The organism is Vibrio sp. Vb0598 (genome assembly GCF_033338935.1).
Lineage (GTDB): Bacteria > Pseudomonadota > Gammaproteobacteria > Enterobacterales > Vibrionaceae > Vibrio > Vibrio alginolyticus.
The window spans coordinates 1-55,563 of the sequence record NZ_JAWOTP010000011.1 but is presented as its reverse complement, the minus strand read 5'-3'; the positions used below and the strand labels follow the sequence as shown (position 1 = coordinate 55,563).

Sequence of the window (55,563 nt, the reverse complement as noted above, 5' to 3'; positions counted from 1 at the left end):
GAGTACCGTGGTTAAAATTCGTCATTCTGGACAGCGACGAAGGAGCGTGATTCAGAATCTACTAGTCGAGCATGCAATTGTTTACGTTGTTAGCTTCATCCTTGCTATGAGTAGATTCCTGATGCCGCTATGGCTCCTCGGAATGACAGGAAATGATGGTCAAAGATTATAGAGTACCGTGGTTAAAATTCGTCATTCTGGACAGCGACGAAGGAGCGTGATTCAGAATCTACTAGTCGAGCATGCAAGTGTTTAAGTTGTTAGCTTCATCCTTACTGTGAGTAGATTCCTGATGTCGCTATGGCTCCTCGGAATGACGGAAAATGATGGTCAAAGATTATATAGCACCGAGGTTCAAATTCGTCATTCTGGACAGCGACGAAGGAGCGTGATTCAGATTCCCCAAGAAGGAACCTAGGGTATTCCTTTACCCTAGGTCTCAATTTAATACTGGTCTTCAGACCAACCATCACTATCGGACATATCGGGTGCGCCTGGGATGGTGTTTTCTTCATCTGCCCATTCACCAAAATCAATCATTTGGCATTGTTTACTGCAGAAAGGGCGATGAGGACTTTGTTCTCCCCATTCTACGTCGGCGCCACATTGTGGACATTGAACGATGGTAACTTTAGACATAGTTGAGCGTCCCATTACTAATTGGTGTTAAAGGGTAGTATACCTAAACGAATTAAAGATGGCTTATTCAACGCGCTATTGCTGCTACGAAATTTTATCAAATATAAGCGCAATAAAGCGTTGAATTTTAGATTATGGAGGCGAGGCGTAGTGTCGTCTTAGCTGCACACAGCAAGTTCAAATTCAATATCTTGTGTGCACGCTTGACCGTTTTCAAACGACATAAACTTGATCGCAAAGCGGTTTTTATGGCCTGAAATCATAGGATACACGCCATATTCCATTGGGATGTGAAGTCTTAGAATGTTGGCTTCATCAGCGTCACTTTGGAAGAAACCTGCACGACCGATTTGAGCTTTGAAATGTCCGGTCTCTCTAGTGAGCTTTAACCATAACGAAAGCGCATCAGATAAGGGCTTTAAGCTTGCTTGCCACTGTTGTGCATCACGCTTTTTACGTTCAATAGGTAGATGAAGCCAGTAGTGTAATGCTGGCAGATCAAAACAGCATGAACCACCCGGTAGATTAAAGCGTTGACGGATAGAGCTTAGGAAGCGATCTTCTTTTAATGCTTGGCCAAAACGTTCAGCACCCATTAGTTGGCTATGAACGACATCTATCTCTTGTAGTAGGGTATTTAATGCGTCTTGATCGACACCATCAACATTGAGCCAATGGCGGTACGACAGCCGCTGCTTCTCAAGATCTTTAGCCAGTTCACTTTTCAGTTGGATTTGTTCGAAGATCTCAACCATATCGAATAACGCACGGAAAAACAGTTGATACTGATGATTTTCGCTAAACCCAGAGGCCAAGTGAGCCTGACGCAGCAGAGACTCTACTCTTAGATAAATACGAGTTTTCTCATTTAACGGATGTTCAAATTTGTGCGTGGTCATCGACATAAGCCTTTGTGAGTTTCGTTCCTATTTTCGCAGATTTTTCTTACACATGGCTAGGTACTTTTCGTGCAAATCTGTGATTTGAAGCAAAAGATCAGGGTCACTTGGATTATTCTTAACCACATCGTCTGCAAGCGCGAGCCTTTGCTCTCTTGATGCTTGAGAGGCAAGGATGGCGCGAACTTGATCTTCACTCACATTGTCTCGTTTCATCGTGCGAGATATCTGTGTATTCGGTTCTACATCGACGACAAGAACGCGATCACACAAACTATCTAGCTTGTTTTCTACGAGCAACGGCACCACAAGTAACGCATACTCTGAAGTGACTTGCTGCAAATCTTCGATCATCTTTTCACGAATTATCGGGTGCAACAGTGCGTTGAGCCATGCTTTTTCATCTGAATTCGAAAAGATTTTTTCTCTCAGCTTTGCGCGATCTAAAGTTTGGTTTTCACGAACTATATCGTGACCAAAATGTTCAATAATCGCGTTTAGGCCGGGAGTACCTGGCTCGACAACTTCTCTTGCTACAATGTCGGCATCGACGATATCGATTTTAAATTGTTGTTTGAACAGATTCGCGACGGTTGTTTTTCCACTAGCGATACCACCTGTTAAACCAATAACCAAAGCCATTTACACTCCTAGAACTGAAGTAAAGTACCAGTTTAAAATCTGGTCGCCCCAAATTAAGCTTATCCAACCAGCAATTGCTAAGTAAGGACCGAAAGGGAAAGCTTTTTCAATTCCCTGCTTTTGCAAGCGTAGTTGAATGATGCCAAATACGATGCCAACCACAGAAGAAAGTAGAATGATCATCGGCAGTGACTGCCAACCTAGCCAAGCTCCTAGTGCCGCTAGTAGTTTAAAATCACCATACCCCATTCCTTCTTTACCAGTAAGTAACTTAAAGCCCCAGTAAACGGACCAGAGACATAGGTAACCAGCAATAGCACCAATGACAGAATCTTGTAGAGTAACAGGACTTATTTCGACTAATGCTAAGGCAATGCCAGCCCAAGTTAATGGTAATGTTAATTGGTCAGGTAACAACATAGTATCGAGATCGATAAATGTTGCAGCGATTAAGATAAAAGTGAAAAAGAGTAGTGCAACGGTAAAGTAACTAAAACCAAAGTGGTAAGCGACAAAGCCTGAGCAGAATGCAGTGAGCAGTTCAATCAGTGGATAGCGTGTGCTAATGGTTGTCTGACAGTTGTGACATTTGCCTTTTAAAAGCAGCCAGCTAATCACAGGAATGTTGTCGCGAATACGTATCGGTGTTGCGCATTTCTGGCAGGAGGAGCGTGGGACGCTCAAGGTCAGCACTTCTTTAGGAGGTTCTATTTTGTATTCAGGAAATGACTCGGCACATTCGCGTCGCCATTCTAGTTCCATGATTTTAGGTAGTCGATAAATAACCACATTGAGGAAGCTACCCACGATAAGACCGAAGATGGTGGCAAACACAACGAATAGCCAAGGGTAGTACTGGAATACTTCCATATTTGTCTCTTGAGCGATGAGTGAAATCAGCAAGATGCTGTTTTAAAGGAGTTAACAGCTCATTCTAGCCCAATACACTCATTAAGTTAAAGATTGGCAAGTACATTGCTGTCACTAATCCGCCAACAACGATACCTAAAAATACGATAATTAGTGGCTCTAGAATTTTACTAAGGTTGTCGACGGTGTTGTCGACTTCAAACTCGTAGATCGTTGCAACTTTATTGAGCATATCGTCAAGTCGACCAGACTCTTCACCGATCATGACCATTTGTAACACTAATTCAGGGAACACATTACAGTTACGCATGGCAACATACATTGGCATACCTGCGGCGGTATCACGGTAAACTTCTTCTATGGCGAGTTGATAGTGTAAGTTTCCTGAGGTTTTTGATGTGGTTTTTAAACTGGTTAGAATTGGAATACCCGCTGTAAAGCTTGTGGCGAGTGTTCGACTAAATTTGGCGATAGCGGCTTTTGATAATACAGGCCCAAGGACCGGAAATTTAAGCACAGAGCGGTTGAGCATTAAGCGAAAAGAATCTGAACGCTTAGAGAGGATTCTCACCGAAATGAATAAACTAATGGAGCCTAGTGCGATAAACGGACTCCAGTTTTGTGTCCAGGCGGAAAGATCTAATACTTGCCTGGTAAACCACGGTAAGTCAGCACCAAAACCAACAAACATTTTTTCAAACTCGGGAATGACTTTGGTGAGCATGATAAACGACACGCCTAACGCTACTAGAACTACCATGGCTGGGTAGATCAGTGCTTTGATCACTTTCGCACGGAGTTGTTCATTTTTTTCTCGGTAGGTGGCTAAGCGCTCGAACACTTCTGCTAAGTTACCGGATTGCTCACCTGTGGCGATAAGATCGGTATAGAGTGGGTCAAAGTGTTCACTTGCAGTGCGCATGGCTTTTGACATGGGCGTCCCCGCTTCAACGGCGCGTGTCACGCTCATCAAAATGGATTTCATCTCTGCTTTTTTATGATTTTCTGAGACCAATTTTAAAGCCTGAACTAAGGGTACACCGGTTATCAACATCGTCGAAATCTGACGGGTAAACACCGTGATGTCTCTGCCTTTCACGCGATGGCTGAGTTTAGTGAGAAACGAGATACTGCTTTTCTTTAACTTCTTGATCTTGATGTGCTGTGCGTCTAGACGCTCGCGTACTTCAATTTCTGTCATCGCGAGGGTTTGTCCAGACGTCTTTTTGCCAGAACTGTTGATGCCTTTCCAGCGGAAGTTTTTAAGTTGTGGTGTAGTGCTTTTCATGGATGTGACTGCTGATTAAAGGATTAAAAATAAAGTACGCGCTGTAGTTCACTAAAACTTGTGATCCCTTGTTTGAGTTTTTCTATGCCCGACATTTGTAACGTGCTCATACCATTTGCGATGGCGAGTTTTTCTAGTTCATGTACCGACGCGCCTTTAATAAGCGCTTCGGAAAGAAATTCATCAAAGCGCATCACTTCATAAATCCCCGTTCGGCCGGAATAACCATGGGTACACTCATTGCATCCATCGGGATTGGCTTTAAAAATGTTGTCGCTTGCTTGAATTCCGAGATGTTGTAGCTGAACGGTAAGCTCTTGTGATTGTTTGCAGTGCGAGCACAGTTTACGGGCTAAGCGCTGGGCAATAATCAAACTAAGGGATGAGGCCAAGTTAAAGCTTTCTACGCCCATGTTTGATAAACGAATAACCGTTTCAGCCGCAGAATTGGTATGCAAGGTTGAAAGTACTAAGTGACCGGTTTGCGATGCTTTTATGGCGATTTCCGCAGTGTCTAAGTCACGAATCTCACCGACCATGACCACATCCGGGTCTTGACGTAAGAAAGAGCGCAGGGCTTCGGCAAAACCAAAACCAATCTTAGGCTGAACTTGAACTTGGTTAATGCCCGATAAGTTAATTTCTACTGGGTCTTCTGCCGTGGAAATGTTGATTTCTGGTTTATTGAGAATACTCAGCCCAGTGTACAGAGAAACGGTTTTCCCGCTCCCAGTTGGGCCTGTCATCAGAATCATGCCTTGTGGGCGACGCAGCGCATCCAAGTACAATTGTTTTTGTTGTTCGCTATAACCAAGCTTGTCGATATCCAATGACGCAGAGCTGCTGTCGAGCAGTCGTAGTACAATTTTCTCTCCAAATAGAGTAGGCAGCGTGGATACACGCATATCAATTGCGGTGTCTTGATTCAACTTGAGCTTAATACGCCCATCTTGTGGTAAACGTCGCTCTGCAATATCAAGTTTAGAGAGGATTTTGATACGAGCGGATAAGCGGCGACTTAAGTGGCTTGGTGGCTGCTGTGTTTCAATTAAGATGCCATCACAGCGTAGGCGCACGCGGTACATCTTTTCATAAGGTTCAAAGTGGATATCGGATGCGCCTTTGCGCACAGCGTCCAGCAGAATTTGGTTTATGTAACGGCTGACGGGCGACTCGTCTTGGCTCAAGTCTTCAATGTTGTCGATTTCATCTGCGCCCACATCAACCAGATTGGCTAACTCTTCTTGGTTGATCTCTTTTAACCCGGACTTCTCATGACTCAATGAACGACCATACAAGCGTCGAATTGCCGCGCTGAGTTGACTAAAATCCCCCAAGACCAATTCAACCTGTAAACCAGTGGCAAAGCGAAAATCATCTTCTGCTTGTTGGTTGGTGGGGTCGGCAACGGCGAGTAATAACGTTGAAGACGTACGCTGGAGTGGGAGTGCGTTATGCCGTGTGATTAATTCCCTAAGGCCAAGTTGCTGACAAAGCGAAGCATACTCGTACTGAGATAACTCGGGCTGATTTAAACCAAAGAGAGAACTTAAGTGCTCAGCGAGTTCGCTTGACGTGAAGAATCCAGAACTGAGTAAAGCTTCCGGCATCGAAATGCCAGAAGCTTTGACTTGCTCTATTAACGATTCTTCTTGGGAAAACGTCAGTAACCCTTTTTGGCGAAGAGCCGTGGATAGGTTGGTTAACATATTCTATAAATTAGCATCCTTAGAACATGATTTTGGAAGTAGTTTAGCATCTAGGGTGGCTTTACATGTCCATGTACCACCAGCCGCTCTGTTTAGTGCTATTTTTGCATTATTTACGTCAGGGCTATTTCCAGAACCGGCAAAAGTTAACAGGATGTTGCTATTGGCGTCATCAAAAGTTATTGCACCATTGTTTGGCTGAATCACTCCTAAGTCAGTTGTTAGCTGGCCAGCAGTTGTACCATCAGGAAAACTACCATTTGTAACAATGTAATCTTCAACATTAGTTCGTACTGAGGTTATTGTTGCTAGTCCAGCCCCCAACTCTGACTTGGCCACATAGTTTTGGTATTGAGGGATAGCAATCGCTGCTAAAACACCAATAACGGCCACCACAATCATTAATTCAATCAGAGTAAAACCCTGTTGTTCTTTATGTTTACTGTTTTTCATTTTTAACCCTTTCCTAAAAATTAATAATGCTCTTGCATTGGCGAAAGATTATGGAGAGTTAAGGTGGGTTGAAAATGGGGAAGGGATGGGCTCTCGAGTGAGATAAAACTCTTTGGTGAAAAGTTGCATATCGCATGCAGAGTTTTGCGAGTAGTACTATTTTTTAGTGGATAAAAAGAAAGGGCCAATTGGCCCTTTTAAATGATGAGTTACTCACAACTCACTGAGTTAGTTGAAGTAATTGAGATTGTGTTGCTTTTATTATTTGAAGCGCATCGAAAGATCCATCGCTTTTAAATGCTTAGTCAACGCGCCTACCGAAATGTAATCGACACCGGTTTCTGCGTATTCTGCGATGGTCTCTAGCGTAATGTTGCCGGAGTTTTCTAAAGCGGCACGACCTGCGTTAATCGCTACGGCTTCACGCATCATTTCTTTTGTGAAGTTATCGAGCATGATGATGTCGGCACCAGCCTCTATCGCTTGTTTCAACTCTTCTAAGCTTTCCGTTTCTACTTCTACTGGTTTGCCTGGGTTAAGCTCTTTCGCTTTTTGGATGGCTTGAGTGATGCCACCACAAGCAATAATGTGGTTTTCTTTAATGAGGTAAGCGTCGAACACGCCGATGCGATGGTTAAAGCCACCACCACACGTCACGGCGTATTTTAGTGCGCTACGCAGACCAGGAATGGTTTTGCGTGTGTCTAGTAGACGACACTCAGTATGCGCGATTTTTTCAGCGTACTCTGCGGTAACTGTTGCGCAGCCAGACAACGTTTGGATGAAATTCATTGCGTTACGCTCACCAGTTAACAAGTCACGAGCAGGGCCTGTCAGCGTGCAAAGGGTTTGGTTAGGTTCGACTTTATCTCCGTCCTTTACGTGCCATTCAATGCTGACCTTGCCACCGAGCTGTTTAAAAACTTCATCAGCCCATGCTTGACCACAGAACACACCATGCTCACGAGTAATAATCGTTGCGGCATTAACCGCATCGGCAGGGATCAAAGATGCAGTAATGTCGTTATCTGCGTCGACACTGCCACCTAGATCTTCTTTTAAGGTATCAGCGACAGAGCGAGTGATCTCTAAAGGGAGTTGTTGTTTAAGGTATTCTAGGCGTTCTTGAATGTTGTGTGTGTTCTTCATCGCAAATCTTGTCTTGAAAGGGAGATGGCAACGAATGATACTCTCCGGTGTCAATAATTTCAGCAGTTAATTTGCAAAGTAGAGAGGTTGATATGCGCCCAATTATCGAGAATGGCTGGCTGACACAGGCAAAGCATGTTCCGTCACCATTTTTTGATGCCCGCTCTGATATAAACGACATCTCTCTGCTGGTGGTACACAACATCAGTTTGCCTCCTGGGCAGTTTGGTGGACCATATATAGAGGACTTCTTCACTGGCAAGCTAGACCCAAATGAACATCCATTTTTTGAAGTTATTCACAAAATGGGCGTTTCTGCACATTGCTTGATTAAAAGAAACGGCGAGGTTGTTCAATTTGTTTCTTTTCTTGATAGAGCATGGCATGCCGGTCAATCCAGTTTCGCGGGCAGGGAGCGTTGTAATGACTATTCCATTGGTATCGAGCTTGAAGGGACAGAATTTACTGCCTACACAGAAGCGCAATATCAATCACTTGCAGAGATCACTGAGGTGATTATGCAGTCTTATCCTCAAATCACCCCGCCACGAATTACCGGTCATCAATATATTGCGCCCTTGAGAAAAAGCGATCCTGGTCTAAGCTTTGATTGGGTGAAATATAGACTGCTTATACAGCGTTGATTTGTAGCGAAAGTGTAAATTCAAAAAAGCGAAATAAATAAGGCATACGATCAGGTATGCCTTTTTTTGATACCAGAAATATTAATGATTGTTAAAAGTTAACTACATTTTTACGCTCGCATATGCCGTTTTGGTGAATAAATAGACTGATAATTTTGTCATTTTCTGTATTTCTTTTCCAAAACTGCTAGCACGTCGACTTCCCATTTGTATGCTTTATGTAATTGGTCATACCAATTCTATTGCTGTTTTAACAGTCGATTGTTATCAGAGTGTTGGAAGTAAGCTCGTTCTATGATTTAGGTCAATTTTCGGCTGGACAGTGGCGTTTTAATTATGTTAATTTCTGCACCAACTTAAAATTGGTATTACCAATTACCTGCAAGAGTAGAAGAACAATAAATTATGGCTTATCAAAGGATTCGTCAGCCAAAACTCTCTGATGTTATAGAACAAGAGTTAGAAAGGTTGATAGTGGAAGGAACATTGTCTCCGGGGCAACAACTGCCTCCAGAGCGTGAACTGGCAAAACAGTTCGATGTGTCTCGTCCTTCAGTCCGAGAAGCCATTCAACGCTTGGAAGCGAAGCGTTTGTTGACTCGTCGCCAAGGTGGCGGAACATTCGTAAGTGAGAATATCTGGAAGAGCTTTTCAGATCCCTTGTTGAATTTGTTGTCTAGTCATTCTGAAACCCAGCTTGATGTGCTTGAGTCTCGTCATGCAATGGAAGGAATTTCAGCTTACTTTGCAGCTTTACGTGGTACCGAAGAAGATTTTGCGCGTATTCAAGGTTGCCTTGAACGCATTAGCCAAGAGCAAGCAAACAACGATATCGAAGCTGAATCTGCGGAAGTGATGCAATTTTTGATCGCTTTGACAGAAGCCGCGCACAACGTGGTTTTGTTGCACATTGTTCGAAGCTTAGCACCTTTGCTTGAGCAAAATATTCTACAAAATTTTAAATTACTACGTCGCCGCCCAGAAGCGGTCGAGAAAGTCAGTAAACACCGAGCCAATATCGTGGATGCGATTGTTTCTGGTCAGCCTGAAAAGGCGCGAGAAATGTCCCACTCGCACTTGGCTTACATCGAAGAAACATTGTTGGATTTGACTCGAGAAGAGTCTCGACGAGAGCGTTCTCTACGTCGAATTCAGCAGGGTAACGACTCGTAAGAGCGTTACTTAAATAAGTAGATCCAACCAACAGAAGGATAGATCGCCATGTCTGATATGAAGCATGACGTAGATGCACTGGAAACTCAAGAATGGCTACAAGCGCTTGAGTCAGTTGTACGTGAAGAAGGTCTAGAGCGTGCTCAATTCCTATTAGAGCAAGTTCTAGATAAAGCACGTCTAGACGGTGTTGATATGCCAACAGGTATCACAACTAACTACATCAACACGATTCCTGCAGACCAAGAACCAGCATACCCAGGTGACACAACACTTGAGCGTCGTATTCGCTCAATTATTCGTTGGAACGCTATCATGATCGTTCTACGTGCATCTAAGAAAGACCTAGAGCTAGGCGGCCACATGGCGTCTTTCCAGTCTTCTGCTGCGTTCTACGAGACATGTTTCAACCACTTCTTCCGTGCGCCAAACGAGAAGGATGGTGGCGACCTAGTTTACTACCAAGGTCACATTTCACCAGGTATCTACTCACGTGCATTCGTTGAAGGTCGTCTAACTGAAGAGCAGCTAGACAACTTCCGTCAAGAAGTAGACGGAAAAGGTATTCCTTCATACCCGCACCCTAAACTGATGCCTGAATTCTGGCAGTTCCCGACAGTATCGATGGGCCTAGGTCCAATCGCTTCTATCTACCAAGCTCGTTTCCTTAAGTACCTAGAAGGCCGTGGTCTTAAAGATACTTCAGAGCAGCGCGTTTACGCGTTCCTAGGTGACGGTGAGATGGATGAGCCAGAATCACGTGGTGCTATCTCTTTCGCTGCGCGTGAGAAACTAGACAACCTATGTTTCCTAATCAACTGTAACCTACAGCGTCTAGATGGTCCTGTAATGGGTAACGGTAAGATCATTCAAGAACTTGAAGGTCTGTTCAAAGGTGCTGGTTGGAACGTAGTGAAGGTAATCTGGGGTAACAACTGGGATTCACTACTAGCTAAAGATACGACAGGTAAGCTTCTACAGCTTATGAATGAAACGATCGACGGCGACTACCAAACATTCAAATCAAAAGATGGCGCGTACGTACGTGAGCACTTCTTTGGTAAGTACCCAGAGACAGCTGCACTTGTTGCTGACATGACTGATGACGAAATCTTCGCACTTAAGCGTGGTGGTCACGAGTCTTCTAAGCTATACGCGGCATACAAAAACGCGGCAGAAACTAAAGGTCGTCCAACAGTAATCCTAGCTAAGACTGTTAAAGGTTACGGCATGGGTGAAGCGGCTGAAGGTAAGAACATCGCGCACCAAGTTAAGAAGATGGACATGACTCACGTACTACACCTACGTGACCGTCTAGGTCTTCAAGACATCCTAACTGACGAAGCAGTGAAAGAACTTCCGTACCTGAAACTTGAAGAAGGTTCAAAAGAGTACGAATACCTACACGCTCGTCGTAAAGCGCTACACGGCTACACGCCACAGCGTCTACCAAAATTCACTCAAGAATTCATCGTTCCTGAGCTAGAAGAATTCAAGCCACTACTAGAAGAACAGAAGCGTGATATCTCTTCTACTATGGCATTCGTACGTGCGCTAAACGTTCTTCTTAAGAACAAGAACATTGGTAAGAACATCGTTCCTATCATTGCTGACGAAGCACGTACATTCGGTATGGAAGGTCTGTTCCGTCAAATCGGTATCTACAACCCGCACGGCCAAACTTACACACCAGAAGACCGTGGCGTTGTTTCTTACTACAAAGAAGCGACTTCAGGTCAGGTTCTACAAGAAGGTATCAACGAGCTAGGTGCTATGTCTTCATGGGTTGCTGCTGCGACTTCATACTCGACAAACGACCTACCAATGATCCCGTTCTACATCTACTACTCAATGTTCGGCTTCCAACGTGTTGGCGACATGGCGTGGATGGCTGGTGACCAACAAGCACGTGGTTTCCTACTAGGTGCAACTGCGGGTCGTACAACGTTGAACGGTGAAGGTCTACAGCACGAAGACGGCCACTCGCACATTTTGGCGGGTACGGTTCCTAACTGTATTTCTTACGACCCAACATTCGCGTACGAAGTAGCAGTAATCATGCAAGACGGTATCCGTCGTATGTACGGTCCAGAACAAGAAAACGTGTTCTACTACCTAACGCTAATGAACGAAAACTACGCAATGCCAGCAATGCCAGAAGGCGCTGAAGAAGGCATCCGTAAAGGTATCTACAAGCTAGAAACTTACACGGGCGACAAAGCGAAAGTTCAGCTAATGAGCTCTGGTACTATCATGAATGAAGTACGTAAAGCAGCTCAAATCCTAAGCGAAGATTACGGTGTTGCTTCTGATGTTTACTCTGTAACGTCATTCAACGAACTAACTCGCGATGGCCAAGATGCAGAGCGTTTCAACATGCTTCACCCAGAAGCGGAAGCGAAAGTACCTTACATCCAAACAGTAATGGGTACTGAACCTGCTATCGCAGCAACTGACTACATGAAGAACTACGCAGAGCAGGTTCGTGCATACATTCCTGCTGAGTCTTTCAAAGTTCTTGGTACTGATGGCTTCGGTCGTTCAGACAGCCGTGAAAACCTACGTCGTCACTTCGAAGTGAACGCAGGTTACGTAGTAGTAGCAGCGCTAACTGAACTAGCGAAACGTGGCGAAGTTGAGAAATCTGTAGTTGCAGAAGCAATTAAGAAATTCGACATCGACACAGAGAAAACAAACCCGCTATACGCTTAATTAAGAAGGTAGATAAGAAATGGCAATCGAAATTAATGTACCAGACATCGGTGCGGATGAGGTTGAAGTTACTGAGATTCTTGTAAGCGTTGGCGACAAGGTTGAAGAAGAGCAATCTCTGATCACAGTTGAAGGCGATAAAGCTTCTATGGAAGTTCCTGCTTCTCAAGCGGGTATCGTTAAAGAAATCAAAGTTGCAGAAGGCGACAAGGTTTCTACTGGTTCTCTAATCATGATTTTCGAAGCCGAGGGTGCAGCTGACGCTGCACCTGCTCCTGCGGCAGAAGCAGCTCCAGCAGCAGCTCCAGCTCCAGCAGCAGCGGCAGAACTAAAAGAAGTTCACGTACCAGACATCGGTGGTGATGAAGTAGAAGTTACCGAAATCATGGTTGCCGTTGGCGACAGCATCGAAGAAGAGCAATCTCTTCTAACTGTTGAAGGCGACAAAGCTTCTATGGAAGTTCCAGCGCCATTCGCAGGTACTCTAAAAGAGATCAAAGTTGCAGCAGGCGATAAAGTATCGACTGGCTCACTTATCATGGTGTTCGAAACAGCAGGTTCAGGAGCTCCAGCAGCACCAGCGGCAGCTGAAGCTCCTGCGGCAGCAGCTCCAGCAGCGTCTGCGGCAAAAGAAGTTAACGTACCAGATATCGGCGGCGACGAAGTTGAAGTTACTGAGATCATGGTTGCGGTTGGCGACACAGTGGAAGAAGAGCAATCTCTAATCACTGTTGAAGGTGACAAAGCTTCTATGGAAGTTCCTGCACCATTCGCTGGCACAGTTAAAGAAATCAAGATTGCAGCTGGCGACAAAGTGTCTACTGGCTCACTAATCATGGTATTCGAAGTGGCGGGTGCAGCACCTGCTCCTGCAGCAGCTCCAGCTCAAGCGGCAGCACCTGCAGCTCCAGCTCCTAAAGCAGAAGCTCCAGCGGCAGCAGCTCCAGCAGCGACTGGCGATTTCAAAGAAAACGATGAGTACGCTCACGCGTCTCCAGTTGTTCGTCGTCTAGCGCGTGAATTTGGCGTTAATCTTTCTAAGGTTAAAGGTTCTGGTCGTAAGAGCCGTATCCTAAAAGAAGACGTTCAAGCTTACGTGAAAGATGCACTTAAGCGTCTTGAGTCTGGCGCAGGTGCAGCAGCATCTGGCAAAGGCGACGGCGCGGCTCTTGGTCTACTACCATGGCCAAAAGTGGACTTCAGCAAGTTTGGTGAGACAGAAGTTCAACCGCTATCTCGCATTAAGAAGATCTCTGGCGCAAACCTACACCGTAACTGGGTAATGATCCCGCACGTTACACAGTGGGATAACGCAGACATCACGGCTCTTGAAGCATTCCGTAAAGAGCAAAACGCGATTGAAGCGAAGAAAGACACTGGCATGAAGATCACACCACTTGTGTTCATCATGAAAGCGGTAGCTAAAGCGCTTGAAGCGTTCCCAGCGTTCAACTCTTCTCTATCAGAAGACGGTGAGAGCCTAATTCTGAAGAAATACGTGAATGTTGGTATCGCGGTAGATACACCAAACGGTCTAGTTGTTCCTGTATTTAAAGACGTGAACAAGAAAGGCATCTACGAGCTATCTGAAGAGCTAATGGCGGTTTCTAAGAAAGCACGTGCTGGTAAGCTAACTGCGGCTGACATGCAAGGTGGCTGTTTCACTATCTCTAGCCTAGGCGGTATCGGCGGTACAGCGTTTACTCCAATCGTAAACGCACCAGAAGTTGGTATCCTAGGTGTGTCTAAGTCAGAAATGAAACCGGTATGGAACGGTAAAGAGTTCGAACCGCGTCTACAACTTCCACTGTCTCTATCATACGACCACCGTGTGATCGATGGTGCTGAAGGTGCGCGCTTCATCACTTACCTAAACTCATGTCTATCTGACATTCGTCGTCTAGTTCTGTAATAGAAATTAGATGAATGAGAGGCGGCAACTTAGCCGCCTCTGCTAATCATAATTACCGACAATTTGGTTATCAGCCTTGCTTCGTTCAGGGTTTTCACAATCGAATTGTTGTCTAGCTCACAGGCTAAATTGATTTACTTTTCACACCATTAACATCTCTGTAAACTGTTAGCGGTCTGAAAATAACTGTTTAAAACAAATCTCTCTTAAACATAAAAAATCGATACCCACTCAGCCTGTTAGGGATAATGACTACAAGAGGTCAAAATGAGCAAAGAAATTAAAGCCCAAGTTGTTGTACTTGGTTCTGGTCCTGCTGGTTACTCCGCTGCATTCCGTTGTGCGGACTTAGGTCTTGAAACTGTACTAGTTGAACGTTACAGCACGCTTGGCGGTGTATGTCTGAACGTGGGTTGTATCCCATCTAAAGCACTGCTTCACGTTTCTAAAGTAATTGAAGAAGCGAAAGCGATGGCTGACCACGGCGTTGTGTTCGGTGAGCCTCAAACAGACATCAGCAAAATCCGCATCTGGAAAGAAAAAGTTGTTAACCAACTAACTGGCGGCCTAAGCGGTATGGCTAAGATGCGTAACGTAACAGTAGTTAACGGTTACGGTAAGTTCACTGGCCCTAACTCTATCCTTGTAGAAGGCGAAGGTGAGCCAACAGTTGTTAACTTTGACAACGCAATCGTTGCGGCTGGTTCTCGTCCAATCAAACTGCCATTTATCCCGCATGAAGACCCACGTATTTGGGACTCTACTGACGCTCTAGAACTAAAAGAAGTGCCAGAAAAACTGCTTATCATGGGCGGTGGTATCATCGGTCTAGAAATGGGTACGGTTTACCACTCTCTAGGTTCTAAAGTTGAAGTTGTTGAAATGTTTGACCAGGTAATTCCTGCAGCAGACAAAGATATCGTGAAAGTATTTACTAAGCGTATCAAAGACAAGTTCAAGCTAATGCTAGAAACGAAAGTAACAGCAGTTGAAGCAAAAGAAGACGGTATCTACGTTTCAATGGAAGGCAAGAAAGCGCCAGCTGAAGCTGAGCGTTACGATGCGGTTCTAGTTGCTATCGGTCGTGTACCAAATGGTAAGCTAATCGACGGTGAAAAAGCGGGTCTAGAAATTGACGAGCGCGGCTTCATCAACGTTGATAAGCAAATGCGTACTAACGTTCCTCACATCTTCGCGATCGGTGATATCGTTGGTCAACCAATGCTTGCTCACAAAGGTGTGCATGAAGGTCACGTAGCTGCTGAAGTTATCTCTGGTAAGAAGCACTACTTTGACCCTAAAGTTATCCCTTCAATTGCGTACACTGAGCCAGAAGTGGCTTGGGTTGGTAAGACTGAAAAAGAAGCGAAAGAAGAAGGCATCAAGTACGAAGTAGCAACATTCCCATGGGCAGCATCAGGTCGTGCAATCGCATCTGACTGTGCAGACGGTATGACTAAGCTAATCTTCGACAAAGAAACTCACCGCGTAATCGGTGGTGCTATCGTTGGTACTAACGGTGGTGAACTACTTGGTGAAATCGGCCTTGCAATTGAGATGGGCTGTGATGCAGAAGATATCGCTCTGACTATCCACGCTCACCCAACTCTACACGAGTCTGTAGGTCTAGCTGCTGAAGTATTTGAAGGTTCAATCACTGACCTGCCAAACAAAAAAGCAGTTAAGAAGAAGTAAGCTTTTTCTGACTGAATGATAGAAGCCGCTGCATTGCAGCGGTTTTTTTATGCTTGTTACATAGGAATATAAATGTGTGCTTAGCTGACAGCAGACAATAAAAAGCCCACCAAACGGTGGGCTGACATATATTACTAGTTAAGCTTTAGTGTTCACGGTTGTAAATGCAAAGCATATCTAAGTATGAATTCACTAGATGTTTCAGTTCCGCTTCACCTTTAGCGCGGTTCGCTTGGACAAACAGTGAGTAACAAATACCGTGGAACAGGTTTGCCAAGTGTTCTGAATCGTGCTGGTCACACACCTCACCGCGTTCAATTGCTTTAATGAACATGTTTTGTACCAGCAACTGGTTAGTACGGTTAGTTGAAACAAACAATGGCCATACTTCATCACGTGTTGAAGCACTCCACTCGAACCATACTTTTAGCCAGTGACAGTCTTGGCTGACAAGCTCGATCATCGCATTAGTAATATTGGCGATGTTTTCACGTGCATGTAAGTCTAGGTCTATGTTATCCGATAGGAAGTTTGAGAACTGACGTACGACGTGATTGAGAACTTCATCCACCAAGTCTTCGCGTGTAGGGAAGTAGTTAAAAACAGTCGCTACAGAAACTTGAGCAATTTCTGCGATATCTGCGTGACCACCACGACCGATGCCGCGGCGCGCAAATACTTCCAATGCGATTTCCATTAACTGTTGCTTACGCTTAATTGGAGAAAGCCTAGTTCTAGGTCTCTTTGCAATTGAGTCCATATCCATTTTCCTTGCCATTTGAGTTGATATTGGGGGTAACCCCCTAATTGATTATTTTAATAGTTGCTTAAAGCAGTGATGAGTGTAATGGTGCATATGCACAAGGTCAACATCTGTAGAACAATTTATATACAGTAATGTCATTATTATTGATAAATTTAGCTATGAACTTTATAAAACTAAGACCTTCTTCCAAGATTTTTTGGCAACAGGATGCGACTTTCAACCCAATGAACGTGGTGATACACTACACGCCGTAAGATTAGGTGATCGTTTGCGTGCGACTTACCTCAACCCACAAATTTAGATTGAGCACAGTATGAAACATACAATAGAAGTCATGATTTCTGAGCAAGAAGTTCAGGAGCGAGTTCGTGAATTAGGCAAACAAATTACAGAGCGTTATCAAGGTAGTGAAGATCTTGTGTTGGTAGGCTTATTGCGAGGCTCATTTGTATTTATGGCAGACTTGGCACGTGCTATCGAACTGACTCACCAAGTTGATTTTATGACTGCGTCAAGCTACGGCAATACGATGGAAAGCTCACGTGACGTTCGTATCTTGAAAGATTTGGATGATGACATCAAAGGTAAAGATATTCTGCTTGTTGAAGACATCATTGACACTGGTAACACACTAAATAAAATCCGTGAGATTCTTTCGCTACGTGAGCCGAAGTCTATCGCGATTTGTACGCTCCTAGATAAACCATCTCGTCGTGAAGTGAATGTTCCTGTGGATTGGATTGGTTTCGAAATCCCAGATGAGTTTGTCGTTGGGGTGGGTATTGATTACGCGCAGAAATACCGCCACTTACCATACATCGGTAAAGTTGTACCTCAAGAATAATCATTGAGAGCAGCATTAAAAATATAAAAAAAACGCCCATCTAAGATGGGCGTTTTTTGTTCAACTTTTAGATATGACTTAGCGACAAAGCAGCTTGTTATCTGTATTTAGAATCGTCGAAAGAGCTTTCTGGTAAGACGCTTCTACGGTTTCCTTAGAGTTAGAACGAATGCCTAAGTACTCTAAGCGACCATCTTCAATTCCGTATACCACACCATGAATTTCAACATCTTGCCCACGCTCCCAAGCGTTTTGCAGGATGGTTGAGTTACCCAAGTTGTACACTTGCTCTGCAACATTAAGCTCGCCTAGTTTATCCGCTCGATCTTGTTGCGGCATTTGATCTAGGTAAGTGCGGTGTTTGAAATAGATATCTCTGATATGTAACAGCCAATTATTAATAAGACCTAGCTTAGGGTTATCAATGGCTGCGTTTACGCCACCACATCCATAGTGTCCACAGACAATGATGTGTTTAACCTTAAGAACGTCTACAGCGTACTGGACGACCGATAGACAGTTGAGATCAGTATGGATAACTTGGTTTGCAACATTCCGATGAACAAAGAGTTCACCTGAGTATAGCCCGGTTAGTCGCTCGGCAGGAACGCGGCTATCAGAGCAGCCAATCCAAAGAAAATCAGGCTTTTGCCCCTCAGCGAGTTTTGCGAAGTATTCAGGTCGATCAGATTTGATCTCTTGAGACCATTTCGAATTGTTTTCAAATAACTGTTTTATTTCCGGCATTTTGCAAACTACTTCCCTTAAAAGACAAAATCGCTGCCGCTGTTTGTGTGCACATGCAAGCGATCAGTGTTGTAACTATACACAATGTTACAATTTCGATCTCGTTAAATATTCGTCAGATAGGACTCATCTGACTAGTTTTCATTAAGAAAAAAGTAAAATCTGGTGAAACTATTTGTGGTGTGAATTTAGCCTTAATCTATTTATGGTTTAAATTTTCGCCTAGCTCGTTAAAGTAGTGATATTTTACTTTTTAAAATTGAATGCAGGGAAAATCAGCAGTGTTCGGTAGTCGTTTTGAAGATATCAATTTCAAAGGGGATGTATTTGGCGGGGTAACCACAGCGATTATCTCTCTCCCTCTGGCGTTAGCGTTTGGTGTTGCATCCGGAGCCGGTGCTGAGGCCGGCCTTTGGGGGGCAATAATGGTCGGTTTGTTTGCCTCGTTATTTGGTGGTTCTAATACGTTAATATCAGAACCGACAGGGCCAATGACGGTAATCATGACCGCAGTATTAACCAGTATGATGGCGAAATACCCAGAAACGGGCATGGCTATGACTTTCACGGTTGTCATGATGGCTGGCGCGTTCCAAATCCTATTGGGGACGTTAAAACTGGGTAAATACGTTACCTTGATGCCTTACAGCGTTATTTCCGGGTTTATGTCTGGCATTGGTGTGATTCTTATCATTCTACAGTTATCGCCTTTGATGGGGCATGCTGCGCCTTCAGGGGGAGTACTCGGAACGTTATCTGCTTTGCCGGAGACCATTTCTAACCTTAAGTTCAGTGAGTTGTTTTTGGGACTACTGACTTTGGGGATTCTTTTTTTCTTCCCTAAGCAATATCGTAAATACGTTCCTGCACAGCTCGTGGCATTGGTCGCGGTGACGTTATTGTCTGTGATTCTCTTTGATACAGAAGATATTCGTCGTATCGGTGAAATTCCTGCTGGGTTACCTTCTCTCGTCGCCCCTTATATTGACACAGATATGTTTGTCGAGATGGTCATTGATGCATTAGTGCTAGGCACATTAGGTTGTATTGATACTTTGTTAACGGCGGTTATCGGTGACTCATTAACTCGTAAAGAACACGACTCAGATAAAGAGCTGCGAGGTCAAGGGTTAGCTAACATGATCTCAGGCTTGTTTGGTGCGCTGCCGGGGGCGGGGGCTACCATGGGGACGGTAACGAATATCCAAGTTGGGGCTCGTTCGCCATTATCTGGTGTGATTCGTGCACTAATGTTGGCGTTGGTTGTACTGGTTGCTGGCGGGTTAACAGAGCCAATCCCGATGGCTGTGTTAGCAGGCATTGCGGTGTATGTTGGCTTTAACATCCTAGACTGGAGCTTTATTCAGAGGGCACATAAGGTAAGCTTTTCCGGAATGGCGGTGATGTATGGCGTTATGTTGCTTACAGTATTCGTTGATCTTATCGTTGCGGTGGGTTTAGGCGTCTTTATCTCGAACATTATCATCATCGAGCGTTTGAGCCGAGAGCAGGCGCGACAAGTAAAAGCGATCAGCGACGCGGATGAAGATGATGTGCCGCTGACTGACAGCGAGCGTGGTTTGTTGGATCGTGCTAATGGTAAAGTGCTGTTCTTTTATCTTTCCGGTCCGATGATCTTTAGTGTTTCTAAAGCCATTTCACGTCAGCACTCTAGTATTTCGGACTATGACGTGATGATTCTCGATCTTACGGATGTACCAATGATTGATGTGACCGTCGGTTTGGCGTTAGAGAATGCGATTAAGGATGCTCTCGATGCCAATTGTGCCGTGTATTTATTATGCCCGAATGAGCGAACACGAGAACAGCTAGAGAAATTCCATGTGATTGACCTTGTGCCTGATGAAAATATGTACCAATTCCGTTACGAAGCATTGAATGCGGCGGTGGCACATGTTGAGGCAGACCAGTATCAGCGCATAACGGCGTAATCATTCTGACAGTTAAAAACGCAACAGTGTCCTGTTGCGTTTTTTTATGCTCTATTTTGTCTTACTCAGAGATAACCTTTACGAGGTAAGGGTTATATTTCCAATATTATCGAAAGGTTTATTTGTAATCATCGTTATTCAACGATAAACTGATGGACCTCCAATACGATACCCAAGGCGATTTTGTAGTAAACCGCTGCTAAATATGAGTCGGTATTAGTAATCACAAACAAACGGCAATCAAGACCTTATGTACGCATTAGAAATTGAACAACTGCGCAAGACGTATGCAGGTGGCTTTGAGGCGTTAAAAGGTATAAGTCTCCAAGTGAAAAAGGGTGACTTCTACGCGCTTCTGGGTCCCAATGGTGCAGGAAAATCGACCACGATTGGCATCATCTCCTCCTTAGTGAATAAAACCTCCGGAACGACGAAAGTTTTCGGTTATGACATTGATACCGACCTCGAATTGGCCAAGCAGAATTTAGGCTTGGTGCCACAAGAGTTCAACTTCAACCAGTTTGAAACCGTTGAGCAAATTGTGATGCAGCAAGCTGGCTATTACGGTGTGTCTAAAGTGTTAGCCAAAGAAAGAGCAGAAAAATACCTGAAAAAATTGGATTTATGGGAAAAACGCCAAGAGCGTGCTCGTAACCTATCCGGTGGGATGAAGCGTCGTTTAATGATCGCAAGAGCTTTGATGCACGAGCCGCAATTACTCATTTTAGATGAACCAACGGCTGGAGTGGATATTGAACTACGCCGCTCAATGTGGGGGTTTCTGAAAGAGATCAACCAAGAGCAAGGAATTACGATTATTTTAACGACACACTACCTAGAAGAAGCGGAGATGCTGTGTCGAAATATCGGCATTATTAATCGTGGTGAGCTGATTGAAAATACCACCATGAAGGCGTTACTAGGTAAGCTAAGCGTCGAGACATTTATCTTGGATATTGAGTCAGAAGTCGAGGTGCCTGAGCTTGAAGGTGTTAATCGACAAAGTATTGTTGATGGCTCTTTAGAGATAGAACTAGATAAAAGCCAAGGATTGAATTCGGTATTCAGTCAGTTAACAGAGCATGGCATTAAAGTTCTCTCAATGCGTAACAAAGCCAACCGACTTGAAGAGTTGTTTGTCAGCATTGTAAGAGAGGGGAGTAATTAAATGTACGGTTTATATTGGACGGCATTTCGCAGCTTGCTGAGCAAAGAAGTCACTCGTTTTACACGTATTTGGGTGCAAACCTTAGTGCCGCCAGCCATTACGATGACGTTGTACTTCATCATTTTCGGTAATCTTATTGGCTCTCGAATTGGTGAGATGAGCGGCTTTAGTTACATGGAGTACATTGTTCCAGGTTTGATCATGATGTCGGTGATCACCAACTCATACTCGAATGTTGCGTCTTCATTCTTTAGTGCAAAGCTACAGAAGAATATTGAAGAACTGCTGGTGGCACCGGTACCAAACTATGTGATTATTGCTGGCTATGTGATGGGCGGCGTGACTCGAGGTTTGTTGGTCGGTGCAATTGTTACTTGTGTGTCACTTTTGTTCGTTGATTTGCAAGTGGAGCACTGGGGCATTATTGTCGCGACTGTCTTCATGACGTCGGTGGTATTTGCTCTCGGTGGCTTGATCAACGCGGTTTACGCAAAAACGTTTGATGATATTTCGATCATCCCTACGTTTGTATTGACTCCTTTAACTTACTTGGGAGGAGTCTTTTATTCGATCAGTCTGCTGCCTGAATTTTGGCAAGGCGTTTCTAAGATCAACCCAATCGTCTACATGGTGAATGCGTTCCGCTACGGCTTTTTAGGTGTCTCGGATGTGGGCATTGTCACTTCATTTAGTGTACTTGCAGTGTTTGTTATAGCACTGTATGCCATTGCGCATTATCTAGTAACCAAAGGGATTGGGCTAAGAAGCTAAGCCATTCTCATAAAGCAAAGAGCGGCGATTCACGCTGCTCTTTCGCGTGCATAACAATACATACCCATACAATTTTTCGGTTTTTATCATGGTAGGTTTCAATCATTTGTAATAAATGAGTGATCCTATGAATATTGTCCCGCCGCCGCCTTTCTCCTATCAGTTACTTAAGCCCCAATATTGGTCTGTATGGCTGGCATTTGGATCTTTAGCGATTCTTGTTAATGTACTGCCATACGTAGTATTGCGAATCTTAGGTAGAAGCATCGGCTGTATTGCGATGCATGTAATGAAGCGCCGACACAAGATCGCTCTGCGTAATCTCCAGCTGTGTTTCCCTGATTTTACGGATTGGCAATGTAAGGACGTAGTACGAAAAAACTTTCAATATACTGGAATGGCGATCATCGAAACCGGTATCGCATGGTTTTGGCCAGATTGGCGGATACGTCGGATAACCTCTATTGTTGGAAAAGATCGTTTACTCGCTGAGGAAAATAATGGACGTGGTGTGTTGGTGGTGTGCAGTCACCATTTAAACTTGGAGATAACCGCTCGTATTTTTAGCCAGTTTGCCCAAGGTTATGGCGTTTATCGCCCAAATTCGAATTCTGCTTATGAGTTTATTCAACATCGAGGTCGAACTCGTTTTGGACATCAAATGATTGATCGAAAAGACGTGAAATCAATGCTCAAAGTTCTGAAGAATGGTCATCGACTTTGGTATTTGCCCGACCATGATTATGGCGTTAGCCATTCTGTTTTTGCGCCGTTTTTTGCTGTTGAACAAGCGGCGAGTACCGTCGGGTCTAGTGTTCTCATTGATGCAACAAAGTGTGCGGTTATATCTGGCGTTACAGTGAGTAAAAATCACCATTACACGCTGTACATTGGAAAAGACATTAGCGAGCGTTTCGAGAGACGTAATGCGGTTAAAGCGGCAAGCATCTTGAATCAAGAGCTTGAGAAAATGATAAAACGTGATATTCCAGCGTGGATGTGGCTGCACAAACGGTTTAAAACTCGCCCTGAAGGGTTAGATTGCGTCTATACGTAGAGTATAAAAAAGGTCGACTAAGAGTCGACCTTTTTACTTTTATGACTCAGAGCTCACTCTGCGCTCTCTGAGTTTGTATTGTTAGATTCAGCTTCTTCCTTCGCTTCGACAACCATATCTACCGTTTGGTTATCGATAAGACGAGCTTTGCCTAGGAACGCAGACATCAGAATGACAGCTTGTGTCGTTTCTGGTGTGATCACTTGTAATGTACGAGCATCACGAATGAAGATCTCATCAGGGTGCAGACCTGCAGCTCGAAGTTGGTCGCTTGCATCTTCGATGATCGATGCGTAGTCATCGCGGCCACCGCGAATGGCACTGCTGATCCAACGCATTGTACGAGCAAGTACAGGCGCACGTTGACGCTCGTCCAGCGTAAGCAAGCCATTGCGTGAACTCATTGCTAAACCGTCCATTTCACGTACGGTTGGTACACCGATGATTTCAATGTCCATTGCTAGGTCATCAACCATCTTGCGGATAACAGCAAGTTGTTGGAAGTCCTTCTCGCCGAAGCACGCGACATCCGGTTGTACGATGTTAAACAGCTTATTCACAATCGTCGTCACGCCACGGAAATGACCTGGTCGAGATGCGCCTTCGAGAATTGTTGATAGGCCAGGGACATCGACGAAGGTTTGTTTATCCAGACCTTCTGGGTAGATAACTTCTGGTGTTGGCGTAAATACCACATCGACCCCTTCAGAGGTTAACTTGCTTAAGTCTTCCTCTAGCGTGCGTGGGTAATTATTTAAATCGTCTGCACGATCAAACTGCATCGGATTAACAAAGATGCTTACGACAACGATATCAGCGTATTCGCGTGCTTTACGCACTAAGGTTGAGTGGCCTTCGTGAAGGTTGCCCATGGTAGGGACAAACGCCACTTTACGACCTTCACGTTTAAAGGTTTTAAGGTGTTCACGAACTGCTGAGATTTCCGCAAAAGTTTGCATGCATTTATCCTCTAGGCAATGGTATGAGCGTCGTCTGGGAATACACCGTTGGCTACATCTTCAATGTATTTAGTAACGGCTTTGCGCATATCACCTGTTTCAGCAAGAAAGTTTTTGGAGAATTTCGGCATGTAGTTGGCAGAAATACCAAACATATCATGCATTACGAGAATTTGACCATCTGTTACGTTACCTGCACCAATACCGATAACAGGAACGTCAAGCACTTGCGTAATACGTTCAGCAAGCTCTGCTGGTACGCATTCTAGTAAGACGATTTGAGCACCTGCTTCTTGCAGCGCTAATGCGTCTTTTACCATGCGGTCTGCTTTTTCTTGATCGCGACCTTGGATTTTGTAACCACCAAAAATATTAACAGCTTGAGGAGTTAAACCAAGATGAGCACAAACTGGAACTGATCGCTCAGTGAGCATTTTCACCGTGTCGACAAGCCAGTCACCACCTTCAATTTTTACCATATTGGCACCAGCACGCATCAGTTTAGCCGCATTTTCGCAAGCTTGCTCTGGCGTGGTGTAGCTCATGAATGGCATGTCTGCCATCAACAAACAATTTGGGCTACCAGCGCGTACGCAACGAGTATGGTAAGCGATATCATCGACCGTTACTGGCAGAGTATCGTTGTGACCTTGCAAAACCATCCCTAGAGAATCACCAACAAGAAGTACTGGCATTTCTTGGCTTTCAAACAGTTGGGCAAAGCTCGCATCATAAGCGGTTGAAGTAGCAAATTTACGACCTTCTTGCTTCCACTTGATTAGGTCGTTGATGGTCATTTTTTTCATGGTTTTATCCTTACTAGGAGTTGGCTATGACTGCCAGATACTGAGGCCGTTTCTATCTACTTGTTCCAGTAGTTTAGAGACCTCGGTCCCATCAGGGAGTTGTAAACTTGGTGCAATTTCCGCAAGAGGGTAGAGTACGAATTCACGCTCTTTCATTCCATAATGAGGAACGATCAGCCTCTCGGAATTAATCACCTCATTGCCATAAAGCACAATGTCGAGGTCCAAGGTTCTTGGTCCCCAGCGTTCGTCTTTACGGACACGCCCTTGTTCTTGCTCTATAGCTTGTGTGCAATTGAGCAATTCAATAGGCGTCAAACTGGTGTTAATAGACACAACCGCATTGATGTAATCCGGTTGGTTTTGTGGCCCCATTGGCGTGCTGCTGTATAGCGAAGAAGCTTGAACAAACTCTGATTTAGGCAGCGTTTTTAATGCTTCAATCGCTTGCTTCGCTTGGCTGATAGGATCAGCCAAGTTACTGCCTACCGCAATGTACGCTGTAATCATGATTTGGGCTTACTCTTTTTCTTGCGATAAGTTTTACGGCGGCGCTGGCCTGTTTTCGGTGATTGACCGTCTAAGTCGGCAGCCATTGCTTGACGCATTTCTCGGCCTGCATTTTGAAAAGTTTCCCACCACTTGGCAAGCTTCTGAGTGTCACCACCTTCAATTTCACCGCGCATTTCAAGAAAATCAAAGCCAGCTCTAAATTTATTGAGCTCCATAAGACGGAATGCGCGTTTACCGTTACGTCGTGGAAGACGAAGCTGTAACTGCCAAATCTCGCGAATGGTTGCGGTGTGGCGTCTTGGAATGGCAATTGTGCGAACTTGCTCGTCAAGAATGATGTTGCTCGCTTCCATAATGGCGTCGTAATGGCCTAAGTTGCGCTCTTCCATCAGTTCATCGGCTTTCGCACACAGTGGGTACCACAGCATTGCAGCAAACATAAATGCTGGATTGATGCGTTTCCCATCTTCGATGCGCATGTCGGTAGAATCTAGGACAAGATCCAACATCTGCTCAGTGTGAGAGGAGTAATCTTCTGTAAAGTGCGCTGCAATCGTCGGGAATAGTTGCTGGAATAGGTTGTACTCACGCAGTAGGTGGTAGGTTTCTAAGCCATGACCGGATTGCAATAATTTGAGTGACTCTTCAAAAAGACGCGCTGACGGAATGTCACCGAGCAACGGTGCCATGTGTTCGATTGGCGCTGCGGTGTCTTCTTCAATATCAAAGTCTAGTTTTACCGCGAAACGAACCGCACGCAGCATGCGCACAGGGTCTTCACGGTAGCGTGTTTCTGGATCACCAATCAGTCGAATTAGGCGATCTTCTAAATCTTCAATACCACGTGCGTAGTCGTGAATCGAGTAATCTGCGATGTTGTAGTACATCGAGTTAATCGTGAAATCACGGCGCTCAGCATCTTCATCGATGGTGCCGTAGACGTTGTCACGCAGCAGCATACCCTCTTTTGATTGCTGAGAAATGCTCTTATTCTTTTGCTCTTGGTGGTGACCACGGAATGTCGCAACCTCAATGATGTCTCGGCCAAACATAATATGAGCCAAGCGGAAGCGGCGACCAATCAAACGGCAGTTACGAAATAGCTGTTTGATCTGTTCCGGCGTTGCGTTGGTCGCAATGTCAAAATCTTTTGGTTTTTGTCCAAGCAGTAAGTCTCGAACCCCGCCACCCACAAGAAAAGCATCGAAACCAGCACCATTTAGGCGGTACAGTACCTTCAGCGCATTATCACTGATCTGCTTACGCGAAATGTTGTGCTCTTCACGAGTTATTACATTGAGAGCGAGCTCTGGAATTGTGGCAGGTTCGCTTGGTGTATAGTCGTTTGTATTCATGTGCATCTGGCAATAACTGGGTTTAATCCAATCTTGCTTTGGTTAGTTTTATACGCCTCTAGGGCCTAATTTGCGGCTAATGATAGCCTACACAATGCCATTTGAGAATCACGGTGTGATCTCGATCTCTGCTGGAAGCTGTTCCAAGCGCCAGTTTTCGCAGCCCCAACGAAGAATATCTTCTATGTTGGCCGCCCTTACGGTTTCAGGTATCTCGAAACCTAAAAATGTCATGGCGCGCAATAGAGTAGGTTTTGGTGTATCTATATCAATAGCCGTCGCGTGATTTTGTTTCGACAATTTATTGCCGTTGTTGTCCATCGCCAATGGTAAATGCAAGTAGCTAACTTCTGGCTGACCAAGTATTTGGTACAGGCTAATTTGACGCCCTGTCGGCTCGATTAAGTCTGCACCTCGCACGACTTCTGTGACGCCTTGGTCGATGTCGTCCAATACTACCGCAAGATTATAAGCAAATAATCCATCTCGACGTTTAATAATGAAATCTTCATTAACGAGTTGCTCTGGAATCGTAATGGTTCCCCGCTTTTGGTCGAGGAAATGAGCGACAGGCTTGGTCATTTTTAGGCGAATCGCGCCTTCTTTCAAGTTTTTATCGCGGCAAGTGCCAGGATAAAAACCGCCATGCTCTTTAATTTGCTTACGAGTACATTGGCAATAATAGGCTTCTCCATTTTCGAGCCATTTGTTTATTTGAGCTTGGTAAAGGTCGTGACGTTCGCTCTGGTATACCACTTCTCCATCCCAATGCAGCTGATAGGCCTTGAGTGCCTCTAGGATAAGTTGCGCTGCACCTGGCATTTCTCTTGGTGGGTCTAAGTCCTCAATACGTACTAACCAAGCTCCATTTTGTGCTTTCGCTTGAAAATAACTGCCAAGAGCGGCAATCAGTGAACCAAAATGCAGTGGACCAGAAGGAGATGGGGCGAATCGACCTACATAGCGTGTCATGCGTGTATCTCGAATTTAGTAAACAAATAGGGTGCGAAGGTAGCCAAAACAAAAAGGGAGCCTGAGCTCCCTTCAACAATCATAATGCTGGGTGATTAACCTTGCATTTGCTTCTCTTTGATTTCTGCAAGTGTTTTACAGTCAATACAAAGGTCAGCGGTTGGACGTGCTTCAAGACGGCGAACGCCAATCTCTACGCCACAAGACTCACAGAAGCCAAAATCGTCTTCTTTGATTTTATCCAAAGTCTTTTCAATCTTCTTGATCAAACGGCGTTCGCGGTCACGGTTACGCAGTTCTAGGCTGAACTCTTCCTCTTGAGAGGCGCGGTCAACTGGATCTGGGAAGTTTGCTGCTTCGTCCTGCATGTGGTGAACAGTACGATCCACTTCAGCTCTTAGCTGGTCGCGCCAAGCTGTTAAGATTTTCGTAAAGTGTTCAACCTGCTCTGGTGACATGTACTCTTCACCAGGTTTTTCCTGATATGGCTCCACGCCGGCAATGGCTAGGATGCCTATCGTTTTCTTCTTTGATTCTGGCATACAGCATCTCCTACTTACACCTAGTCAACTGCTACGCAGTCAATTTAAGGCGGGTATCTATAGCAAAAAGAGGCGGTGCAAGCAAATACTGAATCGCAAAGTTATCGTCAATGTGAAGACGACATCATTTTTTCTCTTAATTGATAAAATCAATAGCGGAAATCAGCTTCATTCCAGTATCGCTCAGTTCAGCTTTGTAGCAGAGAACTTCCACTCCAGCGTCTTGTGCTTGTTTGAGTAATAGTGAATATTTCGCGTCTATATGGTGCGCCGCGGATACTTTTTCAATACCTGAATGTAAAACAGTGAATAAAAGTATGGCTCTACTTCCATTTTGTGCCATTTCTGTGAGCTCTCTCAGGTGTTTTTGTCCCCGAGTCGTGACCGCATCTGGGAAGTATCCTTGTCCAGTAGAGTCGGTCTCATCAAGAAGAGTGACGCTTTTCACTTCTATATAGCACTTTGGCTTGTCGTCTGCGCTGAGCAAGATATCAATTCGGCTATTTTCATTGCCGTATTTCACCTCAGTTTGAAGTGTGTCATAACCACAAAGCTCTGAAATGACATTATTTTCAATAGCCTCTACGGCTAATTGATTGGCACGCGCGGTGTTGATACAAATACGGTGGCCTTGTTCGGTCTCACTCAACTCCCAACTATTGGGGTATTTTCGTTTCGGGTTGTCGGAAGTAGAAAACCAAACCTTGTTTCCGGGCGTTGCACAACCCGTCATTGCACCTGTATTTGCGCAGTGGATTGTACGGATTTCACCAGTATCGAGCTCGATATCGGCAAGAAAGCGTTTATAACGTTTGAGTAGAGTGGCGGACTCTAAAGCGGGTGTGAAATGCATTTGCTTATTTAGACAAAAAATTTTTTATGTACAATGTTGCCACCATTACACCATAAGGTATTTCCTTTGTCACAATTGCCGATTGAAGCCGTGATGCCTGAGTTGCTGACGGCGGTCAAAAATCAACATCAAGTGATCTTAAAAGCGGCGCCTGGTGCCGGTAAGTCGACTTACTTCCCTTTGCAGTTACTCTTAAATCATTCGGTTGCTGGGAAAATCATCATGCTTGAGCCAAGACGACTCGCGGCGCGTAACATTGCCCGTTATCTTGCTGAGCAATTGGGAGAACAAGTTGGTCAACGCGTGGGTTATCGAGTTCGTGGCGAGGCAAAGGTAAGTTCTGCAACGCAGCTGGAGATCGTGACCGAAGGGATCATGACCAGGATGATCCAAACTGACCCTGAACTGTATGGGGTTGATCTACTGATCTTTGATGAGTTTCATGAACGCAGCATTCATGCCGATACCGCTTTGGCATTCAGTTTAGAAGTTCAAGAGGCATTGCGAGACGATCTCAAGCTGGTGGTAATGTCGGCAACGCTTGACCAACAAGCATTACAATCGTTGTTGCCGGAAGCCAGTTACATTGAATCTGAAGGGCGGAGCTTTGATGTGGCAATGCGCTACCAGCCGTTAGGTGTGAACGAGCATTTACCTACGAGTATGGCAAAAACAATAGAAAGTCTTATGAACAAAGAATCTGGATCTTTGTTAGCTTTCCTACCGGGTGTTGGTGCCATAAAACAAGTTGAAGAGCGGTTGTCTCATTTAGCGGATGATATCGACGTATGCCCACTTTATGGTCAACTGAGCTTTGCAGATCAACAAAAAGCGATTACGCCAGCAGAACAAGGTAAGCGTAAAGTCGTTCTAGCGACCAACATTGCAGAAACTTCACTAACGATTGAAGGCATTCGCCTCGTGGTTGATTCTGGGTTAGAGCGTATTGCCCGCTTTGATTTGAAAAACGGTTTAACACGCTTAGAGCAAACACGCATTGCACAGTCTTCAGCGATTCAGCGTGCAGGACGAGCGGGACGAATAGAAGAGGGCATTTGTGTTCGTCTTTATTCTGAAAGCCAGTTCAAGCAGCAACCGCTGGTTCCCCAACCCGAAATTTTGCACTTCGATTTGGCTAGTTTAGTTATGGAGCTTGCCTTTTGGGGAACGGGTGATATCCACGATCTAAAGTGGCTTGATGTTCCCGCTAATGCGTCATTGGAACAAGCGAAGCAGCTATTGGTGTCATTGGGACTACTGACGGAAAAAGGGCAATTAACGTCCGAAGGAAAACAGGCGCATGAACTAGGCGTTGAGCCTCGTGCGGCTGCGATGCTAATTAAAGCGCTATCTTACAGTGATAAGATGTTAAATGCTGCTTTGGCGGCGGTCGCACTGATTGAAGAGCCAGAGAGAAATGTTACCAATATCGCTCATAGCTTGCATCGTTGGCTTGTTGGTACTCATCCAAAAAAGTCGATGTTGTTCAAGCGTGCTCAATCTCTGGCGTACAAATTGGATACGGTATTTGACCTGAAAGGCGTGGATGAAGATGCATTACCGCTGGTGTTAAGTTTGGCATTTCCAGATCGCATTGCGCAGCAGCGCACAAATCAATTTGGGCGATTTACTTTGGCTAATGGTCATGGTGCAGAATGTCATCAGGAAGACATGCTAGGTGGCTGTGAGTATTTGGTTGCCGTTGACTTAATGCGTTCTCATTCTAATTCAAGTCAAATTCATTCGGCATGTGAATTGGATGTCAATATATTGCGAACGACCTTTGATACGCTATTTTCGTCTGAAGAAGTAGTGGACTGGGATGAAAAAAGAGGCCGTCTAATAGCTGAGCGACAAACAAAACTCGGTCTGCTGGTCGTTGAACGCGAGCCGTTGCCAAGCCCGGGCAAAGAAAAAATGACACAAGCTTTACTCACGTATGTCCGCCGCCAGGGCTTACAGAGTCTAAACTGGACACCGGCAGCGGAGAGCTTGTTGGCTCGGATTCGTTGTGCGGTGGAATGGTTACCTGAGCAGTCATGGCCAGTGTTTGATGAAGCCAGTTTGCTGGATTCATTAGAGGAGTGGTTAGAACCATACATGACGTCTGTCAGCTCGGTTAAAGACCTGAGCAAGATAAACTTGGTCGAAGCGCTTAATGCTCTATTAGGTTGGCCACTCAATCAACAACTGGATGAATGGTTACCTGAGCATTACCAACTACCCACAGGTTCAAAGAAGCGTATCCGTTACCAATATGGCCACGAGCCGATATTATCGGTGCGTATGCAAGAAGTATTTGGGGAGAGTGGTTCCCCAACGGTAGCTCTTGGCCGCAAGCGTTTGGTGCTTGAACTGCTTTCACCGGCACAACGTCCATTGCAAGTAACGTCGGACTTGGCGGCTTTCTGGAACGGAAGCTACAAAGACGTTCAAAAAGAGATGAAAGGGCGCTACCCAAAACACGTTTGGCCAGATGATCCTGCCAATCATGTAGCAACAACGAAAACAAAAAGACAATTGAATAATGACTGACAGCAAGAAGCCTAGCGCGAAAAAAGCGCCAGCGAAGAAAAGTACAACCAATAAAGGAACCGCAAAACAGACTCGACGTACGCCGAGTAAAAAGCCGACTAACGAGAAACGTTCGTGGTTGAAAGTTCTGTGGTCGTTTAGCTGGAAAGCTGGCGTTGCACTTGCCGCTGTTTTGCTGTTTGTTGGGATTTACTTAGATAGTGTGGTGAAAGAACGCTTTGAAGGTCAGCTGTTTGAGCTGCCAACGGTGGTTTATGCCCGTATCTTGAATCTAAGCCCTGGTGAGAATATCACCATCCAAGAACTGCGCAACGAGCTAGATGTGTTGAATTACCGTAAAGTGAGTCAACCTCGTTACCCAGGCGAATATTCCTCTTCTTCCACTCGGATTGAATTGATTCGTCGTCCATTCGAGTTTGCCGATGGTCCCGAGCCGGATCGTCACATTATGCTGCATTTCTCTGATTCCGGTTTGCAACGTATTCAGTCTTTAGAATCTCGAGGAGACCTTGGTTACTTGCGCCTAGAACCGAAGATGTTGGGCATGCTGGAGAAAGACCGTGATGAACAGCGCCTTTTCTTACGTCGTGATCAGTTCCCTGAAATTTTGGTGGATGCACTGCTTGCGACCGAAGACCGGGATTTTTATCAACATGACGGGGTGTCACCGCTCGCGATTGCACGTGCATTGGTTGCGAACATTAAGGCGGGTCGTACTGTTCAAGGTGGTAGTACGCTGACTCAGCAATTGGCAAAAAACCTGTTTTTGACTCGTGATAAAACACTGTGGCGTAAAGTTCGAGAAGCGTATATCGCGCTAATTTTGGATTACCGTTACAGCAAAGATCGTATCTTAGAAGCCTACCTAAACGAAGTGTACCTAGGTCAAAGTGGAGGTGAAGCGATCCACGGGTTTGGCTTGGCGTCGCGTTACTATTTTGGGCAGCCAATTCAGGAGTTGCGAATCGATCAATTGGCGATGTTAGTTGGGATGGTAAAAGGACCGTCTTACTACAACCCAATTCGTTACCCTGAGAGAACGAAAGAGCGTCGTGATCTCGTTCTGCGCCTGTTAATGCAGCAAAACATGTTGACTTCAGAGCAGTATGAACAAGCTGTAAGTCGTCCACTCGATACGCAAAGCAAGCCACGTATTGCGAGCCGTCAGCCAGCTTATTTCCAACAATTGAGTATTGAATTAAAAGAAAAAGTTGGGGAGCGATTTAAGGCAGAGACCGGACTGCGCGTATTTACGTCTCTGGACCCAGTATCGCAAAGCAAAATGGAACAAGCTATCGCGAAAAAGATCCCAGAACTAGCTAAACGGGGTGGTAAAGAGTTAGAAGCCGCAGCTGTGGCCGTTGATCGCCATAGTGGTGAAATCCGTGCGATGGTAGGTGGTAAACGTGTCGGTTATGAAGGCTTTAACCGCGCGCTCAATGCCAGTCGTCCGATTGGTTCTTTAGTGAAACCAGCGATTTACTTAACGGCTCTAGAACAACCGGATAAATACAACCTAGGCACGACGCTACACGACACGCCGTTAAGTCTGAAGAGCAGTAAAGGTAACGTGTGGACGCCGCGCAACTACGATAGAAAATATCGTGGTGATGTGCCACTTTACATTGCTTTAGCGAAATCACTTAACGTACCGACCGTGCGCTTAGGTATGGCACTTGGCATTCCTGAAGTGTCCAATACTTTAGAGCGTTTGGGCGTGAACAAAGACGAAATTCGCCCAGTGCCTTCGATGTTTTTGGGTTCGTTTTCTTTGACGCCATTCGAAGTTGCACAGATGTATCAGACTCTGACGAATTCAGGTAAGCGTGCAAAACTGACCGCTCTGCGCTCAGTCATGGATATGGAAGGTAATGTGCTGTATCAATCCTTGCCTCGTTCATCAAGAGCCGTGGATGAACAAGCTGCATGGCTAACGACCTACGCGATGAAACAAGGGGTTGCTCAAGGCACTGGCCGCTTCTTACAAAGCCAGTTTGGTTGGGCTGCATTGGCAGGAAAAACGGGTACCAGTAATGACAACCGCGATAGTTGGTTTGTCGGTGTTGATGGTCGTGAGGTGACGACAATTTGGCTAGGCCGCGACGATAATAAACCCGTGAATCTAACGGGGTCGAGTGGTGCATTACGAGTGTACGCAGAGTACTTGAAGCAGCGTATTCCTGAGCGCTTAGAGCTCCCATGGCCAAGAGAAATCACCACATTAGGGTTCAAGCCTACATCTGATGGAGGTTTAGAAATGAACTGCCGTAGTGATTACAAACTGCCGGTTTGGGATAAAACCGGTCAGATAAAGCAACAGTGTGAGAAGAAATCAAACTGGTTAAATAGCATATTTGATTGGTAGCATCGCCAAATCAACAACATTAGCTTGTTTATCTGATTAATTCTTAGTACATATTAGGGCGTGTTAGTACAGTACTGCTAGCACGCCCTACTTGATCAGATATTCAATAAAGGAAGAAGTGAATGTTCAAAAAGCTGTTATCAAGCCCATCGGTTCGCAACTTTGCGCTTTGGGTTAGTACCTTTTTGATGATCACTCCTTCTGTTTCCCTCGCAAACTCTCTAACAAAAACGGATGACTTGGAACCTCGACCAAAGGTGGCGGTTGTGCTCGCTGGTGGCGGAGCGAAAGGGGCGGCACACATTGGGGTTTTAAAAGCATTGGAAGAAATGCAGATCCCTGTCGATATTGTGACCGGTACCAGTATGGGCGCCTATGTGGGTGGGCTCTATGCCACGGGGATGAGTGCTGATGAAATTGAGAGTTTTATCTACACCGTCGATTGGGGCAGCGGTTATCGAGATCGTGTTGACCGTAGCCAACGTCGAGTTCGTGACAAAGAGTATGAAGACCGCTATCAAATTAATACCGATCTCGGCTTAAGGTTCGGTGAGGTACGAGCACCAACGGGTGTGGTGCAAGGCCAGAACATGTTGCGAGTATTGCGTGAGACTACAGGGAACTTAGGGCGATTCGATTCTTTTGATGATCTTGCCATTCCCTATCGTTCTGTTGCGACAGATATTCTTGCCCTAGAAGAAGTCGTACTGGGCAATGGTTACCTTGTGGACGCCATGATGGCTAGCATGTCTGTACCAGGAGCGCTTCCTCCCTATAAGCTCAATGGCCATATGCTTGTCGATGGCGGTGTCGTCAATAACATGCCTGTCGATGTGGCTCGCGCCATGGGGGCTGATGTCGTTATTGCCGTCGATATTAGCACCGACTACAAAACCGAAGATGAATTTACGGGGCTGTTTACTGTCGCGGACCAACTCTCTAACTATCTCGTTCGTCGTAGTACACAACAGCAAGTGGACGAGCTTGAACCTCAAGATATCTATATTCGTCCCAATGTGGGCACCATGGAAACTGTCGAGTTCGACAAAATGCCTTGGGCTTTTCAAGCTGGGTACGATATTACCAAGCAGTTAAAAGACAAGCTGAAAGGGTTGCGCTTGTCCAATGCGGACTATCAAAAATACATCGATCGCAAACAAGAAGTTCGTAAAACTTTGATTTATGGCGATCAGCGTGTGGTTGATGACATAGTGATTGTTAATAACACGCACTACAGCGATGTGCTGTTGACGAATCGTATTGAATTAGAAACCGGACGTCGTATTTCAACGGCCGAAATTGAGAAAGCCGTTGAAAACCTCTACGCGTTAGATCGGTTCGAGCTCATCACTTATCACTTTGAAGAGGTGGATGGTGAGACATTGTTGGTTTTTGATGTTAACGAGAAGTCGTGGGGGCCTAATTATCTCAACTTCCGATTTTTTCTGGAAGATGACTTCGATACAGATAGCCAGTACGGCATAGGAATATCGACCAACTTTACCAACTTGAACTCTCATGGCGCGGAGTTGGCGTTCAACGTAGAAATGGGCACGGATAAGCTGATTGAAGCTGAGTTGTATTCTCCTGTTTTATCTAGCCAAGAACTTTTTGTATCGGGGCGTATTTCCTATGGCAGTGAGAGCCGAAACTTACCTTTAACAGAGCCTCAAGCACCAGATTTAGAGTCAGTAAATGATTTTTTTCCGGTCACTTACGATGATTTTACAACAGAGTTAGCGATAGGTATCCAACCCACATTGTGGCAAGAACTTCGATTTGGCGCTCGCTACTCTACCGGAGATATTGAGCTTTCTACTTTGGCTTCTGCTGGTAAATTGGATTTTGAACGTCGTGGCCTGTTTGCCAATTATCGTCTAGATACACTTGATGACTTCGCATTTCCGACTCGTGGACTTTTAGTTGATCTCGAATATTTAGTATCTCATGATCAAAGTCCTCAAGGCGTTAGCCTTTTAGAGACTGACAAAATTATTGAAGATACCGTGTATGAAATCTCTGCACGATTTAAAGGTGCAGTGAGTCATCAGCGTCATACTTTAGTCGGACATGCTGAATATAGTTTTGTAGAGAGTAAAAACTCATCTTTACCGCTTGATCCCAGAGAGTTGGGCGGCTTCTTAAGCCTATCGGGAATCCCAAGAAATAGCCTGATCGGACAGAACTTATTTTTCAGCAGTTTGGTGTACCGATATAAGTGGTTTGATAATGATTTCGGATTGTTTGAAGCTCCAGTCTACCTGGGCGCATCGGTCGAATATGGCGGTGTTTGGTCTGATAATGATCTGAAACTAAACGAAGCGCCGCTTTACAATGCTGGCTCCATCTTCTTTGGTGTTGACTCACCAATAGGACCAATAATGTTGGCATACGGTCGTACCGAGCAAGATTTGGATGCTGTGTATTTGATCGTAGGAACATCGTTTAATTAATCGGGTATGAGAAAGCAAAACTTGGCATATTTGGTCAAAATTAGCAGAACTTTAGTCGTAAGTTGCTATGTTGGTCAAAATGATAAGATTTTAATTTAAGGTTAAATTTGCTATTATTTTGCCCACAGTTTGGCCTCTACGGCGCTGTTTCTCAATCATAATTGAATGAAAACAAGGGCAATGGAGAGCCAAGTTTCCAAGGATGTTCACTCCTTTACTTTAACAATAGTAATAATAGAGGAGGAACCGCAATGAGAGGAAAAAGTCGTGCTTGAAGCCTACCGTAAACACGTCGAAGAGCGTGCTGCTGAAGGAGTTGTTCCTAAACCGCTAGACGCAGAACAAGTTGCTGGACTTGTAGAACTTCTGAAAAATCCCCCGCAAGGTGAAGAAGAAGTCATTCTTGACCTACTTGAAAACCGTATCCCTCCAGGTGTTGATGAAGCTGCTTATGTAAAAGCGGGTTTCCTAACAGCAGTAGCAAAAGGTGAAGTTAAATCACCATTAGTGAGTCGTGAAAAAGCGGCTGAACTGCTAGGCACTATGCAAGGTGGTTACAACATCGAACCGCTAGTTGAGCTATTGGATGATGAAGCACTGGCAGAGATCGCAGTAAAAGCGCTGTCTCATACGCTGCTGATGTTTGATGCTTTCTATGACGTAGAAGAGAAAGCGAAAGCAGGCAATGCGCATGCACAGAAAGTACTTCAATCATGGGCTGATGCGGAGTGGTTCCTTTCTAAGCCTAAGCTTGAAGAAAAAGTCACTCTAACCGTATTTAAAGTAACAGGTGAAACGAACACGGATGATCTTTCACCTGCACCTGACGCTTGGTCTCGCCCTGATATTCCAGTACACGCACTGGCGATGCTTAAAAACGAGCGTGAAGGAATAAACCCTGATCAACCGGGTACTATTGGCCCGATCAAGCAAATTGAAGAGTTAAAAGACAAAGGCCATCAATTGGTTTACGTTGGTGATGTTGTTGGTACTGGCTCTTCACGTAAATCTGCAACCAACTCAGTGCTTTGGTTTATGGGTGATGATATCCCTTACGTTCCAAACAAACGAGCTGGTGGGTATGTGCTTGGTGGCAAAATTGCCCCTATCTTCTTTAACACAATGGAAGATGCTGGCGCACTACCAATCGAAGTTGACGTAACTAAGCTCAACATGGGCGATGTTATCGATGTTTACCCATATGAAGGTAAAGTTTGCAACCACGAAACTGGTGAGGTTCTAGCTGAGTTCTCGCTAAAAACAGAAGTACTGATTGATGAAGTTCGTGCTGGTGGTCGTATCCCATTGATCATCGGTCGTGGTTTGACAGACAAAGCGCGTCAATCGCTAGGTCTTGAGCCTTCGGACGTATTCCGCAAACCTGGTGAAATCGCAGATTCTGGTAAAGGCTACACGCTTGCACAGAAAATGGTTGGTAAAGCATGTGGCGTAGAAGGCATCCGTCCTGGAACCTACTGTGAGCCGAAAATGACGACAGTAGGTTCGCAAGATACTACTGGCCCTATGACTCGTGATGAACTTAAAGACTTGGCGTGTCTCGGCTTCTCTGCTGATCTTGTCATGCAGTCTTTCTGTCACACATCGGCTTATCCAAAACCAGTAGACGTTAACACTCACCATACACTTCCGGACTTTATTATGAACCGCGGTGGTGTATCTCTTCGTCCTGGTGACGGTATTATCCACTCATGGCTAAACCGTATGCTACTACCGGATACTGTCGGTACGGGTGGGGACTCACATACTCGTTTCCCTCTGGGTATTTCATTCCCAGCAGGCTCGGGCTTGGTTGCCTTTGCAGCTGCGACAGGCGTTATGCCGCTAGACATGCCAGAGTCAATCTTGGTTCGTTTTAAAGGTGAAATGCAACCGGGTATTACACTGCGTGATCTTGTTCATGCCATCCCTTACTACGCGATTCAGCAAGGTCTACTAACGGTAGAGAAAGCGGGCAAGATCAACGAATTTTCTGGCCGTATCCTTGAGATTGAAGGCTTAGAAACGCTAACGGTTGAGCAAGCATTTGAGCTTTCTGATGCATCTGCAGAGCGTTCGGCGGCAGGTTGTACTGTGAAATTGTCTCAAGAGTCGATCGAAGAGTACTTAAACTCTAACATCGTGATGCTGAAGTGGATGATCTCTGAAGGCTACGGTGATCGCCGTACTATCGAGCGCCGCATTACAGCAATGCAAGAGTGGCTAGCAAACCCTGAGCTGATGCAAGCAGATAAAGACGCTGAATACGCACATGTGATTGAAATCGATATGGCTGAAATCAATGAGCCAGTACTATGTGCACCGAATGACCCAGATGACGCTCGTTTGTTGTCTGAAGTACAAGGCACAGCGATTGATGAAGTGTTCATCGGTTCTTGTATGACGAACATCGGTCACTTCCGCGCAGCAGGTAAATTGCTTGATAAGTTCAATGGCCAGTTAGCAACGCGCCTTTGGGTAGCGCCACCAACAAAGATGGATAAAGACCAACTGATTGAAGAAGGCTACTACGGTATCTTCGGACGTGCAGGGGTTCGTATTGAAACGCCAGGGTGTTCACTTTGTATGGGTAACCAAGCACGTGTTGCAGATAAATCAACAGTAATGTCGACTTCAACGCGTAACTTCCCGAACCGTCTGGGTACTGGTGCGAATGTTTACCTATCGTCAGCTGAGCTAGCTGCAGTAGGTGCAATCCTAGGTAAGATTCCAACCAAAGAAGAATACCTAGAATACGCGAAGCAAATCGACGCTACGGCAACGGATACGTACCGCTACTTGAACTTCCATAAAATGGATCAATACACCAAGAAAGCGGACGAAGTGATCTTCCAAGAACCAGCATAATCAGAAATGCACAATTCAAAAGCACCTCACATGAGGTGCTTTTTTTATGGGAGCAATTCGCTATACTCGCACCAAATTGATACGAAATAGGCAATCTCGGTGGAATTTGAATTCATTCGTAACACGTTGATGGGCGAGTACTACGTAAAATGTAGCATGGGACATGAGATTGTAGGGCGCTGGTTGCAAGAAGAAATTGGCAAAGATCCGATGAAGATTGCACAAGTTGAAAAGCTAATTGAGCGGTCATTTTTAGCGCCTTCTCAGGAGCATAACCTAACAGGCACGGAAATTAGCTTGATGATTCAGGGCGACGAAGTTCTTGTACAAGAAAACGCATTAGCCCATGAATATGATGTCGAGATGGAAAGTGAGTTCGACTTCTACAATGCAGAAAGTACAGCAAGTTGTGGGATAGAGGATTTCATGACACTTATCGAACAATGGAAAGACTTTTTGAACATTTAATGCACAGTTTTGGGTAACTTCTCTGCCGTTGCTTTAAATTTGTGAAAAGGGCGCACCGATATGGTGCGCTCTTTTTGTTTATAGATATGTAAATTGAGGTTAGCTTTTATTATTCAATGACTTAAAAACTTGGCACGTAGATTGGATTATAAGAAGTGTTTCAGGATGAAAGCTTCGGAGATAACTCAATGAAAATAATCAATGCCATTATTAAGCCGTTTAAATTAGACGATGTACGAGAAGCATTGGCTGATGTCGGTATCGAAGGGATGACAGTATCAGAAGTTAAAGGGTTCGGTCGTCAAAAAGGTCACACGGAATTGTATCGCGGTGCAGAGTATCAAGTCGATTTTCTACCAAAGGTGAAAATTGAAATCGCGACTCACGCAGACAATGTAGATCGCGTTGTTGAAGCAATTACAAAAGCTGCGCAAACCGGAAAAATCGGCGACGGTAAAATTTTTGTTTACGATCTGAACCAAGCGGTGCGTATCCGAACTGGCGAAATGGACGCAGAAGCACTTTAAGAATTCAAAGGATTGGAGATACTTATTATGGAATTAACAACCACAGTAACCGAGTTACGTTACGCACTTGACACCTTTTTCTTCCTCATTTCCGGTGCGTTGGTAATGTGGATGGCAGCAGGTTTTGCGATGCTAGAGGCTGGCCTTGTGCGCTCTAAAAACACAACAGAAATTCTTACGAAGAACATCTGTTTGTACGCCATCGCATGTACGATGTTTCTGATTGTCGGTTATAACATCATGTATGTCGATAATGGAGAAGGAGGCTGGTTACCTTCATTTGGTACGCTAATTGGTACTCAAGGTGAAGGGGCCGACCACTCTTTAGAGTCTGACTTCTTCTTCCAAGTTGTCTTCGTTGCAACTGCCATGTCCGTCGTTTCTGGTGCGGTAGCTGAGCGCATGAAGCTTTGGTCTTTCTTGATTTTCTCTGCGATTTTAACTGCGTTTATCTATCCAATGGAAGGTTACTGGACATGGGGTGGAGGCTTCCTAGCAGAAGCTGGATTTAGTGACTTTGCGGGTTCTGGTATCGTACATATGGCAGGTGCTTCTGCTGCTCTTGCTGGTGTGTTACTGCTTGGCGCGCGTAAGGGTAAGTACGGTAAAAATGGTGAAATCTATCCGATTCCAGGTTCTAACATGCCTTTGGCAACGTTGGGTACTTTTATCCTTTGGTTTGGCTGGTTTGGATTTAACGGTGGCTCTCAGTTGATGGTTTCAGATTTTGAGAATGCTACAGCGGTAGGTCAGATCTTTCTAAACACTAACGCAGCAGCGGCTGCCGGTGCAATTGCGGCGCTATTCGTTTGTAAAACTACTTGGGGTAAAGCCGATTTAACGATGATTCTCAATGGCGCGCTAGCTGGCTTGGTTGCCATCACTGCAGACCCTCTATCGCCATCACCACTGTACGCGGTTGCGATTGGTGCGGTGTCGGGTGCACTAGTAGTATTCAGTATCATTGCTCTAGATAAACTTAAAATTGACGATCCAGTAGGTGCTATCTCAGTTCACGGTGTGTGTGGTTTCTTCGGCCTAATGGTAGTGCCACTGAGCAACGGTGATGCAACGTTTGGTGCACAGCTTTTAGGTGCCGTAGTTATCTTTGCTTGGGTATTTGGTGCCAGCCTAGTTGTGTGGGCAATCTTGAAAGCAACCGTTGGGATTCGCGTTACAGAAGATGAAGAAATGGAAGGTATGGACATGCATGATTGTGGTGTTGGTGCTTACCCAGAGTTTGTTACGGTGAAATAATCATTAGCTTGTAATAAATGGTTACACACTTAACACAATAAAACCTGCTCCGATGAGCAGGTTTTTTAATATTCGTCATTGTCTTCTTATTGAACATACATATAATAACGCAACTGATAAACGTTATCATTAGCATGGTAAAGGATTAAACAATGAAAAAACTGCTAACTCTTTCAGCACTAACTTGCGCTACTCTAGCTCCAACAGCAATGGCTGCTGAAGAAGTGAACGTCTACTCTTACCGTCAACCTTTCCTAGTTGAACCTATGTTCAATGAGTTCACTAAAGAAACTGGCATCAAAGTAAACGTAAAATTTGCTAAAAAAGGCTTAGCAGAAAAGCTAGCTCAAGAAGGTGAGTACAGCCCTGCTGACGTTATTCTTACGACAGACATCAGCCGTCTAGCTGAACTGACAAACAAAGGTTTAGTTCAGAAAGTCGATAGCAAAATCATTGAAGAAAACGTACCTGCTCAATACCAAGATAAAGAGAATGAGTGGTTTGCTCTAACTCTACGTTCTCGTAGCGTTTATTCATCACGTGATCGCGTAGGTAAACTAGGCGCAGATTTCAACTACGCAGACTTAGCTAAGCCAGAGTTCAAAGGTAAAATTTGTACTCGTAGCGGTAAGCACCCGTACAACGTTTCTCTAGTTTCAGCAATGATTGCTCACAATGGCGAAGCAGAAACCAAAGAGTGGTTGGAAGGCGTGAAAGCAAACCTTGCTCGCAAACCACAAGGCAACGACCGTGCACAAGTTAAAGCGATCAAAGAAGGCCTATGTGATGTTTCTCTGGGTAACAGCTACTACCTAGGTAAAATGGTTAACGACAAAGAGCAAAAGGCTTGGGCTGATGCAGTTTACATCAACTTCCCTAACCAAGAGACTACAGGCACTCACGTGAATATCTCTGGTATGGCGATGGCGAAGTACTCTCCAAACAAAGACAATGCTGTGAAGCTAATGGAATTCCTAACGGGTGACAAAGCGCAGCAAATGTACGCAGAAGTTAACTATGAGTACCCAGTTAAAGAAGGCGTGAAGCGTTCTGAGCTTGTGGAATCTTGGGGTGACTTTAAAGCAGACAAGCTTTCTCTAGACGATATTGCAGCCAACCACGAAGCGGCAATTAAGCTATTAGACGAAGTGAAATTTGACCTTTAATTCCTTGTGGGGGTATAACAGTACCCCCATTTGATTAAAGGATATGAGATGTATTTGCAACAGCATTTGTATTTCATACAGCCTTGCAGTAATTAGGCGATGAAAGATAAACACTCTTTATGGAAAACCAGTAGTGGGGTAATAACTCTGCTACTGGTTTTGCCGATCTTAGCGATCTTCTACACCGCAATTGGTGAAACGGATGATTTGTTTGCTCATTTAATGGCAACGGTCATGCCGACTTATATTTTTAACACGGTTGCGCTAACTGTTGGCGTAATGGTGCTGTCCTTAATTCTTGGTATTCCAAGCGCTTGGATAATGGCCATGTGTAAACTGCCGACCGAAAAATGGTTGCAGTGGGCATTGGTACTACCTCTTGCAATGCCAGGTTATATCATTGGTTATATTTTTACTGATTGGTTTGATTTTGCAGGCCCGATTCAGATCTTTTTGCGTGATGTAACCGGATGGGGACCTGGCGAGTATTGGTTCCCTGACATTCGTACGTTGCCTGGTGCGACCTTTGTGTTGGCTTTGGTGTTGTATCCTTACGTGTATTTATTGTGCCGGGCTGCGTTTATGGAGCAAAATGTCTCTTTATTGCAAAGCGCGCGTTTGCTCAAGTGCTCTCCATGGGAAAGTTTTTGGCGCATCTCGATGCCGTTAGTAAGACCCTCTATCGCAGTGGGTTTATCATTGGTCGCAATGGAGACCATTGGCGACTTTGGTACGGTAAGTTACTTCGCGGTGAATACGTTAACCACAGCGGTCTACGATACTTGGTTGGGGTACTCTAATCTTAATGCGGCAGCCAAGATTTCTGCCATGATGCTCGTCATTGTAGTACTGCTTCTTAGTGCAGAACGATACAGCCGCCGTAAACAAAAGCTTTTTCAAAGCCAATTTAACAGTCACGAAGATTTTCGTTACGAGTTGACGGGCTGGAAAAAGTGGACCGCACTAGTTTGGTGCTGGGGCTTGGTTTCGGTCGCGTTTATTTTGCCGCTACTACAGCTGATTGATTATGCGATCACTTATTTTGCACAGAGTTGGACCTCAGAGTTTCGTGAATACGCATGGAATAGCTTAGTTGTGTCTGTTATTGCTGCGATTATTGGTGTTGCTGTCGCACTGATCGTTAACTTTACCCATCGAGTCAATGGTAAACGAGAAAGCTTGGCATTTATGCGTCTTTCTTCTATGGGCTATGCAGTACCAGGAACGGTACTAGCCATCGGTGTGATGGTCGCTGTGCTGTTTATGGATCATCGTGTCAACGACGTTGCTAAAGCCATGGAGTGGGGAAGGCCGGGACTTATCTTTTCTGGTTCCATGTTCGCACTAGTATTTGCCATGGTTGTGCGCTTTTCCGCGGTAGCGATTGGTAGTATCGAAAGTAATTTAAATAAAATTTCTCCGTCGTTAGATATGGCATCGCGCACTATGGGTTGTAAGCCCAATGCAATGCTGTGGCGCGTGCACTTTCCGCTGGTTAAGCGCGGTGCACTGATTGCGGCTTTATTAGTGTTTATCGAGTCAATGAAAGAGCTCAATGCGGCTTTGTTACTTCGTCCGTTTAACTTTGAAACACTAGCCACATACGTTTATAACTTCGCCTCGGATGAGCATTTAGAATTGGCCGCTTTGCCAGCGGTTCTGTTGGTTCTTGTTGGGTTGATCCCGCTTGTTGTTGTTAACCGTTCACTGGAGCAAAATCACTGATGAGCTGTGCATTATCAATTAAAAACCTAACGTGCCAATATGACGATCAAACCGTACTCGAATCATTGTCTCTTGAGGTAGAACAAGGGCAGATTGTCTGTTTGCTAGGAGCTAGTGGCTGTGGGAAAACAACACTATTAAAGGCCGTTGCGGGATTATTGCCGTTAACGTCAGGCGAAATGAGTCTAAATTGCGTCACAATTGATGATGGGGAAAACTGGTTGCCGCCAGAACAGCGTAATATAGGGATGATTTTCCAAGATTACGCACTTTTTCCTCACTTGACGGTGGAGCAAAACATTGCCTTTGGCTTAAAGCAGTGCTCGACAAAAGAGAAAAATGCCAAAGTTCAAGAGATGTTAGAACTCGTGCATCTTCAAGGTTATGGCGATCGTTATCCTCATCAATTGTCTGGTGGACAGCAGCAGCGTGTTGCGATTGCTCGCTCATTAGCTTACAGCCCAGACTTACTGTTACTGGATGAACCGTTTTCTAATATTGATACGCAAGTTCGCCATGAGTTGATAAGTGAGATCCGTAAGATTTTTAAGGCCCAAGGTGTGACTGCCATTTTTGTTACGCATAGCCGTGAAGAGGCTTTTGCTTTCGCCGATAAAATGGCAGTGATGAACAATGGAGTCATCGAGCAATATGGCACAGCATCTGAGCTTTACTACCAACCTTCAAGTAAATTTGTCGCTGATTTCTTAGGTGGTGGCAGTTACCTTGCTGCTAAACGAGTTTCGAATTCAGAATATGAAACCCACTTGGGCGTGGTTGAAGCCACGGCTCAACAAGATATTCCAGTACAGGCGGAGTGCTCTTTACTGCTAAGACCGCAGCATGTACAAATTCAATCCGATGAAGATAGTTCGGTAACCGTATTGGAACAGCATTTTATGGGTGATCACTGCCGTTATGTGATTAACGCGAATGGTGACCGTTTGTTAGCTACAGCTTCGCAAGCATTAAATATAGGTGAGTCCGTCGCGGTGAAAATTGAAACGCAAGGCGTCCTGGCATTTGCTTAACGCTCCTGAGTATCTTTGCTATCTCGTTTACGACTTTCCAACATACAATAAAAAAGCCCGGCTGTGGAGCCGGGCAAGTGCTCTTCTCCTGTTGATGAGCGCCTTTTCAGACAGCGTTGACTCTCATCATAGTGCTCGAAGCGGGCACAAGGTTCAGTTATAAAGACAAGAAGTCTTTAAACTGTTGAAGAACACGTTCCGCAGTGTCCTTATCTTGCATCTCTGCAAAAATTCGTAGCAGTGGCTCAGTGCCAGAGAAGCGAGCGATGATCCAACCGCCGTTTTTGAAGTAGACTTTCGCACCATCTTCATAGCTGACTTTTTCGATTTCAAACTCAAACTCAGGCAACTGCTTTTCAACATAAATCTTGTTGAACAGTACGTCTTTTTGCGCTGGTTTGAACTTGCAATCGCCTTCTGCCATGTAGGCATAGCCGTACTTGCCGTAGATTTCATCCAGCAACTCAGACAGCTTCTTGCCGGTTACTGAAATCATTTCTACCAATAGACTTGATGCGAATACGCCGTCTTTACCTTTGATGTGGCCGCGAATGGTTAGGCCGCCAGAGCTTTCCCCGCCAATCAGTGAGTCATCCGCTTCCATTTTGGAGCTGATGTGCTTAAAGCCTACAGGAACCTCAAAGCATTTCTCGCCATGATCTTCGGCGACTTTATCGAGAAGGTGTGTGGTTGCGATGTTACGTACCACGGAGCCTTTCCAGCCTTTGTATTCAAGTAGGTAGTAGTAAAGCAGCAGTAGCACTTCATTTGGATGAATGAAGTTACCTTTTTCGTCGATAATACCAAGACGGTCCGCATCGCCATCAGTACCGATGCCAATATCGTAACCTTGCTCTTTCACTAGGTGCATCAAACGGTAGAGTGTTGCAGCGCTTGGCGAAGGCATTAACCCACCGAAATCTGGGTTTTTGCCATCGTTAATCACATCAACGTCACAGCGGCCGTTGATTAATACGGTTTGCAGTGCGTTTTTCGCGACACCAAACATTGGGTCGATCAAAACACGTAAATTCGCCTTCTTGATCGCTTCGATGTCGATAAAGTCGATGATTGAGTCAACGAATTCGTTCATCGGATTGATGATTTCAATCAGCTTATCTTCAACCGCTTGTTCAAAGTCGACGCTTTTTACATCGTGCGCAGTGAGCGCGTCTATTTGTGATTCGATTTTTTGGGTGATGATTTCATCTGCGTCACGACCGCCTTCAATGAAGACTTTAATGCCGTTGTAATCGGCAGGGTTGTGTGATGCGGTAATACATGCCGAGTATGCGCAGCCCATTTCTTTCGCTTTAAACATTACGATAGGTGTTGGGACAAATTTGTCGATAAAGCTAACCACAATGCCGTTTGCTGCTAGAACTTCAGCGAACCAACGACCTGCTTTATCGGAAAGAAAACGACGGTCATAGCCAATCACAAAACCGCGATCAGCAACCGATTCGTTATTCGTGATGTTTGCGACTGCTTGAGCGACCAAACGTACATTATCTTTGGTGAACTCCTCACCGATAAATGCACGCCAACCGCCTGTACCAAATTTGATCATGATTCGATCCTCGATAAGAGCGGCATCCCACCGCCTCTTAAATCTTTGCTAGCGAACCGATGCACTTGTAAAACTCAAGTGCATCGGATAAATCAAAAGAGGAAAAGCTCTCCCCCAAAAGATGATTAACCTAGAGTAACGATAACTTCGTTTACTGAACCTTCCGCTTGAACTGGTACAGAGGCACCATTCACTGCTTCACCGTTCACGGTAATCGACTTAACGCCTTTGCTTACTGAGTCTGGGTTAACGACTTTGATGTTGTACGTTGCTCCTAGCCATTGGCGAGTCACTTCGAAACCAGGCCAGTTCGTTGGGATACATGGATCGATAGTTAGGCCATCGAAGCCTGTACGCACACCAAGAATAAAGTTGGTAACAGCGAAGTAAGCCCAGCCTGACGTACCTGTTAACCATGGGTGGTTTGCACGACCGTGGTCTTGGTGGTCACGACCCATGATGAACTGAACGTATGAGTATGGTTCTGCAATACGTTTTTCGATGATGTCGTTCTGGTTGTATGGGTTTAGCGCATCGTAGAACTTCATTGCACGATCACCACGACCCAGTTTCGCTTCAGCTACCCAAGCCCATGGGTTTGGATGCGAGAATATCGCACCGTTCTCTTTTACGCCTTGGTAAACACGAGTTACGAAGCCGATATCATCATTCGGTGTTGCAAAAGATGGTGAGTTTAGGTGGAGGCCGTATTCAGAGAATAGGTTCTCATCGACAGCGTCCATCGCTTTTTCGCCGCGCTCTTGAGATACCGCACCAGAAAGTACCGCAAGTGTGTTTGACTCTAGGTGTACACGACCTTCTTTTTGTTGCGCTGTACCGATCTTTTCGCCGTTTTTCGTTAGACCACGGATATACCAGCCGCCTTCTTCGTCCCAAAGGTGTGTTTCACACGCTTCACGCACGTTTGCTGCCATCTCGGTGTATTTTTCAACGTCGGCTTCCTTACCTAGGTATTTCGCTAGGTCGATGAACTCCTGCAGTGCCCAGAAATGTAGGAACGACACCATTGAAGATTCGCCGCCACCTAGGTTCAGACAGTCGTTCCAGTCTGCACGCAGACCTTTACAGATACCGGTTTGACCTACGTATTCAGCCGAGAAGTCTAGCGCGGCTTTCATGTGGTCATAAACCGTTGCATCGCCACCGTCGGCGTAAGGGATCACTTCGTCGAAGAAGCTGTGCTCACCGGTTTCCATCACGTACTTACAGATGGTTGGAACTAGCCATAGGTGATCATCAGAACAGGTGTCTTCGATGCCGTGAATTTTGTCTTCATCAGAAGGTGTTGGAACTACGGTTGGAGATTTAGATGGTTTAACATCCGCTTTTTCTGGATCAAACCAATCTGGATCGAATAGGTGTAGACCGTAGCCCGCTTTTACTTGGCCGCGCAGTAGGTCAACGATACGTTTGCGCGTCATTGCTGGGTTAGCGTGAGGAACTGAGATTGCATCTTGCGCTGTATCGCGGTAACCAAGACCAGTACGGCCTCCCACCTCGATGAATGAAGCAAAGCGAGACCACACCACACACGTTTCCGCTTGGTATAACGTCCAAGCGTTGATCATGGTATCTAGACCTTCGTTTGGTGATTTCACTTGGAACTTGCCACAACGCTCATCCCAGTGTGCTTTGATACCCGCAAATGCGTTGTCGACTTCTGCAAGGTCTTGGTACTTAGCACGCAGACGCTCTCCGTTGCCTTTACCGATACCGAGAATGTAAGCAAAGCGAACTTCTTCACCCGGCTGAATAGTAAATTGCTTATGCAAAGAGCCACAGTGGTTGTAACAAGTTTGCGCTGTATTGAAACACTTACCTTGTTCTACCGCTAACGGGTTTGCTTCGTCACGGTATAGGCCTAGGAAGCTGTCACGTTGGCCGTCGTATGAATCTGGGGCAAATGTTGAAGCTAGGTAGTAGAAGCCTTCGAAATCGTTGGTGTTGTAGTACAGGTCGTACTCTATCACGCCTTCGTTGTAAGCCGTACCTGCCGAGTACAGAGACATCTGATGGTTTTGGTTATCAGATTGAATGTGGCTGAATGAGAACTCAACAAATGAGAATGCACTGATCGTACGTGGTTTGTCAGAGGTGTTTTTAATCACTACATCCCAGATTTCAGCGTCTTCGCCTTTTGGCACGAACAGAGTTTTTGTTGCGGTAATACCGCTGTATTCACATTTGAACTTAGAGTAAGACAAGCCGTGACGAACTTCGTAGTTTGCTTCGTCTAGGCTCTTCGCAACTGGTTGCCAAGAGATTGACCAGTAATCACCTGTCTCATCATCACGCAAGTAAACGTAGTGTCCTGGGCGATCGAATGTCGCATTTGGACGGAATTTAGTAACACGGTTGTATTCTGGAGAGTTGTAGAACGAGTAGCCACCCGCGTTGTGCGAGATAACCGTACAGAACTTCTCAGTACCTAGGTAGTTGGTCCATGGTGCTGGTACGTCAGGGCGAGTGATGACGTATTCGCGATTCTCGTTATCGAAATAGCCGTATTTCATTTGTGTCTTTCCTTTTTACGAAGCTGCATCAGCAGCCAAAATTTAAAAACTCTTCAAGCGTGATGTTTCGACATCAGTTTTGTATTACTTCCACGGTTTACGGTAATTCACTCCCTGCAAATCAAGCAGAGGTAGATGGCCTTTCAAGCGTGATAAATAGTCGGTCCAATCTCGGTGTTGTTTGTCTGTCCAACATGCTTCTGCCATTGCAGTTAAACGAGGGAAGATCATGTAGTCCATGCGAGGTTGGTTATTGATAATTTCGCACCATAATGCTGTTTGAATGCCCCAAATGCGCTTACGTATTGGGTCGTCAGCAGGCACTTCAGCGAGCGGCTCGTAGTTGTAAGCTTTTTCTAGTGGCAGTGGGTTTGCCCAGTCCACGCCCGGTTCTTCAGGTGCGTAGTCTTGGGTCATATCTAGGTAAGTGGTTTGTGCTGGTTGCAGCACCACATCAAAGCCTTGGCGAGCACAGTTCAAGGCCGCTTCTTCGCTTAGCCATGAGTAGATCACCGTATCTTTACTGACTTTGTCGCCGTGTTGAGCTTCTTCCCAGCCCAGCATGCGTTTGCCCAATTTACGAAGTTTGTCTTCGGCATAACGCAAGAAGTGTCCTTGCAAATCTTTGTAGTCGCTGTAACCCAGTTGTTCCATTAGTGCTTGGCATGCTGGGCTTTTTGACCATACGCCGTTAGGTACTTCGTCGGCACCAATATGAACGTAAGGCGCAGGAAAAAGCGCAGAGACTTCTTCTAGCACTTTGTCGATAAATTCATAGCTCCCCGGCAGAGCTGGGTTAATGACGTTGTCGTTGTAATGCTGAATACTGCGGTATTCGGTGGTATCTTCCGCTTCTACCAATAGGTGTGGTAACGACTTGATGGCGGCTCGGCAATGACCAGGTACATCAATTTCAGGAATGATGGTGATGCCGCGTTGCGATGCAAATTCGATAACGTCTTTGATGTCTTCTTGTGTGTAGAAGCCGCCGTAACGTTCATCAAAGTGCGTGTACTGTGGTTCATTGATCTCATCCAATCCGCGCCAAGCACCAATATCGGTCAGTTGAGGCAGTGATTTGATTTCAATTCGCCACCCCTCATCGTCGGTAAGATGCCAATGGAACGTATTGAACTTGTAATGAGCCAGTTGGTTGATCAAGCGTTTGACTTGCTTAACGGAGTGAAAATGACGAGCACAATCCAGCATCATACCGCGGTAACGAAAACGTGGCCTGTCCTTGATTGAACAGCAAACTACTTCCATTGAGTTAGGTTGATCGCCAACTTTGATTAGTTGTAATAACGTTGCACAAGCATGGGTAAAACCAGACGAAGATCCTGCTTCAATTTTGATTGACTCTTCGGCTACTTTCAGTTTGTAAGCGCCTTCATCCAAGGTTGGGTTGCCTTTGAAGATGATCTGACTGCCATTGTCTGATGCGAACTCAAATTGGTGAATGCGCTTAAGCTCATCAAGTAGCCATTCTTTAGCTGAATTGGCCAGGCTTGAATAAACCGCGACGCCAGCATGATGATCAAAGCTAAAATAGTGATCGCTGACCTCAATATGGTTTGGTTTTGGCAGCAAGGGCTGTGCATGGGTTAAACTTGCAGGAATCTCACTGCGTTCACGGTATGGTGAAGCTAATACGATAGGCGTGACATCCACTTGTGCGCGCTGTGGGTTTCCATCAACGACAAAGTTGATCATCGCTTCGTTAAAGCCATCCGAGTAATAACGGAATGGGTTCGAACCAATACTGAATTCACAGTAATAGTGATGGTTGGCAGCCAGTACCACCCCTTCTGGCTTAAGTGTGCAAAAACTACCAATTTGAGTCAGTTGACCATTTGAAACGCTGTCTGGAAGAATGTAACGATCGAAAGCGAAAGTTAAGCTCCAGCTGTTTAGGTCTTGGTCGCTCAAGTTATGAAAGGTGAGGCCAAAGCGGCAGTTTTGTTTCTGCTCAGAAAGGACCACGAGATCAACACGATATTCCATATCTACTCCTACGCCGCACTGAGCGAGTAAAGGTTATGTTCTGGTTTGCCAGCAAACATAATTGCGCCTTCAATCGCGTCAAACTGTGGCTCAACAATCCATTGCTGAACTGGTGGTGAGAGCCAACGTAAAATGCGTTCAGCAATGCTACCCATTAAACAAATACGTGTTGCGCCGCGCTTGTTTAATGCCACGAGAAACATTTCTATATCCGCTGCGGTTTGCTTCAGTATTTCAATGGCCAGTGCATCGCCTTGTTCCGCATGTTGGAAAATAGCCGGAGAAAACTGCCCATAATCACGAGGAAGCGCCTGTTTTGACCACGCCACCACGTTGTCGACCTCATTTTCGAAATGCGTCATAAAGTGTTGTGCTAGGGGCGTTTTTTCTCTGATGCCATCTTCAGCTAACAAAACTTGCTGAACTAGGCGTAGCCCCATCACTGCGCCGCCACCTTGATCCGAAATAGGGAACTCACGACCACCGACAACGTGTTGCTCCAATCCTTTAAGGTAGATGCCACAAGAACCGGTTCCCGCAATCATGATTGCGCCATCTTCGCCATTGTGCGCACCAACGCACGCACCGTAAGCATCGGTATTCAGAGTTATACTGGCAAATGGATGAGGAAGAGACATGAAGGCTTGCCAAGATGCTTTGTGCTCTGCGCCAGCAAGGGCTAAGCCGACGTGCATCGACGCGAAATCTTGTTGTGTTAGACCGCCTTGCTCGGTAGCCGAAGTGATGGATTCAAGAATCGAAGCCATTGCTATTTCAGCACCTAGCATGATGTTGGCACTGCCGCTTTTGGCCTCGCCAAGAAAATTACCTTGTGAATCTTTAATCCTGGCTCGACATGACGTGCCGCCACCATCGATACCGACAAAATACATTCCCATGATTATTCTTCCTTCATATTTTTAGAGGTCGCCAACTGAGAAACATGCTGAGCTTGACTCATTATCGCGAGTAAGTACCAAGCGCCATGCGGGATCCATTGTTCGCCCCAGCGCCAGTTTTGTAACACGTCTTCTTTTTGTGCTGGTGGGTTAAATGCAATGTCTTCCTCGTCTTCAAAGCCGCCAGTGATTCCGTTACACACGCCACCTTTTGCGTTGAAGAAACCATATTGAGGGAGGTAATCAGGGTTGTTACGACCATGGCCATCTAGCATGCACATGTCGTATGGGTTTAAGCCTACAACCCAGTTCAATGCATCTTGAGCAAACACAGAAAGTTGTTGCTGTACTTCTTGCGACGCTATATGCGGTTGAGCAAGGTACGCCATGGTCGCGAGTGAGCCCAGTCGAGCATTCTCGCCTTGCCACCAATAGCCGGATTCATTGTTGTGTGCGACAAAAAATGCCTCGCGTTTTGACTCATTTACGCCTTTAACATATTGGCGAGGGTAACCGAATGGGTTGATCACTTTATTCGATATTGTGATCTCAAACTCACACGCTAGGTTGACGATACGTTTTACCGATTCCGCTCGTGCTGAGTCGTCTTCAATTGATAGATATTCGCATAGGGCAATAACTGGTAGACCAGCTTCGGCTGCGTGAAAATATGGACGGCTGCCGTCTTGGTTTGCTGACCAAAAGTGTTGAATCTGCTCGTCGCTCATTTGGCGTGCAACTAAACGTTGCGTCCACAAACGGCTCTCTTCCAAGTAGCGAGTTTCTTTGGTTGCTTTAAACAGTTCTACACAAGCCAGTAGCGCACAGTATTCGTCGATAATGTTTTCTTCCCCATCATTGAGGTACTGCGTATTGTGCTCTTTTAAGTGCCAGTAACCATTTTCGGCAGCGTTGCGGTATTTTTGTTGATCGTATTCACCGTGAACACTTAAACGCGACGCTGCCGCTAGCGCTGCAATGGCGACACCGCCACCTTGTCGAAAGCCTGCTTGATAGTCGTCAAATTTGTGACCAAGTTGAGTTTCGTACGCGCAAATCTCGCGTTGCGCAGTATCTTTGCTCCACTTGTCAAAGACCGTCATGTAGAAAAAGCCTTTTTCGTTTTGCATACGCACAAGAAAGTCTGCACCGAACAGGGCTTCTTCAATCAGACGTGTACGTGTGAAAGCTGCAATGTCTTCGCTTCCTTCAAGCAATGAAACCCCTTTTAGGATGTTCCAAACCACCATTGGGGTTTGTTGAGGATTCAAATAATTCGCGTATGAAAGGTGACTTAAATACTTGCTAACGTCTCCTGATGCGTCGTACCAGCCGCCGTGTACATCAACCTTTTTATTGGAGTTTAGTACTGGAAGTTGTCGATCTTGTTTATCGAAGATCCCGCCGCAACGTTGCGATTTGAAGTAGTGGATCACATCTGACAAAGTTTGATCCAACAGAATGTGTTCGCCAACGATGAAAGAGGAAGAGCGCGTATCTTCTACTTGCAAGAAATAGTCACCTGACGTTGTGAAAGAGGAAAAGTCGATGAGGTAGAAATAGCCCTGATGCCAGTTCGCCACTTTACCTTGTTCTTCAACCGCAAAAGTTGCCACGGTTTGCTCGCTAGTGGCACAAATCAATTGAGCAGTGTAAGAAGACAAGTGTGGTTGTTCGGTCTGGATAATGGCTTTCTTTGGGCCCAGACGTTCATAACCAATGTGGTTAGTCAGTAGCAGCATTCAATGTCTCCGGGAAACGATAAAAACAGGAATGGGTCAGGCTGAACCTGACCCTCGTTATGATTAATCTTCAAATAAGTAACAGCGGACAAAGTGGTTGTCGGACAGTTGAGTGACGCCCGGTAGTCGTTCGCGACATTTATCGGTAGCGTGTACACAACGTCCAGCAAATGGACAGCCGACAGATTCTGGTGTCCAAAGTGGGATTTCCCCTTTGTTGCCTTTCAGTTTCTCGTGAATAGACTTCGATGGATCTGGAACCGCAGATACCAACAGTTGCGTATATGGGTGTTGAGGATCGTGAATGATTTCCTCTGTGTCACCCCACTCAACCATGTGGCCCACGTACATAACCGCAAGATCTTCAGCAATATAACGCGCTGTCGCGATGTCGTGAGTGATGTAAAGAAGAGACATTTGCTTCTCAAACTTCATCTCTTCCATCAGGTTAAGAACACCAGCACGGATCGATACGTCAAGCATTGATGTTGGTTCGTCAGCCAGTACCACTTCTGCACCAACCGCAATGTTACGAGCCAAGTTCACGCGCTGACGTTGACCACCAGAAAGTTGGTGTGGGAACTTTTGCGCCGTTTCTTTTGGTGGAATCAGGCCAACCTGTTCTAGTAGGTCATACACGCGCTCTTCCAGTTCCTTCTTGTTGCCCGGTGATACCTTCTTGTGGATGAGAAGGGGACGAGCAATGTGGTGGAAGATGTTGTGTGTCGGGTTTAGCGAGCCAAATGGGTCTTGCCATACCATTTGCACGCCTTCACGGTAAGTCATCAAATCGTGACGAGAGTTGATGTCTTGAATATCACGACCTTTGTACTCGATGATGCCATCCGTTGGTGCGTACATTTTCGCAATCATTTTTGCGGTAGTAGATTTACCTGAGCCAGACTCACCTACCACGGATAAACCGCGGCTTTTGTACATTTTGAAAGATACGTCGTTGATTGCACGCATCTTAGATTGTTTGATTGAGTTACTGTTTAAAGGGAAGTCCTTAACGACATTTTTACCTTCAACCAGCAATTCGCCGAATTGTTTGCTCATAATTCTCTCCAGTGTAATTTTCTTCTTAGCTAGCGTTATTTTTTGTTGTTAAACCTTAGCTTGAGCAATCGTGTCGCCATATAAGTGGCAGTTTGAGAGACGACCAGGTTCAATTTGACGCAGCTGAGTTGGTACTCGCGTACAAGCTTCATGGACACGGTCACAACGAGCTTGGAATCGACAACCTTGAGGAACTTCTAATAGGTTCAAAGGGTTGCCTGGAATACCAGTCAATTTGGTCTTAGGACCAGTTAGTGGAGGGAAAGAGCTACC

At 45.3% G+C, this 55,563-nt stretch carries 44 protein-coding genes; 20 read left to right on the top strand and 24 right to left on the bottom strand.

Annotated features, from left to right (window positions below; genetic code table 11):
* Positions 1-444: 444 nt before the first annotated feature.
* The 8 genes from yacG to nadC form a co-directional block, all read right to left on the bottom strand.
* Positions 445-639 (bottom strand): DNA gyrase inhibitor YacG, encoded by a 195-nt coding sequence (yacG, locus tag R7Q38_RS12810; RefSeq protein ID WP_017635922.1) that lies wholly within the window; start codon positions 637-639, stop codon positions 445-447.
* A gap of 158 nt (positions 640-797) precedes the next feature.
* Positions 798-1,538 (bottom strand): cell division protein ZapD, encoded by a 741-nt coding sequence (zapD, locus tag R7Q38_RS12805; RefSeq protein ID WP_005373086.1) that lies wholly within the window; start codon positions 1,536-1,538, stop codon positions 798-800.
* Between the two features lie 27 nt (positions 1,539-1,565).
* Positions 1,566-2,180 carry a dephospho-CoA kinase gene (gene coaE, locus R7Q38_RS12800; protein WP_137282357.1) on the bottom strand — a complete coding sequence of 205 codons (615 nt, stop codon included), beginning with the start codon at positions 2,178-2,180 and terminating at the stop codon, positions 1,566-1,568.
* A complete protein-coding gene (locus R7Q38_RS12795; RefSeq protein ID WP_137282356.1) occupies positions 2,181-3,050 on the bottom strand; it encodes a prepilin peptidase in 870 nt (289 codons plus the stop codon).
* A gap of 64 nt (positions 3,051-3,114) precedes the next feature.
* Entirely contained in the window at positions 3,115-4,338 is a 1,224-nt protein-coding gene (locus R7Q38_RS12790) for a type II secretion system F family protein (protein ID WP_239938376.1), read from the bottom strand.
* Positions 4,339-4,361: 23 nt separating this feature from the next.
* On the bottom strand, positions 4,362-6,047 hold the full coding sequence (gene pilB / locus R7Q38_RS12785; RefSeq protein WP_136976641.1) for a type IV-A pilus assembly ATPase PilB: 1,686 nt from the start codon (positions 6,045-6,047) through the stop codon (positions 4,362-4,364).
* Positions 6,048-6,050: 3 nt separating this feature from the next.
* The gene (locus R7Q38_RS12780; RefSeq protein ID WP_054574816.1) at positions 6,051-6,500 is read right to left on the bottom strand and encodes a pilin; all 450 of its coding nucleotides are present in this window, start codon (positions 6,498-6,500) and stop codon (positions 6,051-6,053) included.
* A gap of 261 nt (positions 6,501-6,761) precedes the next feature.
* Positions 6,762-7,649: a carboxylating nicotinate-nucleotide diphosphorylase gene (gene nadC, locus R7Q38_RS12775; RefSeq protein ID WP_005386616.1), complete on the bottom strand. Its 888-nt coding sequence runs from the start codon at positions 7,647-7,649 to the stop codon at positions 6,762-6,764.
* A 92-nt stretch (positions 7,650-7,741) separates the two neighbouring features.
* Here nadC and ampD point away from each other — a divergent pair, with 92 nt between their 5' ends.
* The 5 genes from ampD (at position 7,742) to lpdA (ending at position 15,785) form a co-directional block, all read left to right on the top strand.
* On the top strand, positions 7,742-8,293 hold the full coding sequence (gene ampD / locus R7Q38_RS12770) for a 1,6-anhydro-N-acetylmuramyl-L-alanine amidase AmpD (protein ID WP_042521337.1): 552 nt from the start codon (positions 7,742-7,744) through the stop codon (positions 8,291-8,293).
* Positions 8,294-8,698: 405 nt separating this feature from the next.
* On the top strand, positions 8,699-9,466 hold the full coding sequence (pdhR, locus tag R7Q38_RS12765) for a pyruvate dehydrogenase complex transcriptional repressor PdhR (RefSeq protein WP_005379989.1): 768 nt from the start codon (positions 8,699-8,701) through the stop codon (positions 9,464-9,466).
* A gap of 48 nt (positions 9,467-9,514) precedes the next feature.
* Positions 9,515-12,178, top strand: coding sequence for a pyruvate dehydrogenase (acetyl-transferring), homodimeric type (gene aceE, locus R7Q38_RS12760; protein WP_005386612.1), 2,664 nt, complete (start codon positions 9,515-9,517; stop codon positions 12,176-12,178).
* Between the two features lie 19 nt (positions 12,179-12,197).
* Complete coding sequence (gene aceF / locus R7Q38_RS12755; RefSeq protein WP_005396678.1) at positions 12,198-14,090, top strand: pyruvate dehydrogenase complex dihydrolipoyllysine-residue acetyltransferase; 1,893 nt, start codon at positions 12,198-12,200, stop codon at positions 14,088-14,090.
* Between the two features lie 267 nt (positions 14,091-14,357).
* Positions 14,358-15,785 carry a dihydrolipoyl dehydrogenase gene (gene lpdA, locus R7Q38_RS12750; RefSeq protein ID WP_005379993.1) on the top strand — a complete coding sequence of 476 codons (1,428 nt, stop codon included), beginning with the start codon at positions 14,358-14,360 and terminating at the stop codon, positions 15,783-15,785.
* Between the two features lie 145 nt (positions 15,786-15,930).
* Here the strand turns inward: lpdA and opaR are convergent, their stop codons facing one another.
* Positions 15,931-16,545: a transcriptional regulator OpaR gene (gene opaR, locus R7Q38_RS12745; RefSeq protein WP_005379994.1), complete on the bottom strand. Its 615-nt coding sequence runs from the start codon at positions 16,543-16,545 to the stop codon at positions 15,931-15,933.
* Between the two features lie 319 nt (positions 16,546-16,864).
* Here opaR and hpt point away from each other — a divergent pair, with 319 nt between their 5' ends.
* Positions 16,865-17,395: a hypoxanthine phosphoribosyltransferase gene (gene hpt, locus R7Q38_RS12740; RefSeq protein WP_005379995.1), complete on the top strand. Its 531-nt coding sequence runs from the start codon at positions 16,865-16,867 to the stop codon at positions 17,393-17,395.
* Positions 17,396-17,473: 78 nt separating this feature from the next.
* Here hpt and can read toward each other — a convergent pair whose 3' ends face one another.
* Complete coding sequence (gene can / locus R7Q38_RS12735; RefSeq protein WP_005379996.1) at positions 17,474-18,142, bottom strand: carbonate dehydratase; 669 nt, start codon at positions 18,140-18,142, stop codon at positions 17,474-17,476.
* A gap of 281 nt (positions 18,143-18,423) precedes the next feature.
* On the opposite strand from can, the gene R7Q38_RS12730 reads away from it, so the two are divergent.
* From R7Q38_RS12730 to R7Q38_RS12715, 4 genes are all read left to right on the top strand, one after another.
* Positions 18,424-20,094 carry a SulP family inorganic anion transporter gene (locus R7Q38_RS12730; protein WP_005379997.1) on the top strand — a complete coding sequence of 557 codons (1,671 nt, stop codon included), beginning with the start codon at positions 18,424-18,426 and terminating at the stop codon, positions 20,092-20,094.
* 250 nt (positions 20,095-20,344) lie between these two features.
* Positions 20,345-21,262: an ABC transporter ATP-binding protein gene (locus R7Q38_RS12725; protein ID WP_005380000.1), complete on the top strand. Its 918-nt coding sequence runs from the start codon at positions 20,345-20,347 to the stop codon at positions 21,260-21,262.
* On the top strand, positions 21,263-22,033 hold the full coding sequence (locus R7Q38_RS12720) for an ABC transporter permease (RefSeq protein WP_054700467.1): 771 nt from the start codon (positions 21,263-21,265) through the stop codon (positions 22,031-22,033).
* Between the two features lie 127 nt (positions 22,034-22,160).
* Positions 22,161-23,090: a Kdo(2)-lipid IV(A) acyltransferase gene (locus tag R7Q38_RS12715; protein WP_256903009.1), complete on the top strand. Its 930-nt coding sequence runs from the start codon at positions 22,161-22,163 to the stop codon at positions 23,088-23,090.
* A gap of 53 nt (positions 23,091-23,143) precedes the next feature.
* On the opposite strand, the gene panC is transcribed toward R7Q38_RS12715, so the two are convergent.
* The 7 genes from panC to sfsA form a co-directional block, all read right to left on the bottom strand.
* Entirely contained in the window at positions 23,144-24,049 is a 906-nt protein-coding gene (gene panC, locus R7Q38_RS12710; protein ID WP_213876181.1) for a pantoate--beta-alanine ligase, read from the bottom strand.
* An 11-nt stretch (positions 24,050-24,060) separates the two neighbouring features.
* Positions 24,061-24,855, bottom strand: a complete 795-nt coding sequence (gene panB / locus R7Q38_RS12705) for a 3-methyl-2-oxobutanoate hydroxymethyltransferase (RefSeq protein ID WP_005386592.1) — start codon at positions 24,853-24,855, stop codon at positions 24,061-24,063.
* A gap of 24 nt (positions 24,856-24,879) precedes the next feature.
* Positions 24,880-25,365 (bottom strand): 2-amino-4-hydroxy-6-hydroxymethyldihydropteridine diphosphokinase, encoded by a 486-nt coding sequence (gene folK / locus R7Q38_RS12700; protein ID WP_054579080.1) that lies wholly within the window; start codon positions 25,363-25,365, stop codon positions 24,880-24,882.
* A complete protein-coding gene (gene pcnB / locus R7Q38_RS12695; RefSeq protein ID WP_005386589.1) occupies positions 25,362-26,729 on the bottom strand; it encodes a polynucleotide adenylyltransferase PcnB in 1,368 nt (455 codons plus the stop codon). Before pcnB ends, folK begins: the two co-directional genes overlap by 4 nt.
* 102 nt (positions 26,730-26,831) lie before the next feature.
* Positions 26,832-27,695: a tRNA glutamyl-Q(34) synthetase GluQRS gene (gene gluQRS, locus R7Q38_RS12690; RefSeq protein WP_104975576.1), complete on the bottom strand. Its 864-nt coding sequence runs from the start codon at positions 27,693-27,695 to the stop codon at positions 26,832-26,834.
* Positions 27,696-27,790: 95 nt separating this feature from the next.
* Positions 27,791-28,237 (bottom strand): RNA polymerase-binding protein DksA, encoded by a 447-nt coding sequence (gene dksA / locus R7Q38_RS12685; RefSeq protein WP_005386584.1) that lies wholly within the window; start codon positions 28,235-28,237, stop codon positions 27,791-27,793.
* Positions 28,238-28,373: 136 nt separating this feature from the next.
* Positions 28,374-29,090 carry a DNA/RNA nuclease SfsA gene (gene sfsA / locus R7Q38_RS12680; protein WP_017635909.1) on the bottom strand — a complete coding sequence of 239 codons (717 nt, stop codon included), beginning with the start codon at positions 29,088-29,090 and terminating at the stop codon, positions 28,374-28,376.
* Between the two features lie 66 nt (positions 29,091-29,156).
* Between sfsA and hrpB the strand changes: the two genes are divergently transcribed.
* The 10 genes from hrpB (at position 29,157) to R7Q38_RS12630 (ending at position 45,482) form a co-directional block, all read left to right on the top strand.
* Positions 29,157-31,625 carry an ATP-dependent helicase HrpB gene (gene hrpB / locus R7Q38_RS12675; protein ID WP_239938357.1) on the top strand — a complete coding sequence of 823 codons (2,469 nt, stop codon included), beginning with the start codon at positions 29,157-29,159 and terminating at the stop codon, positions 31,623-31,625.
* Positions 31,618-33,990, top strand: coding sequence for a penicillin-binding protein 1B (mrcB, locus tag R7Q38_RS12670; protein ID WP_005380020.1), 2,373 nt, complete (start codon positions 31,618-31,620; stop codon positions 33,988-33,990). Before hrpB ends, mrcB begins: the two co-directional genes overlap by 8 nt.
* Before the next feature lie 122 nt (positions 33,991-34,112).
* Positions 34,113-36,443: a patatin-like phospholipase family protein gene (locus R7Q38_RS12665; RefSeq protein WP_005380018.1), complete on the top strand. Its 2,331-nt coding sequence runs from the start codon at positions 34,113-34,115 to the stop codon at positions 36,441-36,443.
* 267 nt (positions 36,444-36,710) lie between these two features.
* Positions 36,711-39,308, top strand: coding sequence for a bifunctional aconitate hydratase 2/2-methylisocitrate dehydratase (acnB, locus tag R7Q38_RS12660; RefSeq protein WP_005380009.1), 2,598 nt, complete (start codon positions 36,711-36,713; stop codon positions 39,306-39,308).
* A gap of 99 nt (positions 39,309-39,407) precedes the next feature.
* A complete protein-coding gene (locus R7Q38_RS12655; RefSeq protein WP_182016242.1) occupies positions 39,408-39,776 on the top strand; it encodes a YacL family protein in 369 nt (122 codons plus the stop codon).
* Positions 39,777-39,964: 188 nt separating this feature from the next.
* Entirely contained in the window at positions 39,965-40,303 is a 339-nt protein-coding gene (locus R7Q38_RS12650; protein ID WP_005386570.1) for a P-II family nitrogen regulator, read from the top strand.
* A 27-nt stretch (positions 40,304-40,330) separates the two neighbouring features.
* Positions 40,331-41,560, top strand: coding sequence for an ammonium transporter (locus R7Q38_RS12645; protein WP_005386568.1), 1,230 nt, complete (start codon positions 40,331-40,333; stop codon positions 41,558-41,560).
* 152 nt (positions 41,561-41,712) lie between these two features.
* Complete coding sequence (locus R7Q38_RS12640) at positions 41,713-42,726, top strand: Fe(3+) ABC transporter substrate-binding protein (RefSeq protein WP_005386566.1); 1,014 nt, start codon at positions 41,713-41,715, stop codon at positions 42,724-42,726.
* Between the two features lie 99 nt (positions 42,727-42,825).
* Complete coding sequence (locus R7Q38_RS12635; protein ID WP_005386564.1) at positions 42,826-44,451, top strand: ABC transporter permease; 1,626 nt, start codon at positions 42,826-42,828, stop codon at positions 44,449-44,451.
* Positions 44,451-45,482, top strand: a complete 1,032-nt coding sequence (locus R7Q38_RS12630; RefSeq protein WP_005380055.1) for an ABC transporter ATP-binding protein — start codon at positions 44,451-44,453, stop codon at positions 45,480-45,482. The genes R7Q38_RS12635 and R7Q38_RS12630 overlap by 1 nt, the downstream gene beginning before the upstream one ends.
* 157 nt (positions 45,483-45,639) lie before the next feature.
* Here R7Q38_RS12630 and R7Q38_RS12625 read toward each other — a convergent pair whose 3' ends face one another.
* From R7Q38_RS12625 to R7Q38_RS12595, 7 genes are all read right to left on the bottom strand, one after another.
* Positions 45,640-47,052 (bottom strand): phosphoglucomutase/phosphomannomutase family protein, encoded by a 1,413-nt coding sequence (locus R7Q38_RS12625; RefSeq protein ID WP_239938358.1) that lies wholly within the window; start codon positions 47,050-47,052, stop codon positions 45,640-45,642.
* A 125-nt stretch (positions 47,053-47,177) separates the two neighbouring features.
* Positions 47,178-49,586 (bottom strand): GH36-type glycosyl hydrolase domain-containing protein, encoded by a 2,409-nt coding sequence (locus R7Q38_RS12620; protein ID WP_005380050.1) that lies wholly within the window; start codon positions 49,584-49,586, stop codon positions 47,178-47,180.
* Positions 49,587-49,670: 84 nt separating this feature from the next.
* The gene (locus R7Q38_RS12615) at positions 49,671-51,590 is read right to left on the bottom strand and encodes a beta-N-acetylhexosaminidase (RefSeq protein WP_005380048.1); all 1,920 of its coding nucleotides are present in this window, start codon (positions 51,588-51,590) and stop codon (positions 49,671-49,673) included.
* An 8-nt stretch (positions 51,591-51,598) separates the two neighbouring features.
* Positions 51,599-52,489, bottom strand: a complete 891-nt coding sequence (locus tag R7Q38_RS12610) for an N-acetylglucosamine kinase (protein WP_017635903.1) — start codon at positions 52,487-52,489, stop codon at positions 51,599-51,601.
* 2 nt (positions 52,490-52,491) lie between these two features.
* Positions 52,492-54,231, bottom strand: coding sequence for a glycoside hydrolase family 9 protein (locus tag R7Q38_RS12605; protein WP_239938359.1), 1,740 nt, complete (start codon positions 54,229-54,231; stop codon positions 52,492-52,494).
* Between the two features lie 63 nt (positions 54,232-54,294).
* Positions 54,295-55,290 carry an ABC transporter ATP-binding protein gene (locus R7Q38_RS12600; protein ID WP_239938360.1) on the bottom strand — a complete coding sequence of 332 codons (996 nt, stop codon included), beginning with the start codon at positions 55,288-55,290 and terminating at the stop codon, positions 54,295-54,297.
* Positions 55,291-55,338: 48 nt separating this feature from the next.
* A partial coding sequence (locus R7Q38_RS12595) for an oligopeptide/dipeptide ABC transporter ATP-binding protein (RefSeq protein WP_411913402.1) occupies positions 55,339-55,563 on the bottom strand: 225 nt, incomplete at its 5' end.

Bases quoted from the DNA above. Each gene is read 5' to 3' on its own strand.
- R7Q38_RS12630 (WP_005380055.1), top strand. From the start codon at position 44,451: ATGAGCTGTGCATTATCAATTAAAAACCTAACGTGCCAATATGACGAT.
- hpt (WP_005379995.1), top strand. From the start codon at position 16,865: ATGAAACATACAATAGAAGTCATGATTTCTGAGCAAGAAGTTCAGGAG.
- R7Q38_RS12715 (WP_256903009.1), top strand. From the start codon at position 22,161: ATGAATATTGTCCCGCCGCCGCCTTTCTCCTATCAGTTACTTAAGCCC.
- R7Q38_RS12600 (WP_239938360.1), bottom strand. From the start codon at position 55,290: ATGAGCAAACAATTCGGCGAATTGCTGGTTGAAGGTAAAAATGTCGTT.
- R7Q38_RS12610 (WP_017635903.1), bottom strand. From the start codon at position 52,489: ATGGGAATGTATTTTGTCGGTATCGATGGTGGCGGCACGTCATGTCGA.
- R7Q38_RS12795 (WP_137282356.1), bottom strand. From the start codon at position 3,050: ATGGAAGTATTCCAGTACTACCCTTGGCTATTCGTTGTGTTTGCCACC.
- panC (WP_213876181.1), bottom strand. From the start codon at position 24,049: ATGCAAACTTTTGCGGAAATCTCAGCAGTTCGTGAACACCTTAAAACC.
- R7Q38_RS12665 (WP_005380018.1), top strand. From the start codon at position 34,113: ATGTTCAAAAAGCTGTTATCAAGCCCATCGGTTCGCAACTTTGCGCTT.
- zapD (WP_005373086.1), bottom strand. From the start codon at position 1,538: ATGACCACGCACAAATTTGAACATCCGTTAAATGAGAAAACTCGTATT.
- R7Q38_RS12605 (WP_239938359.1), bottom strand. From the start codon at position 54,231: ATGCTGCTACTGACTAACCACATTGGTTATGAACGTCTGGGCCCAAAG.
- dksA (WP_005386584.1), bottom strand. From the start codon at position 28,237: ATGCCAGAATCAAAGAAGAAAACGATAGGCATCCTAGCCATTGCCGGC.
- ampD (WP_042521337.1), top strand. From the start codon at position 7,742: ATGCGCCCAATTATCGAGAATGGCTGGCTGACACAGGCAAAGCATGTT.
- can (WP_005379996.1), bottom strand. From the start codon at position 18,142: ATGCCGGAAATAAAACAGTTATTTGAAAACAATTCGAAATGGTCTCAA.
- panB (WP_005386592.1), bottom strand. From the start codon at position 24,855: ATGAAAAAAATGACCATCAACGACCTAATCAAGTGGAAGCAAGAAGGT.
- R7Q38_RS12645 (WP_005386568.1), top strand. From the start codon at position 40,331: ATGGAATTAACAACCACAGTAACCGAGTTACGTTACGCACTTGACACC.
- opaR (WP_005379994.1), bottom strand. From the start codon at position 16,545: ATGGACTCAATTGCAAAGAGACCTAGAACTAGGCTTTCTCCAATTAAG.
- pdhR (WP_005379989.1), top strand. From the start codon at position 8,699: ATGGCTTATCAAAGGATTCGTCAGCCAAAACTCTCTGATGTTATAGAA.
- R7Q38_RS12625 (WP_239938358.1), bottom strand. From the start codon at position 47,052: ATGATCAAATTTGGTACAGGCGGTTGGCGTGCATTTATCGGTGAGGAG.
- R7Q38_RS12790 (WP_239938376.1), bottom strand. From the start codon at position 4,338: ATGAAAAGCACTACACCACAACTTAAAAACTTCCGCTGGAAAGGCATC.
- aceE (WP_005386612.1), top strand. From the start codon at position 9,515: ATGTCTGATATGAAGCATGACGTAGATGCACTGGAAACTCAAGAATGG.
- R7Q38_RS12635 (WP_005386564.1), top strand. From the start codon at position 42,826: ATGAAAGATAAACACTCTTTATGGAAAACCAGTAGTGGGGTAATAACT.
- yacG (WP_017635922.1), bottom strand. From the start codon at position 639: ATGTCTAAAGTTACCATCGTTCAATGTCCACAATGTGGCGCCGACGTA.
- R7Q38_RS12620 (WP_005380050.1), bottom strand. From the start codon at position 49,586: ATGAAATACGGCTATTTCGATAACGAGAATCGCGAATACGTCATCACT.
- lpdA (WP_005379993.1), top strand. From the start codon at position 14,358: ATGAGCAAAGAAATTAAAGCCCAAGTTGTTGTACTTGGTTCTGGTCCT.
- nadC (WP_005386616.1), bottom strand. From the start codon at position 7,649: ATGAAGAACACACACAACATTCAAGAACGCCTAGAATACCTTAAACAA.
- R7Q38_RS12780 (WP_054574816.1), bottom strand. From the start codon at position 6,500: ATGAAAAACAGTAAACATAAAGAACAACAGGGTTTTACTCTGATTGAA.
- R7Q38_RS12640 (WP_005386566.1), top strand. From the start codon at position 41,713: ATGAAAAAACTGCTAACTCTTTCAGCACTAACTTGCGCTACTCTAGCT.
- R7Q38_RS12650 (WP_005386570.1), top strand. From the start codon at position 39,965: ATGAAAATAATCAATGCCATTATTAAGCCGTTTAAATTAGACGATGTA.
- R7Q38_RS12725 (WP_005380000.1), top strand. From the start codon at position 20,345: ATGTACGCATTAGAAATTGAACAACTGCGCAAGACGTATGCAGGTGGC.
- gluQRS (WP_104975576.1), bottom strand. From the start codon at position 27,695: ATGACACGCTATGTAGGTCGATTCGCCCCATCTCCTTCTGGTCCACTG.
- pcnB (WP_005386589.1), bottom strand. From the start codon at position 26,729: ATGCACATGAATACAAACGACTATACACCAAGCGAACCTGCCACAATT.
- pilB (WP_136976641.1), bottom strand. From the start codon at position 6,047: ATGTTAACCAACCTATCCACGGCTCTTCGCCAAAAAGGGTTACTGACG.
- coaE (WP_137282357.1), bottom strand. From the start codon at position 2,180: ATGGCTTTGGTTATTGGTTTAACAGGTGGTATCGCTAGTGGAAAAACA.
- aceF (WP_005396678.1), top strand. From the start codon at position 12,198: ATGGCAATCGAAATTAATGTACCAGACATCGGTGCGGATGAGGTTGAA.
- R7Q38_RS12720 (WP_054700467.1), top strand. From the start codon at position 21,263: ATGTACGGTTTATATTGGACGGCATTTCGCAGCTTGCTGAGCAAAGAA.
- R7Q38_RS12615 (WP_005380048.1), bottom strand. From the start codon at position 51,590: ATGGAATATCGTGTTGATCTCGTGGTCCTTTCTGAGCAGAAACAAAAC.
- sfsA (WP_017635909.1), bottom strand. From the start codon at position 29,090: ATGCATTTCACACCCGCTTTAGAGTCCGCCACTCTACTCAAACGTTAT.
- mrcB (WP_005380020.1), top strand. From the start codon at position 31,618: ATGACTGACAGCAAGAAGCCTAGCGCGAAAAAAGCGCCAGCGAAGAAA.
- folK (WP_054579080.1), bottom strand. From the start codon at position 25,365: ATGATTACAGCGTACATTGCGGTAGGCAGTAACTTGGCTGATCCTATC.